This window comes from Sulfitobacter sp. SH22, assembly GCF_965641905.1.
GTDB lineage: Bacteria > Pseudomonadota > Alphaproteobacteria > Rhodobacterales > Rhodobacteraceae > Sulfitobacter.
In genome coordinates, this window is record NZ_OZ282573.1 from 286,453 (window position 1) to 343,558 (window position 57,106).

Below are 57,106 nucleotides of genomic sequence, written 5' to 3' on the forward strand. Positions count from 1 at the left end.
ATCACCTGCGCCATTCCCCACACTCCCCAAGCGTGCATCTGCTGCGCCGCTTTTGGGGTCAATACGCCACCAAGCCGCAACAGGTGTTGTATCCGTTGGGACACCAAAAATCAGATAGCCGGCGTCAAGGTCATCCTGCGCAGATTTTTCCGCCAGATTGATGACGTCTTCCGGCGTCAAACGTGAAAGTGCGCCGTTCAGAACAAGGCTTGTCGAGGCTACGGCTTGAACGGCATCAACTTCATTGCCGCGTGAGGCGATTTGAACCTCGGTTTCGATTGCTGACCGTACTGCCGCGTTCCAAAGTCGCAATGCCGCGATTTCCTTGGGATTTGGCGTCCGCGACGATGACGCAAGGTCGATGCCATCGATTGTCCAGTCGCTCCACGTGCTGAATGTTTCGGAACTTTTGGGAACGACGCCCCACGTCATGACGTTCGCATGCCCTGAAAACACACAGATGGAACCGTCGGCCGATTGCAGGTCACGGGTCGCCCGTTCCGCGCCGATTGCGATGCCCTGCGCACGCGTCCAGGCAAGCCAGGCCAATGTCTCGGCGCGGATTGTCCCGTCCTCGATGTTGCTGATGATTTGGGCCCGTGAAGCCATGGCGAACTCAAGCTGATCGGCAAATTCGGACGGGTCCAGTCCACCATGAGATACAGTGATATGGCGCACGCCTTCAAGTTCTTGTGCATAGCGCAGGCCTTTTTGCGGCAACCGAACTGCTTCTGCAGGTATAGACGCGGACCGCCTCGTTTGCGCGGAAAGCAGGTCAATCACGGCACGGCGCGCGGTCCGTGTTTCTCCCCCGGGGGCGGTTGACCGAATATCAATCCAAACAGCGGTAACGGGGCTTTCTTCATTGCCAACACTCAGTCCGCCCGAAGCGGAGGCGCCCGGTTGTGCAAAGTCCCGGCCGATTTCGGGTTGCCAATTCAAAATGAAAACTGGCTTGACCCGCTGTGCCAAATCGATTGCATCACCAAGCTTGTCGGCCAGCACACCTGCCAGACCCGCACCTGCCGGCATGAAACCAATCTGAATTGGCATCCCGACAGTATCTCGGACAACAAAGTCCTTTGTGAGAACTGATTGTTCCCGAAGATGTCCGTCCGTGAGGGTTTCAGTCACGACAGCAATCGTCACCATATGCGGATCGGCACCACCCTGTGACAGTGCGGCAGGCTGCGTGAACGCATCCCCCGCCACCATATCGGCAACTGACGGATCAAGGTCGCGCCAACCATCCGGGCCCCGGTATTGCACCCAGTAATGCTTGGTTCCGAAATTGTTGGAAAACGCGGCGGATGCATCGATGTCGCCCATTGCCGCGTCCAGCAAAGAACGATAATCGCGCTGCGCTCGCTTGATTGTCGGCTCGGTTGCTTCGGATGTAAGCCCCAGAAGCTGGGGAATATGAGGGTCTGACGTCAGTGATATCGCACAAACTCCGCTGCGCAAACGATCCGCGATTTCATCAGTCATCGGCGCTTCGGCGATCCGGGCATCAAGCCCCATTTTGCGCAGCAGCACCATTAACAATTCGGACTTGTCTTGCAGGCTCCCACCAGAGGCCGCGATGACCGAGGAGGGCGCGCGCAACGATCCTGCGTAGGGCTCCGTTCGAATTCTATCGCGCACATACATGAACGCAGCTTCGGGATCAGTTCCGAATTGCAGTGCCAGCTGATCGAGCGAAAGCAGCGTCAAGCCGTAACCGTCAATCATATTGATCAACGGATCGCGTTCATCGTCGCTTATCGCGGCATCTGAGGGCACTTCGGTGGGCAAAGGTGATGTGGCAACGCTGCTCGTCGGCGGTCGCAGCCACTCGGCCGGCCCCGTGCCCGCCGCTGCGACGCTTGGAAAGATCGCTTGATTAAAAACGATACCGACCGATACGGTGCAAGTGATTACTTTCGATAAGACCCCCCGTTTTGACGAGAACCACATTCTTATGAACCGTTTGGTCTGAGTACCACAAAAAAATTTAGGGGAGGCCATTGTGAAAATACCTTTTCTAAAATTCTTGTCGATAACAATTCTTTTCCAACTATCCTACGCTAAGCCTGCCGCATCCGATATCCAAGACAATTTGACGCTGGTTGGCATTCCGACAATTGCGCCCAATTTGGCCGAATTATCAGGCGACTTATCAGATGGGATGCAAGACCTGTGGCTTTTCACCGTCTCTCCGGATGATGCCTTGTCGCTTTTTTCGGCGCGCGTTGACGGGCTTGGGGATACGGGCGGTGCCATCGGTTTCATTGGCATCGAACGGAATGACGCAGACGAGGTGACGCGTCGCACGGACGTTTCACAGTCGGGCGCTGCGCCAAGCACGCGTGACGACGTATCGGCGCAGATCGGGCCGCTCATGTTGGAGGCAGGCGAATATATTCTGGGCGTCACGCCATTGATTGCGGGACAAGGGAACTATCGACTGCGGTTCGAAACCCAAAATGCGACCCAAACAACCACTGAGAACACGGGTTTGGCTGTCGGGCTTTGGCAGGGAGAGGTTTCTGATGACGCAGCCTGCTTCGCACTGCCCGACGGCGCTGCTGATTTGGCAGTCTGGGCACCCAAAGGCGCGGCCCTTACGGTCTGGATACAGGATATTGCGGGCGTCAAACATCTGCGCGCCAAAGCTGCACCTGTTTGGCAGGTCAGCGGGATCATTGTGGATAGCTATCAGCTTTGCTTCTCCGGGGCACCGGGCACGCCTTGGGTCGCACAATTGGCCCTGGCCGCCAAACCGGAGTCAGCAAGCGAACCTGATGATACGCCAGACATGCCACGGGCACTGCCCAACGGCGGCACAGTTTCTGGCCAAATTGATGCGCGCGGATCGCAGCGTGACACAGATACCTTTATGCTTCCTGCTGGTCCCGCCAGTTACCGGCTGCTGCTGACGGCACATGAGAGGCAGAAAATCGACTATGAGCTGCGCACCACTGCGGGCACATCTGTCAAGTCAGGGAGTGCCAGAAGCGCAGCGGACATCGCGCCAATCGTCGCAAAGGAGGACCTCGTTCTTTCGTTATCGGGAGACGCGGGCACGAAATACGAAATTTCATATTTTCCCTATCCAACTCCGCAGGACGGCGAGAAAATCGAACCAAATGACACGCTGGCAACGGCCACCATTTGGCCCCTGCAGACCCCCGCTACCGGAAACCTTATTAATGATGACAGTGATTTCTTTCAATTCCATCTGGATGACCCCGCCCAGTTATGGCGGCTGCAAGCGGACGGTGCGGGTGTCCGCCGCTTCACCGTCTATGATGTTTCCAATGAAGTGATCGCTGAGCGGCACGGCAACAACACCGATCTGCAAAGAATTTCCAACCTCTATATGATCCCCGGGCGCTACACCGTGAAAGTCGAAGGTGAGGGGCCGTATAGCTTGCGCATTCTTTCGCAAGGTCCGAGGCGCGACGATGTGGAAATCGAGCCGAACGATGATGCCCAGCGACTTGTCATCGGCCAAAGCCTGCGCGGACAACTTGACCCGGGTGATCGGGATGTTTTCAGATTTTCGGTGCGATCGACCGAGTGGTTGAACCTGCGCGTTTCACCGCCGCTTGGGGAAACCATTTCTGTCTATATGCGGGCCGAAGGCGGCGAAGTTTTTCGCAAGCTCTTGACGGGCGGCCAATCCACCATGGATTACACCCGTGCCTATCAGGCCGGTGACTACGAAATCGAGATCAAGACGGCCGGCGGCATTTCCGGACTTGATGACTACGTGATCGCGCTGCGTCCCTCTGACCAACCGTTCGGTCCGCTCAGGGATCGCGAGCCAAACGACTATGCCCATTCTGCGGAAAACTGGCCCGAAGATGGTCGGCTTGTCGGCAGCGTTGGCATCGTGCAGCAGGATCGGGATGCTTATCGGCTCCGCATTGTATCAAAAGGTGCAGACCTGCGATTTTGCGAGCTGCCCGCAGAGATTACAGTCTCTGTCCAGGGAGCAGACGGACGGGATGTCCGTCGAACGTCGCTGGAAAGGACGGACCAAGGGACTTGCCTGGTTTATGATGATTTGGCGAAGGGCGATCACATTGTCTTTCTAGAGCAAAATTCGAAAGGCTCCCGCACCGGAAACCCAACCGACTATGTTATTGCACCAACGGGGCAGGCGGCAGGCGAACAGGGTGCGCCCTTGCCACAAAGCCAGCTTGCGATCACCATTGATGCCGCGCCCCCGGTTCCCAAATCATTTGTCGAAGGGTTCGAACAGCATCTCCCCCTCGCATTTTCGATTGACGGCTATGATGCCTTGGCCTCTTTGTCGGCCACGCTTGCGGCGTCAGAACCCAATTGGGCAATCAGTGCGCTTGAAATTACCGATCAGGGGAATGGCCGTGCCTTGGTCAAAACCGAACTCATCGCGCCACCAGAACTTGGAGAAAGCGAAATAAGGGTTCATCTGGACCTGAAAAACGGGGGTGGTCGCGGCGTTATCTCTCAGGTTTTTGTGCCGACGCCACTTGTTCCCGTGCAATCTCCTAAACGGGCTTTCGCCGTGCCGGAGCCATTGCTTGGCGGTCTGAATATGGCATCTGCGCAACTTGGCGGACGGATTGTGGCACTCGATGGTGGCGACTTGGACGGGCGAGACCCTGACAAGGCGCGCGGCGCAAACGCGCTGATCGACGGGCTTGCAATTGCCAGCGAAGAATTCGGATTCCGGCATGTCGAAAACGGGCCCCTGTTCAACTTTGATCTTGGCGGTGACGATATCGTGCCTTTGGCAGGTCTGCTTTTGACCCCGCGCGGCGCACCGGGTGCCAGCCGGACGTTGAAGGACTTTTTTGTTGAAGCCAGCGCAGACGGTGTCACATTCGCCGAGGTCCTGCGCGCCACGCTGAAGGCTGATCAAGTCGAACAAGGATTTGTTTTTGATCAGACTGTTTCAGCGCGGGCGTTGCGGCTTGTTCCCTTGTCAAGTTGGACGAACGACAACAACAACCTCTCGCCAGTCCGGTTGGGCGAGTTCAAGGCAGTTGCCGTTCCGGGATGGAGCCCGGAGGGCGGGTCGCCCCTGAATATCGCAGATCCTGCTTTCGGTGGTCAGGTCGTTTGGGCCGACCCCGCAGGCCAGATTGGAACGGATTGGGACCGCGAACTGTTATTGGATGGAGATACACGGCCAAGTCTGGTGCGTGATGTTGACCGCATTTCAGCCGTGTTGGGGTTTCATCATTCGCGGGCCGCAAGTGTATTGGCAATCGACTGGACGCTGGACAGCGAAACGATGGCCGCCCCGAATGCCGGCACCACTGATGCGATCACGATCAGTGCAAGCGTTGAAGGTCCTTTGGGTCCCTGGGTGGAGGTCGCAAAATGGACGTCCGCCGGGCAGGGCGGCACCAGAATTGATTTTGCGCAGCCCATTTGGGCGCGGTATCTTCGATTTGACATGTCGACGAAAACCACGGCTGACTATCTCCGTATCCCCGAGCAGATCCGCGTCTGGGAAGCCGCGTCAACATCACGGCTGCCCTCAATTCTGGGCGAATGGGGCGAGTTTTCGCAAGCCTCTGCATATGAGCGCGACAATGCCGTTAGGCCAACTGTGCTTCCGGCCCCCGCAGGCGGTGCGACAGTTGCTTTGGCTGTGGCCCTGGAACAAGACGACAAGGTTGCGTCATCCGTACAGCGCGGGGTGAACGCCGATTGGTGGGGTATCACCCCGCCAGTTGGTGCAGGCGAATTGCGTGTGACGCTTGATACAAAGCAGCAGGGTGGCGCACATCCCAGCCTTTTTGACACCAATGGCAATGTCGTCGCACTCAGGCGCGCCACCGAGGTCGAGGCTGAAGCGCGCGGGTTGCCAATGCCGCTCTATCTTGCACCGATCGATGAAAATCTCCCCTATGATTTGCGGGTAGAAGAGCCGCTTCGCCCGATCGCCATTGTTTGGGACACCAGCGGATCGACGGTGCCTTACAAACCCGCGATGGACCGGGCGCTACGCGATATCGCCTTGTTGGCAAACCCTGATCGGGACCTGATTGGGTTCCTGCCTTTTGGCGGCTCTCTGCTGGGGGGCAGTTTGCTGGGCGACCCGGAGCTCCTTATTCGCAGGTTGGGAAATGAAACCGCCACTGGCGATTCCAGCAATGCAGAGGCTGCCTTGGTGCAGGCGGGTGGTGCACTGAAGGACCTCGATGGTGTGCGTGGCATTATCTTGATTACTGACGCGGCCACAAACAGGGATTTGCCCCTGTGGCAAACCCTAAGCGACGTGCGCCCACGCATTGGTGCGCTGGCCATTCCATCGACGGGCGCGTTTGGCCGCAACCCTGACCGCGAACGCGACCTGATGGAGAATTGGGCCCGCGCAAGCGGTGGCTTCTATCAATACATCTCGACGCAGGCTGATTTCAGCCAAGGGTTCGCGCGTGCCGTAGACAAGATGCGTGGCCCGAAGCCGTATCAAATCAGCATTTCGTTTGGCCCATTTGTGCCAGCGCCTGAAGGAAGCCTGCGTGCGTTTGAGATGCCCGCCGAAGAAAACAGCGACCAACGCACCACTTCCAGTGTTTTGATCTTGATGGATACGTCAGGTTCCATGCTGCAACGTATGGATGGCAAACGCCGCTACCAAATCGCGCAGACGGCACTTGCCCCTCTTGCGCAGCAAGCCAATGCGCGCGGCATTGCGATTGGGTTGCGGCGCTTTGGAATAGCACCCGATGCCTGCGACACAGAACTGCTGGCTCCCATATCACGCAGGTCGCCAAATGAATTCACCGACATGCTTGCTACGATCGTTCCGCAGAACAACGCGCGGACGCCGATCGCGGCCGCACTGGCGCAGGCTGGCGCGGATTTGGCAAATGCCGTAGGTGTCCCGCGTATCGTCATTCTGACAGATGGCGAAGAAACCTGTGAAGGGGACCCGGAACAAGTGATCAGCGACCTCGCTGCGCAAGGCATCGCTGTGCGGATCGACATTGTCGGCTTTGCGATCGACGATCAGGCCTTGTCCGCGACATTCACTGATTGGGCGCGTGTCGGGCGTGGGCAATATATCAACGTGTCAGACAGTGATGCCCTTGAGCGTGCGCTGCTCGACGTCAGTCAAAAACAGTTCCGTGTGCAGGCCGCAGACGGAACCGAGACGATAGGCACCGTTGGCGGCGATGCTCTGCCGTTGGCTGCTGGGCGCTATACAGTTGTTGTCGAGGGGCGCGACGCGCCACTTTCGGTCGATATATTGGCAGGAACAGAAAGTGTGATTGATCTGACCGAGTGACAGGTTTTCTCATGGGTGCGGTATCAAGAGCACCAATCACGTCGGCCGTCATTCACCAACGCGGATCAGATCCAGTGTCACTCCGAATCCCGCTTCGCGTCGATTTGAATCTCAAACCCGTCCGCATCATCGGCAACACGCGTCACAATCTGCGCGCTCTCCAGGCCATTGCCGCTAAACAGCAACCGCTGCTCGAACAACATGCTGGTATCGAGAGCATAGCCAGCATCCGCAAGAACAGTTTGCCATTCCGGGATCATGCCACTTGGGTCGTCAGAAACACTGACAATGAGCAGATTAGTCGACCCGATCGTCATAGTCTGGCTAATGTCATACGGGTCGGGCAGAACGATGCCAGCGGGTACCCAGTCAGGCAGAACTGCATCCTGCGCAGTCGCAAATGCGGGCAAGAGGCAAAGTGCGATGGAAAGTCGAGAGATCATTGTTAATTCCCTAAGTTACAAAGTCGATGTCGGTAGGGCTGATGTTTTCGCATCGATGCAGATGCATCACGCGCGAACCTATCAGCCAAGAAGTCGGTAGTGAGCGCGTCACCTTGCGGCCAGCAGATAAGCCGCGACCTGCGTCGCAACGGCCTTGGTGTCCTCCAATTCCGGGATCTCAACATTGACATGAATGACCATGTAATCGTCTGTGATCAGGGAAAGCTGGTCGCGGGCCTCGGACCAGACAGCTGCCACCCCCAGATACTCTAGGGGCACCGCATCTTTGTAGGTGGAAAGCACGCGGTCAAAATCCTGCGCGCTCTTCGCCTGTGCAAAGATCGTCATGAGCCTGTCGCCATCAGGTTTGCCGCCCATCTGCACGCGCAGGGCATCGGCACTGTCAGGTACACCCCAGATATAGGTGCAGGTCGGGTATGACTTTTTCTCGCACTCTGCGTATTTCAAGGACGCCTCTGCGCCAAAGGGGACCAAAGTCCGCAGGTCGGCTTCTGACATCGGCATCGGGATTTCGTCGGCCACCAACGGTGACCCGAGAAAGAGGAAGGTTGCAAAGCAGGTTTTCGCGCATAATTTCGGATTAAAGTTGATCACCATCTTATCTCCATGTTGCGGCCTGAATGCGTCATGGCCTTGTTCTTAAATAACGTTCAGCGGCTTCCGATATCGCCTTCCCAGACGGGTTTCAGCCGACGTGCGGGATCGGCGAAAACAGTGATGGATGATCCAACCGGCGGCAAATCGGCCAATGCCGCCGTCAGGCTGCGCCCCTCCAGCCCATCAGCGTCACGCCATTGAAAATGGCCGTTAATCTTCTTTTTCCCCTCGGCAACATGATCGGTTACCGTGGCGACCAAGGCGTCCCCAGTCTCGCGCAGCTTGATGCAGGCGCGCGCGCGGGTCACGCTGAAATTAAGGCCAATCATCCCTGCAAGGAACACACCCGCAGCAATCGCCAGCGTCAGCCAGAACCCGCTTGATAGCTTCTCCAGATCGACAGCGTTCGACGTCGGATCAGATGGCAGGTACCAAACGGTGATTGGCCCCCCGTCTTTCTGAGCCCCGTAAAACTCTTCGCTGACGTCTTGAATGCCATTGTTATAGGGGTCTGACGGTGTGGCGAATGTATATGACATACGAAATGTCTTGCTACCGCTCAGTGATTTGCCTCTGGTCGTGGCGTAGTCCGTCATATGCGTGACTTCACCGATGACTTGAACGCCGTCCGCGGCAAACTGCGACGCGGTTTGGTAGGCTGAAACCTTGAAGGCTCCAAGGCCAAGGCCCGCGATGACAAGTATCGCAAAAACCCAGCCTTGCCGGTGCCAGGCAAAGCTGGCCAAAGACCTCTTTTGATAGCTCATTGGTATTTCCTTGCTTACAAAATCAACGGGTCAACGTCACCGCACGCCAGCTTTTCACAGGTATCCCACCGGACACGGCAGAGGTGTGAAATATGCCGTACATCTGGTCAGGGCCAACAACCATCAGTCGCAATGTCATATCTATGTGGACGCCGTCGATGGTCGCCTGAGTATGGCCGATCAGACGCGCAAGTTTTTCGACACCGCACCCCATCAGCATCTCGACCTCTGATGACGACAAAAGCGGCGCGGGGGACCCATCTTTGCTGGCATCCGCCTCAAACTGCCAAGGTGGCTCATCCGCCCAGACGAATGGAATGGGTTGCTGTGCCTCAGGGTGGGTTCCGACCAGTTGGCCACTTGGCAGCATCTCGATGCCCATCGTATCAATATCACTGTCTGCCGGAAATGGCATTGTCATCGGTCCCGCCACGACGAATCCTGAATGGTGCGCAATGTTCCATGCGCCAACATACATAAGGCTGATCTGATCCCAGGCATCCGCTGTGCCATACCGACAGGCGATGTTCGGTTCGGCAGCCACCGGCGAAGCAGATAGGAAGCAAACCGCGAAAAATCCACGCAGCACCATATTCTTAAACATTTTTCAGGTCTTTCTAGGATGGGAAAACTTTGTGCGTTTCGCGTGTGCTTAGCACATTTTGCACAATTGTATGTTGTTTTGTTCCAACGATGTGGCAAGGTCAGGCAGCTGGGATACGCGGACGCGCAAGTTTACCAGACGAAACACGCTTACGATGCTTGCTGTGATTTTTCTTCCATTTCGGCAGAACCGCTATTCCAAGGAATATAAGAATGATGTTCCACATTCTTCGCGCAACCATTGCCACAATCGCGATCGTCATCGGGACTGCTGGCAGCGCGCAAACCGCGACTGACACCATGACGTTCACAATGGACGGATCAGAGGTCGAGTTGCTTGTATCGCCGAGCTTTGCACGTGCGCAGTCGCGTCGGGAAATTTCAAGTGCGGCAGATTACATCGACGAGATCGACGTCATTGGCTATCTTTTGGATGGAAACGCCATCGACAAGCAGGTGATGGTCAGATTTACGGTATGGAATTTACCCAATGAATTGCGCGTCGGAGGGGCCTACTTCCAAATAACAGAGCGTGGTAACGAAGGCGGCTGGACGACGCTTGATCTTGAAGAAAGGGCGGTCGTCATTTTGAACACCTATGAACGAACAGATGCCGGACTTTTGGTTGAAGCAACTTTTTCCGGTTACCCTGATTTTTGGCCAAACATTTACAAAAAGCCGCAAGAGCGTGGTCCGTTCAAAACTGCCAGCGGTCAATTCTCGATTTTCTTTCCTGCGGAATAAATTAATCACAGCCTTTTCCATAAGATGAGCAAAGCCATGACTGTAAAATACATGATCGCAGTACTGATCGCATTCGCCGGTGCGACAACAGCTTCTTCAGAAGGTGAAATAGGATCACCGATGGAAACCTGTGAAAAGGGCGCAATTGTCAAAGACACAATGGGTGCCACCGGCAGGATCATTTCAGAGATGGCGGGCATGTGCCTGGTGACGTTTCCCAACGGCACGGCAAACGTCAATCCAGGTGGCAGCAATATGCATCCGCCTGCGTCATTGATCAGGCGGGCGGCACTGAATGTGGTGGCGGAAAGCGGTGCGATTATCGGAGAATACCAATGCACAAACCCGTCTGACATGTTTCAATTCTATTTTGAACTTGCAGAAAACGGCACGTATACACTGCAAGAAAGTGCCGGAACCTACGAGAATTCGGATCGCAATTCGATCAATTTCATCGATGGCGAACTTGATGGCGCTTCTGGGTGGATGAACCAGGGGACCATGGGGTTAAGGGTCGCAAACAGTAACAACGAGTTGCGCTGCGTTCTCCAACAGTGATTGACTGTGCTGTAGGCTTGGTGCTGCCTATTGCACGACTGCATACACCAAAAAGCTTCGAACGCATTCTTCGCAAGAATGAGACGAAAACGGCTCCATGCGACGGGCTGTAAGTGCTGGTGCGCGGGACCCAAGTCGGCCAAGGCAACACGTTTTCTTGAATTGAACGGCAAGCAGACTTTCGAGGAATTGCAGAATAATTACGTTTTACGATAGTCTTTTGCGTCCTCCGTTGCGCCTAAAAAGGGCCGCTATCGGCAATTGGGTGTGGTGCAGCTGTCCTAAGACAAATGTTCCGGTTTAGCGATCCGCTGGAAGGGCTGAATTAAAGTGACACTATATCAACGGGTTAGGTGGCGTGGTAATGCGGGCGAGGTCAACCGGTTCCGAGGGGATATCGAGCCCGTGCACGGCTGCAGCGTGCGTGATGATCATCCTGATGACACCGATGTCGATGCCAAGCGTCACGGGACCGGCCCCTTTCTTGGCACGCTTGCGACCATATAGATCAGCATCGCGCGATCGATATGGCCGATCCGCTCGTTGCCAAGGCCGTTCTTCAAAGTAGCCAAGGTTGCAGCTTTACTTCTGCGGGGTGGTTTCCCAACCGTGCACATGTCGTCTATACGCAGGTCGACGAGACCGCCAAACGTCGCAAGGCGCGCGGCGGACGACTTGTTCGGTGACAGGCTCTGATCGACACGCGTTTGAGCCTGACGGGCCCATTTATAGGCGTCGCTTGAGCGGTGAAAGGTCTCGCTGGCGTGAGCAACCCTTGCGTCCGATCTGGACCCGGTATCCACCGGAGGGAAGCTTGCTTATAGTGGCCATATCGTGTGCGCTGAGTGTGCAATGAGTCGTCGAAAAGGGGCAAAGCGGGGGATATTGGGGCGTATTCCTGCGTAGCAACTTTGCCCCGCAACAGTTTGAATGTATAAAGAATGCAAATAAATCAACACGCTAGACTTTCTATTGCACCCATGATGGATTGGACCGATCGCCATTGCCGCTATTTGCACCGGCTGATGTCAAAGCAGACTTTGCTTTATACCGAAATGGTGACTTCGCCTGCTTTGGTGCGGGGCGGGGCTTTGCATTTGCTGGATCACAATGCGCAAGAACACCCTTTGGCGCTGCAATTGGGCGGATCGGACCCGGCCGAACTGGCCGAGGCCGCGCGGCTGGGGGCGCAGGCGGGCTATGACGAGATCAACCTCAATGTCGGATGCCCGTCGGACCGTGTGCAATCGGGCTGCTTTGGTGCTGTCTTGATGGAACAGCCCGCGCTGGTGGCCAAATGCGTGGCGGCGATGCGCAGGGCGGTGGATGTCGATGTCACGGTGAAATGCCGCATCGGTGTGGATGATCAGGACCCCGAAACCGTCTTGCCGGAATTTCTGGCGCATATTGTCGGCGCGGGCTGTGAACGGGTCACGATCCATGCGCGCAAAGCCTGGCTCAAGGGGCTAAGCCCCAAGGAAAACCGCGATATTCCGCCGCTTGATTATGACCTTGTCCACCGGATGAAGGGGCTTTTCTCGAACCTGCATATTTCGGTGAACGGCGGCATTACATCGCTGGATCAGGCCGAGACGTTTCTGGACGGAGGTCTGGACGGTGTGATGATCGGGCGCAGCGCCTATCACAGCCCCGCGGATATCCTGTGTCAGGCAGACCGGCGCATCTATGGTATGGGCGAAGACACCACCGCCGAGGCGGCTGTCGCACAGATGCTACCCTATATTGATGCCCATATCGACGGGGGCGGACGCCTGAACCAGATCACCCGCCATATGATGGGGCTTTTTGCGGGCTGGCCCGGCGCGCGGGTCTGGCGGCGCATGCTGTCTGAAAACGCATCAGGCCCAGATGCGGACCGTCAGGTTTTGATTGATGCGCTAGATGCAATGCAAACGCTGGCAGAGGCGCAAAAAGCGGTGTAGCACAAAGGCCAATCTTTTGAGGAGCCAGCGCCATGCCCGATACATCCCTTTTGATCCAAATGATCGTGCTGATCATGTTTATCGGGGCCTTTGCGGGGGTTCTGGCCGGGCTGTTGGGCGTGGGCGGTGGCATCGTTCTGGTGCCCGCATTCTTCTATGCGTTCCAAACTCTGGGCTATGACGGGCCGCAGTTGATGCAAATGTGTCTGGCAACGTCGCTGGCGACGATCATCGTCACCTCGCTTCGGTCGGTGCACAGCCACAACAAGAAAGGTGCCGTTGACTGGGACAACCTGAAGACATGGGCACCGGGCATTGTGATCGGGGCCGTGATCGGGATGCTGACCGTTGCCCAGTTGCGCACCTCGGTGTTGCAGGGGATTTTCGGCGGTCTGGCCCTGATTGTTGGGTTTTATATGGCGTTTGGCCGGTCTGAATGGCGCTTGGGGCAGGCGATGCCAAAGGGCATGGGCCGCGCGGCGCTGTCGCCCTCTGTCGGGTTTCTGTCGGTGCTGATGGGGATCGGCGGCGGAAGCTTTGGGGTGCCGCTGATGAGCCTGTTCAATGTCCCGATCCACCGCGCGGTCGCGACCGCAGCGGGATTCGGCGTTTTGATCGCTGTGCCGTCAGTGATCGGCTTTCTGATGGTTGCGTCACCTGAAAACAGCCCGCCCCTGACCATCGGCGCAGTCAACCTGCCGACCTTTGTCATCGTGATTGCAATGACCCTGATCACCACGCCCTTGGGGGTCAAACTGGCCCATGCGATGGACCCAAAGCCGCTCAAGCGGGTGTTTGCAGTGTTCTTGATTCTCGTGGCGCTGAACATGTTGCGCAAATCACTGGGTTTCTGATCTGCGGTCCTGCATCTGATGCCCTTCACAGCGCAGGGCTGCCCAAACTCCGGGCTGTTGTGCCAAATTTCGAAACAATGCCCGGCATTGGTTCACAATTACGCGTAAATTCCTCAGTTCTGCCCCAATCTCGCCTTAACTTGGGGGTTAGTTAAGAAAATCGGAAGCTAGAAATCCGACAGATGAGCCACGAGACAGAATCAGCGTGGCTCTTGATTGAGAGACAGAGCAATGACAGCGAAACTTGACACCAGAGGCGCAAATGTAATCGCCTTTACGCCAAAGGCCCCGGTATGCGGCGCTTGGACAGTGGCACAGCATTTTCAGGCGTCAGGCCATGTTGTTCCGGCAAATGACAACTATGGCCCCTACAAATGCGAAGGCGCACAAACCAGTGAACTGTTGCTGGAATTCCTGTACGGCGTCGCGCAGTAACCGACCTAATCTTGCTGTCTGGCCAGTTTAGCGGCCCGACCACCGCGCCGTTTTGAATGCGCGCCCGCCCGCGAGGGCAGTTCAGCCATCACCTGACGCCGTGCCTGCGGTGTCATCCGCGACCAGCCGCCAATTTCGTCGATGGACCGCAAACAGCCCGTGCACAGCCGCGTTTCGGGATGCACGACGCACAGCTTGATGCAGGGGCTCTCGATCTCGTCCCGTTTCCAGATATTATCCGTCACCGCATGTCTCCTTGGCTGCGCAAGACGCGCAAACGGTCCAGTACACCTTGCAGAATATACCCCGCCGCCACGTGATCGATCACCTCGGCGCGACGTTTGCGTGACGTATCCGCCTCCAGCAGCGCACGTTCTGCGGCAACAGTACTAAGCCGTTCATCCCAAAAGCCGATCGGGATATCGCCCAGCTTGTCGAAATTGCGCGCAAAGGCGCGGGTCGACTGGCAGCGTGGCCCCTCTGATCCGTCCATATTGCGCGGCAACCCAAGGATCAGCCCGCCAATGCGCCGGTCTGCGATGATCTCGGACAGGCGGGCGGCATCAAGGCCGAACTTCTTGCGTCTGACGGTTTCAAGCGGGGTCGCGACGGATAAAAAGCTGTCGGTCACCGCAACGCCGATGGTTTTCTCGCCCAGATCAAGCCCGATCAGGGCCTGCATGGGGGGCAGTGCTGCGGCGAACTCTGTGATGTCTTCGTAAATCATTGTGCAAGATTCGCCCGTTCGCCGGCGCGTTTGATCACGTCCGTTGCGGTTGGATCGTCGGCAAACACCTCGATCGCGTTGTCATAGATCGCCTGCGCGCGGTCGGTCTGACCCAAAACGCCAAGGCTGGAAATCAGCCGCGCCCAATCCTCGACGGGCCCACCTTGGGTGGCCAGCCGCTCTGACAGACCTTCGACCATAGACCCGATCATCTCCATCCGTTCGGCGGGGGTCATGTCTTGGGCTGCCTCAATATCGTCCTTGGACGGGCCGGGCAGGGCACTGCCGCCTATGTCGGGAATGGTGTAATCGACACCCGCCAGATCAGCGACGGGTTTGATTTGTCCCAAAATCGGTTCGATCCACGGCGCATCCGCAGGCCCGCGGCGCAACAACCCGTCCCAGATCCGGAACCCCTGATCCGGACGCCCGGTCTGGATCAACATCAACCCCCAATAATAGCTGGCAGTCCCGTTTTCCGCATCGCGGGTCAGCACGGCGCGCAAGACAGCTTCGGCTTCGGGCGACACATATCCCCCCGCAGCCATGATCAACAGCTCGCCATAATTCACGACCTCTTCGGTCGTCGCATCGGGGCCCTTCAAACGCACCACAGCAGATTGCGCATCAGCCGCAGCCGAGAAATTGCCCACCCGCGCTTCGTTTTGCGCCAGCAATGTCTGGCCTTGCACATCATTGGGCCGCTTTGCCACGGTTTCACGCAATTGCGTCAGCAAGGCTTGGTATTCCGGGCTCAGCTCCGGTGCTACCGTTACCTCGGGCATGCCCGCGATGGCATCGGCCTGACTGGGGCGGGTTTCGCGCAGGGTCTTCGCAAAGGCGATGCGGTCCTTGAGCGCCAGATCACCGTAGCCCGGTGCGCCCAGTCTGGAATACATAAACAAACTGCCCCCGACCAGCGCCAGCGCAATCACGGCCATCAGCGGTTTTGAGGGTGCCCCCCCGGCCTGCATCTGCGCCACGCGACTGGTATCTGCCGCCAGAATCCGCCGCGAGATTTCAGTCTTGGCGCGTGCCGCGTCTTCGGTTGAAAGAACACCGCGGGCCACTTCGCGTTCCACCTCGGCCAGCTGGTCGCGGTACACTTGCAGGTCGTGTTCACCCCGTGTCGGTCCCGGTACCGTCGCCCCCCGCCACAAGGCGCGGGTCAGCAAAACGGTTACAAGCACGGCACCAGCAGCGGCAATGATCCAAAAGTTCATGAGGGTAGGGTCCATTCATTCAGTCGGACGCACATCTAAACCGTGTTGGGCTGCGACAAAAGAGGCCATATTGCAGCACCCTGTTCAATGATTTGTCCGATTGCAGGGTATGTCGTAAAACTGATACATAATGCCGCGCAGGGTATCCTCTTTTTTGCCTGCTCACCCAGAAAGAACTCAACTGCGCGCAAGCGTGCGAATCCATGCCGGGGACCGTCTTTATGAAGAAGTATTCAGCCTTTGCCATCGCCCGCGAAGCGTTGCGCCACCATACAGGATGGACACGGGCATGGCGCGATGCGCAGCCCAAGAAACGCTATGACGTGATCATCATCGGGGCGGGCGGGCACGGGCTGGCCACGGCCTATTATCTGGGCAAGAACTTTGGCATCACCAATGTCGCGATCCTTGAAAAGGGCTGGCTGGGCGGCGGCAACACGGGGCGCAACACGACGATCATCCGCTCCAACTATCTGCAAGACCCCTCAGCGGCGATCTACGAAAAGGCCCGCAGTCTGTACGAAACCATGAGCCAGGATTTGAACTATAACGTCATGTTCTCGCCGCGTGGGGTGATCATGCTGGCACAAACCCATCACGAGGCACGCGGCTATCAACGCACCGCCCACGCCAATGCGCTGCAAGGCGTGAAGACAGAATTCATCGGCCCCGAAAAGGTCAAGGAACTGGTCCCGATCATCAATATCAACGGCCCGCGCTATCCCGTCTTGGGCGGGCTATGGCAGGCCCGCGGCGGCACGGCACGCCACGATGCGGTGGCCTGGGGCTATGCGCGGGCGTGTTCCGACATGGGCATGGACGTGATCCAGAAATGCGAAGTCACCGGCATCCGTTCCCAGGGCGGCAAGGTCGTGGGCGTTTCCACCAACCGCGGCGATATCGATTGCGATAAACTGGGCATGGTGGTCGCGGGCCATTCCGGCCATCTGGCGGATATGGCGGGCTTCCGGCTGCCGATCGAATCCGTTTCGCTTCAGGCGCTGGTGTCCGAGCCGATCAAACCTTGCATGGATGTGGTCGTGATGGCCAACACGGTGCATGGCTATATGTCGCAATCTGACAAAGGCGAGATGGTCATCGGCGGCGGCACCGACGGCTATAACAACTACACCCAACGCGGGTCTTTCCATCATATCGAGGAAACCGTGCGCGCGTTGATCGAAACCTTCCCGATGGTCTCGCGCCTCAAGATGTTGCGGCAATGGGGCGGCATCGTGGATGTGACGGGCGACCGCTCGCCGATCCTCAGCAAAACCCCGGTCGAGGGCGTGTTCATCAACTGCGGCTGGGGCACCGGCGGCTTCAAGGCGATCCCGGGCTCGGGCTGGGCGATGGCCGAACTGATGGCCAAAGGCCGCTCGCCGCTGACGGATGCTTTCGGATTGAACCGCTTTCAAGAAGGCCGGTTCATCGATGAATCCGTCGCAGCAGGGGTTGCGCACTGATGAAACGCGTACCCGTTGCTGACCTACTTGGCTGGACCGGAATATTGATGTGGTTTCTCACATCTATTTATCTAGCAAAAACGGGAAACGGCGACCTGTTTGCGCGGATGGGATCGGTCTCAGTTGCACTTGCGCTAATCTATTTCGGATTGCTTTCTCGTCCTATGGCGGCACCGTATGGGTATCACAAACAAAACGCTTTGAACGCTAAAATACAGGACAAAAATAGTAGAGGTGTTGGCTTAGCACTGGCAAGAACAACGCTCCTTGCACATTCTTTTAAAGTATTAGCTAAATCTAAGGATAAAGAACTTTCTCCAGAAATTGAAAGCATGCTTGGACCGCTTGACCATGCGAAAGCGGTTGTCGCACGAGACGAACTGGCTGAACATCTGTCTTTCGTTCAAAAGATCGATGCCGGTGAAAGTCAAGCGGAGTACCTCGACGCTTCCGCAAATTCGGTGAGTGTAAATCTCAGGCGAACAGAAGTATTCGTTGCATTTGTTGGTACCCTTCAATGGGGTTTTGGTGACTTATTCTTTATGTCGGAGCGTTTGCCATGATAACGTTGATCAACTGCAACTCTAAGGTTCCCGAAGAAAGACTTGACCTTTACGGACGCGAAGAAACGTATCTGATGCGGAATGGTCGATCGGTGTTCTCGCCTCTAATTGCAATTTGTCAGAAATTCCGGAACCATTCCGGCGCTCACGGTGTTGTGTCCTCATACAGATACAGAGTTTATGAAGGACGAGTAAAATGGCTAACCCTGACAACAATCAAGCACCCCACACCACTGTCAACAAAACCAGCGGAACCGGATCGGGCATCATCATCGGCATCCTTGCCGTGCTGGTTATCGGCTTTGGTTTCTTTTTCTTCTCGGGCGGCGATCCGTTGGATAACTCCAGCGATGTCAACGTCACGGTTGAAGGCGCAGGCGATGCTGTCCAAGGTGCTGCAGAAGCCGTCGAAGGCGCTGCAGAAACCGCGACAGGCAACTAAGCCCGCGACACCAAACATTTTTTTACCGACCAAAGTCGATCCCGTCACCGGGGTCGGCTTTTTTGCGTCCCGCGCAACCTTCCCAAGGAGCGTCCCATGCTGATCCTGACCTGTCCCAATTGCGGCATCACCGCCGAAGAAACCGAATTTCACGCAGGCGGCGAAGCACACCTGACCCGTTTTGGCCCCGGTGCCTCGGATGACGATTTTGAGCAATACCTGTTCATGCGCGACAACCCCAAGGGCGTGCATTTCGAACGCTGGCGCCACGTCTATGGCTGCGGCAAGTGGTTCCATGCGGCCCGCGATACCATGACGCTGGAAATCTTTGGTACCTACACGGCCCAGACCAGCACGGTGCCCCAGGATATCATCGACAAAATAACCGACCGCCGCCCCGACTGGCAGCCCCCCGAGACCGCGTAAATGCCGCTGTTTCATTTTGCCAAGAAAACTCCCGCCGGAGGCTCCGACGCCTGCCGCAAACACCAAGGTTTGAACTCATGAGCACCAGAATTGCCACAGGCGGCCGCCTGCTCAACAAATCCAACGCTGTCAATTTTTCGTTCAACGGCAAACAGTTGCGCGGATACGAAGGCGACACGCTGGCCTCGGCACTGCTGGCCAATGACCAGATGCTTGTCGGTCGGTCGTTCAAATATCACCGCCCCCGCGGCATTGTGGCGGCAGGCCCAGAAGAGCCCAACGCGCTGATGAACCTTGGCCGTGGTGGGCAGTTTGAACCCAACCAGCGCGCCACCACGACCGAATTGTTCGACGGTCTGGAGGCCGCGAGTCAGAACCATTGGCCCAGCCTTGAATTCGACGTGGGCGCGATCAACAAACATCTGTCGCGGTTCCTGCCTGCGGGATTTTACTACAAGATGTTCATCCATCCGCGCCCGTTCTGGAAGCACGTGTATGAACCGATCATCCGCCATTCCGCCGGTCTGGGCAAAGCGCCGAAAGAAAAAGACGCCGATAGCTACGAACATTTCCACGCCTTTTGCGATGTGCTGGTCATTGGCGGCGGTGTCGCGGGGCTAGAGGCCGCGCGCACCGCAGCGCTGGCCGGTGCCAAGGTGATCTTGCTGGAACAAACCGCCCATTGGGGCGGCCGTGCCCCCGTCGATGGTGGCACGGTCGAAGGCGCTTCGGTGGCGTCCCACATTGACGCGCTGGTCAGCGCCTTGTCGGGTATGGAAAACGTCCACATGCGCACCCGCGTGATGGGGGCAGGGGTCTATGATCACGGCTATGTGCTGGGCTATGAAAGCCTGAAAGACCACGCGCCTGCGGCCCAAGGGCCACGCCATCGTTTGTGGCGCATCCGTGCGGGGCATATCATCACGGCAACCGGCGCGATCGAGCGGCCTTTGTCCTTTGCGGGCAATGACATACCGGGCGTGATGCTGGCGGCTGCGGCACGTGATTATCTGGTCAATTTTGGTGTCTCTGTTGGCGATCGCACGGTTGTTGTCACCAATAACGACGATGCTTACCGAACGGCCATCGCCTTGGTCGAAGCAGGTCTGACAGTGCCCGCGATCCTTGACGCCCGTGTACTGCCCGAAGATTCCGCCCTGATGGCGCGGGCCAAAGCCTTGGGCATTCGCGTCATGATGGGCCACGCGGTGTCGTCGGTCAAAGGCGGCAAGCGTGTGACGGCTGTGACTGTGTGCAGCCAGGCGGGCGAAGGCGCGGTGTTGGAAACCATCGAATGTGATGCGGTTGCCATGTCCGGTGGCTGGTCGCCCGTGGTGCATCTGTGGTCCCATTGCGGCGGCAAGCTGGTGTGGGACACAAACCTTGCCACGTTCCGCCCCGATGTGAACCACCCGCCGATCGGTGTGGATGGTCTGGGGTTTGTGACAGCGGCGGGTGCTGCGGCGGGCTTCTTCGGGCTGGATGACATCCTGCACGATGCCCATGCCGCGGCAGATGGTGTTGTCACCACTTTGGGCTTCAAGCTGCCCGTTGATGCCGTGTCGCCAAATGCGGACCGCCAAGAGGAATCCCCCCTGGCCCCGGTCTGGATGATGCCCCACGGTGCCAACGTCAAACTGCGCGAAAAGACGTGGCTGGATTATCAGAACGACGTCAAGGTTTCCGATGTCCGTCTGGCCGCCCAGGAAGGGTTCGTCAGCGTCGAACATACCAAACGCTACACCACCCTTGGCATGGCCACGGATCAGGGAAAGCTCAGCAATATCAACGGTCTTGCGACCCTTGCGGGGGCCTTGGACGCCGATATTCCGACTGTGGGCACGACCACCTTCCGCCCACCGTATCACCCCATTTCCATGGGGGCGATCGGCGGCGAGGCGCGCGGTGATGTGTTCCAGCCGCTGCGCCGCACGCCCATGCACGCCTGGCACGAGGCCAACGGTGCCGAATGGGAACCTGTCGGCCATTGGCGCAGACCCTATTCCTATAGCCGCCCCGGCGAGACGACCCATGACGCCGTCATGCGCGAAGTCACCAACACCCGCACCAATATGGGCCTGCTTGATGCATCGACCCTCGGCAAGATCATCGTCAAAGGGCCGGATGCGGGCAAGTTCCTGGATATGCTCTACACCAATATGATGAGCACCCTGAAACCGGGCAAATGCCGCTATGGTCTGATGTGTTCGGAAAACGGGTTCCTGATTGATGACGGCGTGGTTGCGCGCATCGATGACGATACTTTCTTGTGCCATACCACGACGGGCGGTGCCGACCGTATCCACCAGCATATGGAGGAATGGCTGCAAACCGAATGGTGGGATTGGAACGTCTATGTCGCCAATGTCACCGAGCAATATGCGCAGATCGCCGTGGTCGGCCCCAATGCCCGCAAGTGCCTTGAAAAGCTGGGCGGGATGGATGTCAGCAAAGACGCGCTTGGCTTTATGGAGTGGGTCGATGGCGAGCTTGGCGGCTTCAAATGCCGGATCTACCGGATCTCGTTCTCGGGCGAGCTGAGCTATGAAATCGCCGTGGACGCGGGCGTAGGCCAGGCCTTCTGGGATGCGCTGATGGTGGCGGGCCATGATCTGGGCGTGATGCCTTATGGCACTGAATGTCTGCACATTCTGCGCGCCGAAAAAGGCTTTATCATGATCGGGGACGAAACCGACGGCACCGTGATCCCGCAGGATCTGGGGCTGAACTGGGCGATCTCGAAAAAGAAGGAAGACTACCTTGGCAAGCGCGCCCAAGAGCGCAGCCATATGGTTGATCCGACCCGCTGGAAACTGGTGGGGCTTGAGACGACCGATGGCAGCACCTTGCCCGATGGCGCTTATGCGGTGGGCGAGGGCGTGAACGAGAACAACCAGCGCAACATGATCGGGCGGGTCACATCGACCTATCATTCGCCAACGCTGGGCAAGGGCATCGCGATGGGTCTGGTCCTGAACGGCCCTGACCGCATGGGCGAGGTGCTGGAATTCCCCGGTACCGACGGCAAAACATACAACGCCAAAATCGTCGATCCGGTGTTTTACGATAAAGAAGGGGAGAAGCAGAATGTCTGAGCCCATTAGCGCGCTGAACGGTGCCACCTACACGCAAGGTATCGCAGAGATTTCCGCCCTTGATCCGATTGGCATGATCTCGATCCGGGGTGATCTGGCGGCGGGTTACCTGAAAAAACCGCTCAAGAAGATTGCCGGCGTCGATATCCCCGCCATGCGCAGCATCAATATGATCGGGGGCAAAGGTATTGCCTGGATGTCGCCCGACGAATTGCTGCTGATCTGCCCCTATGCGGATGTGGCGGCGAACCTTGAGGTCTTGCACAAATCCATCGGCAGCAATCACGCGCTGGCGGTGAATGTGTCCGACGCCCGCGCCGTGTTCCGCCTGAAAGGCGCACATATCCGCGAGGTTCTGGCAAAGCTGGCCCCTGTCGATACGTCGCCGGACGCCTTTGCCCCCGGCATGATCCGCCGCACCCGTCTGGCGCAGGTCCCTGCCGCGTTCTGGATGGTGGACGGTGACACAGCCGAACTGGTCTGTTTCCGCTCGGTCGCGCAATACGTGTTCGATCTGCTTAAAACCGCAGCGCAGCCCGGTTCCGAGGTAAAGTACCACAGCCACTAGGCTGTGGCCCGCCTGCCTGCCGGATCGCGCAGAAAAGCCCATGGATCAGGGAACATAAGGCCGGTTTGACATGTTGGGTTCCCAAGACGTTAGGTGAAACCCGCCTGAATGGTGTGTCTTGGGGGGACGATCTTTGTGTCCTGCCCCTTGACCTTAGGCCACGACGGGCTTCATGTGACCCAGATGAAATCAATCAACGGAGGCCCAAATCATGGCTTTTTCACTTCCCGATCTTCCCTATGCCCACGACGCCCTTGCATCCAAAGGCATGTCTGCTGAAACGCTGGAATATCACCACGACAAGCACCACAACGCCTATGTCGTGAACGGAAACAAGGCGATTGAAGGCACCGAATGGGCGGACAAGTCCCTCGAAGAGATCATCAAAGGCACCTATGATCCCAAAGCTGTCGCGCAAAGCGGCATCTTCAACAACATCAGCCAGCTTTGGAACCACAACCAGTTCTGGGAAATGATGGGTCCAAAAGGCAATGCAATGCCCGGCGATCTGGAAAAAGCGATCGTCGAAAGCTTTGGGTCCGTGGACAAGTTCAAGGATGATTTCAAAGCTGCAGGCGCGGGCCAGTTCGGTTCGGGCTGGGCGTGGCTGGTCAAGGATACAGACGGCGGCCTGAAAGTTACCAAAACCGAAAACGGCGTGAACCCCGTCTGCTTTGGTCAGACTGCATTGCTCGGCTGTGACGTGTGGGAACATTCCTACTACATCGACTTCCGCAACGCGCGTCCGGATTATCTGACAAACTTCCTCGACAACCTTGTCGATTGGGAAAACGTCGCCTCGCGCATGTAAGCGAGCGACCGTTTTAGAGTTCAAGCCCTGCAAACGCCGTTTGCGGGGCTTTTATTTGGCGCTGCCCGTGCCTTGTACCGCCACTGTCCGAGACAATTTTGCAACATCGGAAGTCGGCGGGTTTCTGACCATTAATGCCTGATCTTGGGGCATTGATGGCGCAAAGTCAGCCCATCGTCAGGGTCGCCTTTCTGGTGCCAGCGCTCCGCGTCCCCTAGGGTTTGCGCACTCGCACAGTTCCGTAAAACCGACACCGCACCAACAAGCAGATTGTGGATCGTTGGGTGAATTCCTTAGAAGACGGCCCACGACCCTGCCTTTGTTGCGTTAATCAAACGCAGTCTTCAACGCCGCCAGCGCGGATGGCGCATCGGGGACCGAGACGAAATAATCCAGCAGCGATTTATCCGCAAATCCATTGGCAACGACATGGTTCAGCAACTGCACCAAGGGGTCCCAGTAACCGTTTGTATTCACAAGGATAACAGGCTTTTCATGCAGCCCAAGCTGCCGCCATGTCAGCACCTCGAAGAGTTCGTCCAATGACCCCGCACCGCCCGGCAACACCACCACAGCATCACAGTTCATGAACATGACCTTTTTGCGCTCATGCATGGTTTCGGTGACGATATATTGGGTCAGATCGGTTTTCCCGACCTCCCATTTGACCAGATGTTCGGGGATCACGCCAAAGGTCACAGCACCCGCATCCTGGGCCGCGCGGGCGACCGCACCCATCAGGCCGACATCCCCGGCACCGTACACAAGCCGCCAGTTGTTATCGGCCAGCCCGCGGCCAACGGCCTGCGCATCCAGAATATATTCGGGGTCGGCACCGGGGCGCGATCCGCAATAAACGCAGACGGATTTTTCAAACATGGCAGGGTCCTTGTCAGCAAATGTGAAACTGCGATGCAGCTCTATTTTGACCCTTGTTACCCTGCTTGATACAAGGTCTCAATGCGGTGCGTTCAAAGGGAAAATGGTTATGTCGGTGTTCCAGTCACGTAATGCTCGGGTTTTGGGCGGGGTTGCTGCGGCAGCGATTGTGGTTGTGGCCGCGTATTTCTTTATCAACCGCGCCTATCCGGTCGTGGAAGTCGCGATGCCAGCGCCCGAGGTGACGCCCGAGGCTGCGCCGCAAACGGTGGCAACACCCCCCGCAGCCGCGCCAGAGCCGGCGGCCACCGCTGAAACGGCTGAAACTGCCGTGCCCCCCCAAACACCCAGCTTTGACGAAGTGCGCCGGGAGCCTGACGGCATGACGGTTATCGCGGGGCGGGCAGAACCGGGCAGTGCGGTCAAAGTCATCAGCAACGGGGCCGAGATCGCAACGACAACCGCCGACAGCGCAGGCAAATTCGCCACACTCGCGATCCTGCCGCCCGACGGCAAAGGGCAGGTGCTGAGCCTTGAGGCCGCAGTGCAGGAAACAACCGTCCAGTCGCTGGACGAGGTTATCCTTGCGCCACTATCACCGGCACCCTTGGCAGCGCCCGTTGTAGCCGAAACGGAGCAAGCGGACGAAGTAACCCCAGCAGCGCCCGTTGAACCCCAGCCCGATGCCGTCGCCGCCCAGCCTGCAACCGTTGAACCGACCCCCCTGACCCAGGCACCCGATGCACCCGCGCCGCAGATCGCGCTTTTGAAATCGACCGCAGACGGGGTTGAACTGTTGTCTGACGTGCCCCCCGAAGTCACGGGCAGCATTGCGCTGGACACGATCACATATTCCGAACAGGGCGAAGTGCGCCTTGCGGGCCGGGCCCAAACATCGGGCACCAATGTGCAGGTCTATCTGGACAACGCGGCAGTTGCGAAACTGGACGTTGACGAACAGGGCCGCTGGCGCGGTGACATCGAAGGGATCAATACCGGAATCTACACCTTGCGCGTGGATGAACTGGACCAGGGCGGTCAGGTCATCAGCCGTGTCGAAACCCCGTTCAAACGCGAAAGCGCCGAAACACTGGCGCGCGCCACCGCGAATTACGATGGCCCGATCAAGGAAGTAACCGTGCAGGAAGGGGCCACGCTTTGGGCGATTGCCCGTGAGCGCTATGGCGACCCGACCTTGTATCTGCGCGTGGTCGAGGCAAACCGAGACTCGATCCGTGACCCCGATCTGATCTATCCGGGGCAGGTTTTCGATCTGCCTGACTGATACAGGGCTGATGTCGCGCCGGCCCGCCGCAAGATCAATTTGACCATCGCACTGGCAACCGCCTGACTTGCGGCCTATGTTGTGATCCTAGCATTTCAGGATCATTCATGTCAGCCGATACCGCCCGCGCCCAGACCGGTGCCAATAAATCCCCCCATGCCCCGATGACCGAAGAAGAAATCGCCGACGCAGCCGAGCGTCAGTCGAACATGTTGGTTATCAAAAAGGTCGCACCTTACCTGTGGCCCGAGGATATGCCTTGGGTGAAAAGGCGCGTCGTTTGGGCGATGATCTTTCTTGTGGTGTCCAAGCTGATTTCGGTCCTCATCCCTGTTCTTTACAAAGGGGCCGTTGACGGTCTGGCAAACGAAGGCGTGCCGCTTTTGGCGCTTGGCGCGATTGGTCTGACCATCGCCTATGGTATCGCGCGGGCGATGAATGTGGGCTTTCAACAACTGCGCGATGCGGTGTTTACGCGGGTCAGCCAGCGGGCGTTACGGATGCTGGCGCTGGAAACCTTTCAACATATTCACAAACTTTCGATGCGCTATCACATCACCCGCAAAACGGGCGGTCTAAGCCGGATCATCGAACGCGGTGTCAAAGGCGTTGATTTCCTGCTGCGTTTCTTGTTGTTTTCCATCGGCCCGCTGATCCTTGAGCTGTTGATGATCGGCGTCATTCTGACAGTGCTGTTCGATTTCTGGTATCTGCTGGTCGTGGCCGTGACGATCGCGCTTTATGTCTGGTTTACCTTTGCGGTGACCGAATGGCGGGTCAGGCTGCGCCGCCAGATGAACGACCAAGACACCGACGCCAACCAAAAGGCGATCGACAGCTTGCTGAACTATGAAACGGTCAAATATTTCGGCGCGGAATCCCGCGAGGCGCAGCGCTATGACACCGCGATGGCAGGCTATGAAGAAGCCGCGATCAAGACAAACGTTTCACTGGCCTTTCTGAACTTTGGCCAATCCTTGCTGATCACGTGCGGCTTGGTCGGTGTGATGGTCATGGCGGCGATTGGTGTGCAGGACGGCACGCTGACGGTCGGTGATTTCGTCATGGTGAACGCCTATATGGTCCAGATCACCATCCCGCTCAACTTTCTTGGGACGGTTTACCGCGAAATCCGGCAGGCGTTGGTCGATATGGGGCAGATGTTCACCTTGCTGGATCAACCTGCTGAAATCACCGACAAACCAAATGCGCCCGACCTCAAGGTCGATGGCGGGCGGGTCACGTTGCGTGATGTGCGCTTTGGCTATGATCCGGACCGCGAGATCCTCAAGGGGGTGTCCATCGAGGCAGCACCGGGCGAGATGGTGGCAATTGTCGGGTCGACGGGGTCGGGTAAATCCACCATCGGGCGGCTGTTGTTCCGCTTTTATGATGTGCAAGGTGGCGCGTTGTTGATCGACGGGCAGGACGTGCGCGACGTGACCCAGACAAGCCTTCACAAGGCCATTGGCGTGGTGCCCCAAGACACGGTGCTGTTCAACGACTCCATCGGCTATAACATCGGATACGGGCGCGACAACGCCACCCAAGCCGAGATCGAAGCCGCTGCGAAATCCGCGCAAATCCATGATTTCATCCAAAGCCTGCCCAATGGCTATGACACGGCTGTGGGCGAAAGGGGCCTCAAGCTGTCGGGCGGTGAAAAGCAGCGCGTGGGGATTGCACGGACATTGCTGAAAAACCCGCCGATCCTGTTGCTGGACGAAGCCACCAGCGCGCTGGACAGCGAGACAGAACACGAGATTCAGGACGCCCTGCGTCAGGCGGGCAAGGGGCGCACGGTGCTGACCATCGCGCACCGCCTGTCCACCGTCGCCGAAGCCGACCGGATCGTGGTGCTGGAGCAGGGCGAGATCGTGGAGCAAGGCAGCCATGACGATCTGCTGGCCCGCAATGGCCGCTATGCGCAACTGTGGCAGCGCCAGCAATCCGAGGATGCTAAGTGATCTGACCGGTGTGATCGGGGCAGGGGGCACCGGCCTTTGTGGTCGGTGCCATTTCGCGATCAAATTTCAGGCAACGGCCTGCCAGCGTTAGGCTGTCGTCCCGCCACACACGGGCTTGTGCAATTGCGCACAGCTCTGTCCCTTGAAACTTATTGTTTGCGTGATAATTAAAATCAGACGTTGCTGCATTGCAGAAATTTGCAGCGGCGCAGGTCTATACCCAATCCAAAAAGGAACGCCCATGCAAACCGGAATGCTCCGTACTGCTCTCATTCTTGGTCTGATCTGTGTGACCGGTCCCTTTGCCATCGATATGTATCTGCCCGCCTTGCCCGCAATCGAAGCCGCACTTGGCACGTCGGTATCGGGCGCGCAGTTGACATTGGTTGCCTATTTTCTGGCCTACGGGGCGTCGCAGTTGGTCTATGGCCCGCTGTCAGACCAGATCGGGCGCAAGAAAACCTTGATAATCGGGATGAGCATTTTTGCCGTCGGGTCCGTTGTCTGCGCAGCCGCCCCGTCAATCGAAGTGCTTGTGCTGGGCCGATTGATCCAAGGCATGGGTGGCGCAACGGTGATGGTGATCCCGCGGGCGATCATCCGCGATATGTACACCGGCGCACAGGCGACGCGTTTGATGGCGACGATCATGCTGGTCATCTCGATTTCCCCGATGCTGGCCCCGTTGGCGGGCAGTGGCATTGTGGCGGTGGGCAGCTGGCGTGAAATCTTTCTTGTGATGGGGATATTCGCGGGGCTGAGCCTGACGCTGGCCCAAGTAACGCTGCCCGAGACATTGACGCCGGAACGCCGCCGCAAGGTGAACATCAAGGAATTGTCGCGCAGCTGTGGCATCTTGCTGCGTGATCCGGTTTTTGTCGGCCTGACCTTTATCGCGGGCTTTGGCATGGCCAGCTTTTTCCTTTTCGTATCAAGCGCATCCTTTGTTTATACCGGCCAATATGGCCTGACGCCGACGCAATTCTCACTGGCCTTTGCGTTTAATGCGGTCGGGTTTTTCATCGCCACCCAGTTGGCGGGGCGTCTGGCGGATAAATGGGGGCTGGCCACATTGATCGGGCGCGGGGTCATCGGCTTTGCGACCTGCGCGACCGTTCTTGCCATGCTCGAACTGGCGGGTTTCCAAGGCATGTGGCTGCTGCTGATCGGCCTGTTTCTGGCCTATGCCTTTTTGGGCGTGGTGATCCCTTCGGCCATGGTTGCGGCTCTTGATGCCCATGGCCGGCGCGCGGGTATGGCATCGTCGCTCAGCGGCAGCATGACCATGCTGACCAGCGCCATTTGCATCGGGCTTTCGACGCCGTTCTTTGACGGGACGGCCTTGCCGATGGTGGTCAGTATCGCGCTTTGCGGGTTGGCGGCGGTGGCCTTGGTGATCGTGACCATGCCGAAACTCAGGCAGCAGCAAACAGACCTTGCCGCTGCTGCCTAAGCTTTACTCAGCGGCGCGCAGTTCAGCCGACGCGCTGGTTGCCGCCGCCGGGGCAGGGTCTTCGCCCCAGATCAGAATATCCGTCTTGAGCCGCTGTGCGTCCTTCTCCAGCGCCCAGTCCTGCGCTGCCTTGCTGGCACGGCCCAGCGACATCTTGGCCAAAAGCTGCGCGATCCAGCGGGCATAGGTCGTCGCCCACACGCGCACCGCCAGCAGGGATGGCGTCACCATCAGCGTCAGAACCGTCGCCACGCCAAGGCCAAAGACAACGGCGGTGGCCAGCTGTTTCCACCACAGGGCGGTGGGGCTGTCGATGGTGTAGCCGCCATTGGCGAAATCAAGGCTCAGGCCGAACATCATCGGTGCAAGCCCCGCCATCGTCGTGATGGTGGTCAGCAGAACGGGCCGGATACGGGCCTGCGCGGTGCGAATAATCGCCTCGATCCGCGGCATGTACTGGCTGAATTCCTGATAGGTATCAATCAGGATGATGTTGTTGTTCACAACAATCCCCGCCAGCGCGACAATCCCCGTCCCCGTCATGATGATCGAGAACGTCTGATCCATAATTAGCATCCCGATCAGCACCCCGGTCGTGGACAGAACCACCGCGACCAACACCAGAACCGAGTTATAGATGCTGTTGAACTGCGCCAGCAGAATGATGAACATCAACCCCAAGGCCGCCGTAAAGGCAGAGCTCAGGAAGGCCTGACTTTCGGCTTGATCCTCTTGGTCGCCGGTCCATTCGGTGCTGACACCGGCAGGCAAGGGGTTGGTATCAAGCCATTTTGTGATCTCGGCAATGCGCTCATTGGCGTTGATCGGCACCATCCGCAGGCTTGCCTTGTTCAGCCCGTCTTGCAGATCAACACCTGCGGCCGCGACGGTGCGGTTGGTGATCTTGAACCCTGCGCCGTCGATGGCGGTGATGTCCGCATCCGCCGCAGCAGGGCGCATGGTGGCAAGGGTGGTATCCGTTTCCTCGCCATTGATCACATCGGTTTTCACCAGCTTCATCAGGCCTGGGAACACATCGGCCTTGATATCAAGGTGGCGCTTTTGGTCGACGCGGTTGATCTCGGCCAGTTTGGGGACCGGCTTGCGGGTGATAAAGTTCGACAGCGGGATCAACCCGTCAGCGGTGCGCACCTTGAGGGTATCAAGGGTGCTGAGCACGCGGTCGGCTTCGGGCAGGCGGACCCTGATCTCGATCTCTTCGTCCGAGGTATCGACCCGCATGGTATCCAGCAACAGCCCGCGTGTGACGAGTTGCACCATCGCCCCGACTGTCAGAACATCGGCCCCGTATTGACCGGCTTTGGCCACATCAACGTCGATCTGCCAGTCAATGCCGGGCAGGGGGCGTGTGTCTTCGATCAAGGTCAGACCGGGGGTTTTGTTGAACTCGTTGCGCGCCTGTTCGGTGGCGACGACCAGATCCTCGAAACTGTTGGATTTCAACCGCAGATGCACGGGCTTGCCCGATGCGGGGCCACGGGCCTGCGCCAGAATTTCGATCTTGATCCCCGGTATCTGGCTCAGCTGCTCGGTCAGTTCGGCAATCACGATGTCGCCGTCCAGTTCAGGCTGCAAGGCGCGGTCTTCCCAGGGGATCGTTTCCAGCTGGATCTGGCCAATGCTGTCCTTTGGGGTCTGCGCACCGCCGGTGTTGCTGTCCAGCCCGCCCTTGCCCGCAAAGGCAAACGCGGTCGACACACCGGGATGGGCCAGCACGATGTCTTCGGCCTGCTTCATCACGGCGTCTTTTTCGGTCAACGACAGGTTGCCGCGTGCCAGAACATAGACGATCGCCTGTTCAGGTTCGGATTCAACAAAGAATTCAACGCCCTTGTTGTTATTGCCAAAGAAAATCATCGTGGTGCCGACAAAAACGAACACCACACCGATCACGACCAAAGGCATGACCGGATTGCCTGCAATCACCTCGATCACGCGGCCAAAGCGGGACCGGCGATAGCCAGCGTGGATCACATCAGGGGTTTTGCGAAACAGCTTGGAGGTGACCCATTTGCCGCCGCGCCCCATGCGGGTGAACAGCGCGAAAAAGCTGATCAACCCCAGCATCGCCCCCGACAGGCCCAGGGCCACCAAAGCGGCAAGCGCTGCAATGCACAGGAACACCACCGCAAAGGCGGGGATGACAGACCCAAGGATATCCAGCCCGTCCATCGCGCCAAACTGCGCCGAGATCACGGCGAACAGTGGCTGCATCAGCGCCATAGGCAGCGCCACCATGACAAAGGCCACAGGGATCAGCAGCAGATGCAGGTACAGGCGCAGGTTCGCGATGGCGGTCATGTTATCGGCCATCCAGCGCTCAAGCCGCCCGGTGACACCGCCCAGAACCGGCAGATAGACCAAGGCAACCACCAGCGATGCCGACAGAACAAAGATCAGCGTGACCGGCAACATGCCCATGAATTCACCCGGCACACCGGGCCAGAACAGCATCGGCAGGAAGGCACATAGCGTCGTCGCCGTTGAGGAAATGATCGGCCAGAACATACGCTTGGCGGCCGTCACATAGGCCTGCATCGGGCCTTCGCCTTGTTGTTGGCGGGCATCGGCATATTCGACGACCACAATGGCCCCGTCGACCAGCATCCCCACGGCGAGGATCAACCCGAACATCACGATGTTCGAGATCGAAATGCCCATGAGTGCGAGGAACGCGAAACACAGCAGGAACGAGGTCGGGATCGCAAAACCGACCAGCAGCGCCGCACGGATACCAAGCGCGGCAAGCACCACGATCATCACCAGCGCCACAGCGGTAAAGACAGAGCCCAAAAGCTGCTGCACCATACTGTCCACAATACGGCTTTGATCATTGGAAGTGCCGATTTCCACAGCCGCCTTCAGCCCCTCAGGCCAGTTGGCGGATTGCTCGGCCACGACTTCTTTGACGCGGGCCGAGGTGTCGATCAGGTTGAAACCTTTGCGTTTGACCACCTGCAACGCCAATGTTTTTTCGCCATTAAAGCGGGCGGTGCCTTCACGGTCCTCGAAGGTCAGGTTGATCGTTGCCAGATCGCCCAAGGTCACCACACGGTCGCCATTGGTTTTCACCGGCAGGTCGTAAACATCGCGCGGGTCGTCAAAGGACGACGGAATCTTGACCGAGAACGTGCCTTGATCGGATTGCACTTCGCCCGCTGCAATCAGCTGGTTGTTGTTCTGAACGGTGTTGATCAATTCGCCCGCCGTGACGTCATAGGCCTCCAGCCGCAAAGGGTCGATCAAGACCTCGAGCATCTCGTCGCGGTCCCCGGCAAGCCCGGCTTCCAACACCGCATCCATGCCTTCCAATTCATCCTGAAGTTCCCGCGCGACACGGGCCATCGTGCGTTCCGGCACGGGGCCGGTCAGATTGACGATAATGATGGGGAATTCGGAAAAGTTGATCTCGCGGATCGAATATTTCTCATACCCTTCGGGGAATTTCCCTTCGGCCGTGCTCATCGCGTCGCGCACATCGGCCATAATACGGGTCTTGTCCCAGCCGAATTCAAACTCAAGCGCGACACCGGCGTAATTCTCGGCGGCGGTGCCGGACATGGTTTTCAGGCCATCCAGATCGGACAGTTCTGTTTCCATCGGTTTGACCAGCAGGGTTTCACTGTCGACAGCGGAAATGCCGGGGAACTGCACCGATACGAACAGGGCAGGGATTTCGATGTCCGGCTCGCCCTCTTTGGGCAGGGTCGAATAGGCATAGCCGCCCACCACAAGGCTGAGCAGGATAAATGCCATAACCATGCGGGCACGGCCGGCGGCCCAATCGACGATGCTGCTCATTGGGTGACCTCGCGGTAGGTCGGCGCAACGGTCACGCCTGCGGTCACATATTCCTGCCCCAACACGATCACGTTCGACACATGCGGCAGACCCATGACCCAGATGCCCTGCGGGGTGTCGCGGATCAATTCGATCGGGACAAAGCCCACCACATCCGCGTCGTCAATCACACGAACACCAAGCGTGCCGTCATCATTCAGCGTCAAAGCGGATTGCGGCAGCAAATGCGCATCCACACCCGCCGAAGAAATGGCGATTTCAGCCGTCTGACCGTCACGGATGCTCAGGTCGGCGTTTGGCACGTCGATCTCGATGCGGAAGGTGCGGGTCGATGGATCGGACGCGCGCGAGATAAAGCTGACCTGACCGATGATTTCACGGTTACCAGCGGCCAGCCGCGCTTGGGCAGGAGCCCCCAGCGTGACGCGGTCGACTTCGGTTTCGGGCACAAAGCCGACCAGTTTGATCGGATCGAGCTGGATCACACGGGCGCACAGGCTGCCCTTTTGCAGCAGGCTGCCCAGTTCGGCGGTGTCGCTTTCCAGCAGCCCGTCAAAAGGCGCGGTCAATGTCAGGCGGTTGATTTCGGCCTCGGCCCCGGCGACGGCGGCATCCGCGGCTTCGATGCCGGCCTTTGCGGCGTTCAAACCTGCCTCGGCCGAGCTAAGGCTGGCGCGTGCGCTGGCCACGGCCGCCTGCGCTGTTGCCAGCTGGGTTGTCGATGAAAACCCGCCCTGGCCCAGCTTTTCGGCCGCGTTCAGCTTGATCAATGTCTCGTCCAGCCGGGCTTGGGCCTCGGCCACGCGTGATTCCGCTTCTGGCACGCGGGATTTTGCCTCGGCAAGGCGGGCCTCGGCCTCGCTTTTGGCCGCACCGCGGGTGCCCAGATCAAGCGCGCACAGGGTTTCGCCCGCCACGACATTGGCCCCTTTGCGCAGCGGCGGGGATGTCACCACAGCCGAGGTTTCGGACGCCACATCGACGGTGCGTGCAGCAGCGGTTTGGCCCCGCACGATAACGGCTGAATCCAGCTGGCGGGCCGTGCTGCGCAGCACCACGACCTTGACCAGATCTTGTTGTGCGATCTGGGACGGGGCGGGGGTGCCGGTCAGCGCGGGGGCGTTATCGGTAACACCGTCTGTTGCTGTCGCCGTCGAAACCGCCACATCGCCGGTGCGGCCCAACAATTTGTCGCGTTCAAAAATCGCCATATACATCAGAACGGAAACGACAATCGCCGCAAGAATTGGAAAAATACGCATAATGTGCCTTTGGCCTGTCGGAATGGAGTGGTCGATAAATCAGTCAAAAAATTTGTTAGGACATATCATGTCAAGTGACCAGTTCACATTGCCGTTTTCAAGCCAACTGTGACGCTGTTACCGGTTTGATGCATAGATAGGGTGCAACGATGCCCTTGGCAGTATCGCTGCTGCAGGTTAAGAGGGGCATTAATTCACGGTGGGACAGGCAAAACATGAGCGATACAGACAGCTTCATTGACGAGGTGAACGACGAGGTTCGCCGCGACCGTTTCTATTTTATGCTTAAACGCTATGGCTGGATTGCGATTTTGGCGGTTGTTTTGCTGGTGGGCGGTGCTGCTTGGAACGAATACCAAAAAGCCCAGGCCCGCGCCAAAGCCGAGGCGCTTGGCGATGCGATGTTTGCCGCCTTGTCTATCGAGGATGCACAGGCACGGGCTGCAGCGCTTGCGGCGATTGAACCGAATTCGGCGCAATCTGGTGCCTTGATCGGGTTTCTGACCGCCGCCCAACAAGCCGATGCCGGTGACAAAGCCGCAGCCATCGACACGTTGAATGCGGTTGCGGTGAACAATGACGTGCCTGCGATCTACCGCGAAATCGCCCAGTTCAAAGCGGTCACCCTGCAAGGGACCGACACGCCCGCCAGCGAACGCCGTCTCGCGCTCGAAGCCCTTGCACAGCCCGGCAACAGCCTGCGGCTTTTGGCAAGTGAACAATTGGCGCTGATCGAGATCGAGGAAAACAAACCTCAGGCCGCGATTGACCGCTATCAGGACATCTTATTGGACGCCGAAGTCACCACAGACTTGCAACAACGTGCCCTTCAGGTGATTGTAGCCTTGGGAGGCGAACCCGACATGGGGTCTGCGGCCCCTATGGCACAGCCTGATGTTTCTGATACAGCAGGTACGAACAGCAATTAACGTCAGCAATGGCGCAAAAATGATATGAGTTAAGAGCAAAGCGAGCAGGGCCATGACCAATCTCCACCGCATCTGTACAAGATCACCGCAAACCTGGCGGGTCTCGTTGGGCATGGGGGCTGTGATGGCGTCATTGCTTTTGTCCGCATGTTCCGAGCCCGAGGTGATTCTCCCCGGTGTGCGTGAAAATGTCCGCTCTGTTATCGAAAACAGCGACGGGTTCGAGGCTCCGGCCGATCTGCCCGTCCCCGAAAACACAAGCCGCGCGATTTCACTGCCCGCGATGACCAATAACGCAAGTTGGACGCAGGCCGCCGGCACACCTAGCACCCGCATCAACCACGCGGCACTGTCCACAGCGCCGCAACTGGCGTGGTCTGCCAATATCGGCAAAGGGGACAGCCGCAAGCAACGCATCACGGCGGCACCCGTGGTTGCGGGCGGCAAGATCTACACCATCGATTCAAGCGCTTTGGTCACGGCAACCTCTGCATCCGGCACGCCGCTGTGGTCGCGCGATCTGACACCCCCAAGCGACGGGCAGGGCGACGCCACAGGCGGCGGATTGGCCGTTGACGGTGATACGCTCTATGTCTCGCTCGGGTTCGGCACGGTAACCGCGCTGGATGCCGCAACAGGTGCCACACGCTGGGAACAAGATATCGAAGCCACAGGATCGGGCGCGCCGACTGTCTATGGTGATATGGTCTATTTCACCTCTGGCGATGACATGGGCTGGGCGTTGAACAAGAACAACGGCCGCGTGCAATGGCAAACCGGGTCCAGCACCGTGGTTGGCAACATCCTGACGACGCCAGCGCCTGCGATCAGCCCCGAAATTGCCGTCATGGCATTTGGCTCCGGCGAAGTCCAAGGCCTGTTTCGCAGCGGTGGTTTGAACCGCTGGAACGTATCGGTATTGGGCAAGCGCCCCGGCCGCGCCTTGTCGAATGTCTCTGATATCTCCAGCGGACCGGTCATTTCGGGCAATACCGTTTATGTGGGCAACATGTCTGGCCGTCTGGCTGCGGTCACGCTGTCGGGTGGTGAACGCCAATGGACCGCAAACGAAGGTGTGGTCGGGGCCGTCTGGCCCGCGGGTGACAGCGTGTTCGGCGTCACCGACCTGAACGAGCTTGTGCGCTTTGATGCCAGCACCGGCCAGCGCGTCTGGGGTGTGAAATTGCCGAATTTCGTCAAGGAAAAGCCGAAACGCCAATCCGAGATCGTCACCCACCACGGGCCGATCCTTGCGGGCGGGCGGATCATTCTTGCCTCCAATGACGGGGTGCTGCGCAGCTTTGATCCAACCAACGGGGCCTTGATCGGCACCGCTGAAATCCCCGGTGGTGCGACAACTGCACCGGTTGTTGCGGGGGGCACGCTTTATGTCGTGTCGTCAAAAGGGCAATTGCACGCTTTCCGTTGACCTTGAAATAGTCTAGAGGGCAGGCTTGACCTGACCTTCGGAGCCTATCAATGTCTTTCACCCTCGCCATCGTGGGCCGCCCCAATGTGGGAAAATCCACGCTGTTCAACCGTCTTGTCGGTAAAAAACTGGCGTTGGTCGATGACCAACCCGGTGTGACGCGCGACCTGCGCGAAGGTGCCGCACGTCTGGCGGATCTGCGATTCACCGTGATCGACACCGCCGGACTTGAAGAAGTTACCGATGACAGCCTTCAGGGCCGGATGCGCCGCCTGACGGAACGCGCGGTCGATATGGCGGATGTCTGCCTGTTCATGATCGACGCCCGCGTCGGCGTCACCCCGTCCGATCTGGTCTTTGCCGATATCCTGCGCAAGAAATCTGCCCATGTGATTCTGGCCGCCAACAAGGGCGAAGGCAAAGCCGCCGACGCCGGTGTGATCGAAGCCTACAGCCTTGGGCTGGGCGAACCGATCCGCATGTCGGCCGAACACGGCGAAGGGTTGAACGATCTTTATACCCATCTGATGCCAATCGCCGACAGCTTTGCCGAACGCGTTGACACCGACACCCCCGATACCGACGTCGACCTGACCGAGGAAGAGGCCGAACTGGGCGATGAAGATGCGCCCATGCCCGTGCCCACCAACACCAAGCCCTTGCAGGTTGCCGTGGTTGGCCGCCCGAATGCGGGCAAATCCACGCTGATCAACCAGATCATGGGCGAAGACCGCCTGCTGACCGGACCAGAGGCGGGGATCACCCGCGATGCGATCTCCCTTCGGACGGTCTGGGACGATGTACCAATGCGTATCTTTGATACGGCGGGCATGCGCAAAAAGGCCAAGATTCAGGAAAAGCTGGAAAAGCTGAGCGTCAGCGACGGCCTGCGCGCGGTGAAATTCGCCGAAGTCGTGGTTGTTCTGCTGGACGCCGAAATCCCTTTTGAACAGCAGGATTTGCGCATCGCCGATCTGGCCGAGCGTGAAGGCCGTGCTGTGGTTGTCGCCGTCAACAAATGGGACCTTGAGACCGACAAACAGGGCAAGTTAAAAGACCTGCGTGAAAGCTTTGAACGGCTGCTGCCGCAGCTTAAGGGCGCGCCTTTGGTGACGGTCTCGGCCAAAACCGGCCGTGGCCTTGACCGCCTGCACCAAGCGATCATGCGTGCCTATGACGTCTGGAACCGCCGGGTCACGACCGCGCAACTGAACCGCTGGCTTGCGGGCATGATGGAGGCGCATCCGCCCCCCGCGCCCCAAGGCAAACGCATTAAGCTGCGCTATATGACCCAAGCGAAAACCCGGCCACCGGGCTTTGTGGTGATGTGTAGCCACCCTGACAAGGTGCCCGAAAGCTATAGCCGTTATCTGGTCAATGGCTTGCGGGTCGATTTTGACATGCCCGGTACGCCGATCCGTATCTGGATGCGCGGCCAGTCTGACGCGAACCCCTATAAGGGGCGCAAAAAGGCCAAGCCGTCAAAACTGCGCAAACATACCGAAGGTCACCGCAAGGACCGCTAGGCGCGTCAGATTTTTTCAAAAAATCTGGGCCGGAATTTTTCTAAAATTCCGCGCGCCTCTCAGGCCGCACGCCATGATTTGAAGGTTGGCAGCAGCAGTGCGATAGAACCGCCTGCTGCCAGCGCTGCAACGCTGGGTGTCGTGGCATAGTTATGTAACACGATCGCAATCAGCGCCCAGATCACTGCAATCCCGTAGCTCGGCGCGCGCATCAGCGTCGATTGCACAGCGGCGGCAATCACGATGGCAAGGGTGACAAAGATCAGCCCTGCCGTTTCTGCACTGACCCAGCCATATCCCGCAGCCAACAGCCCCAATGACACGCAGGACGCCGCACTCAGCCAGCCTGCATAAAGCCCGACGGGCAGGGCGGCAAACCAGGGGTCATTCCGAGGTGCCTCGAACAGCGCCATCAACGCGCCAATCAGCATGGCCCAGATCAGGACCGATGCCCAGACCGGGCTGGCATTGGCGACAGCCAGCCAAAAGCACCCGATGAACAGCGAGACGGCAAGCGGCACGCGCATGTCATGCCAGACGAAATCCTCGCGTGCTTTCCACAGGCCCCAGCCCATGCCGATGATCAGCCACAGATAAATGACCCCCCAGATCGAAAACGCATAGCCCGCCGGCTGCACAGGTGGCGACACCTGCGGCACCGGGAACTGGTCGGGGTCAAAACCGGCAAAGCTGGTCACGAAAAATGGCGATGCGGCAAAGCCTATGGCCAGCAGAAAGGTAACAAGTGCAGTCAACGGGCGGGCCATCATGCGTCCTTTTTCGAAATGTCATTCAAGAAAGAACATAGCACAGCGCCCGTTGGTTCCCAGTGCTTATGACAAAGCGCCATCAACGCCCAAAACCGTCTTGCCGCCCAGATAGGGGGCCAGCACCTGCGGCAGTTTCACCGAACCGTCAGCTTGCTGCCCGTTTTCAAGCACCGCGATCAGGCAGCGCCCCACGGCCAGACCGGACCCGTTCAGCGTGTGCACGAACTGTGGCTTGCCGCCATCGGCGGGTTTGAAGCGGGCGTTCATGCGTCGCGCCTGAAACGCGCCTGTGGTCGATACCGAACTGATCTCGCGATAGGTGTTTTGCCCGGGCAACCACGCCTCGATGTCATAAGTGCGTTTCGCGCCAAAGCCCATGTCGCCGGTGCACAGCAGCACGGTGCGGTAAGGGACGTGCAAACGTTCCAGCAAATCCTCGGCACAGCGCAACATGCGTTTTTGTTCGTCGTCCGAGGTGTCGGGATGGGTGATCGACACCATCTCGACCTTTTCGAACTGGTGCTGGCGCAGCATACCGGATGTGTCGCGGCCCGCCGATCCTGCCTCGGAGCGGAAGCACAGGGTGTGGGCGGTCATGCGGCGGGGCAGGGCGGATTCTTCCAGCACATCGCCGGACACCGAATAGGTCAGCGTCACTTCGGAGGTCGGGATCAACCACCAGCCATTCGTGGTCTGATAGCTGTCATCGCCGAATTTCGGCAGCTTGTCGGTGCCATACATCGCCTCGTCGCGCACCAGAACGGGGGTCACATATTCGGTCAGCCCGTTGTCATCCACATGGGTGTCGACCATGAACTGCGCCAGCGCGCGGTGAATACGTGCCACAGCCCCCTTGAGCATCACAAACCGTGCGCCCGACGTCTTGGACGCCGTCTCAAAGTCCATCGAGGCGGCAACGCTGGCGATCTCGAAATGCTCTTTCGCGGTGAAATCAAGCGTGGGCACGTCGCCCCAGCGGTTCACCTCGACGTTGTCATTTTCGTCGGCCCCTTGGGGCACATCATCGGCGGGCAGGTTGGGGATGCGCGCCAGCTTGTCGGTCAGTTGCGCGTCCAGCTCCTTGGCCTTGGCCTGCATCTGCGCGACTTCGGCTTTCTTTTCGCTGACCAAGGCGCGGAGGCGTTCGAATTCGGCCTCGTCGCCCGATGCCTTGGCCGCACCCACCAGCTTGGAGGCCTTGTTCTGTTCAGCCTGCGCCGTTTCGGCCGCATTGATCATCCCGCGCCGCGCTTCGTCCAGCTCAAGGATTTCGCCCGTGACCGGCGCATCCCCGCGCCGCGCAAGGGCCGCGTCAAACGCTTCAGGATTTTCGCGGATGGCTTTGATGTCATGCATGGGTCTGTCCTTTGATCTTGAATCGCTTTCGGCGCTTTGAATGCGTTATGCCCGATTGTGGATCGCGGGGCCAGATGTGGTGTGGCGGGTTATGTGGGGTTGTCGGGGTCTTGTCCGATAGAGCGCTGGAAGGCGCGGTGTTGTTTGTTGAAGTCGGGATCACTCAGTTTCTCTTTGCTCCAGTCGACCGGCCAGCTTTCGTGATCGGGACCATGGCCGCCGGGAAGGATGACTGTGCCATCGCCAAACATGTTCAAAAGTTGATCAGGGTTTATCAAAGTGACCGAAAAATCTATTTCTCGTACCACTGCGCCTCTGAAAAAAGCATGAAATAGAATAGCTGATTCATCGAATTGCGCATATGCGAGAATGGCTCCTTGCAATCTGGCCGCCGTGAGATCCGCCCCCTGCAACTGCGTACCTATCAAGCGTGCCCCTAGCAGAGTTGTCCCTATCAGTTCCGCCCCCTGCAACTTTGCCTCATGCAGACGAGACCTCTGCAACTCAGCGCTACTAAGAATGGCTCCTTGCAACTTTGCCTCTATTAGATGGGCTCGCTGCAAATATGCCGCGCCTAACACTGCTCCCTGTAGCTTTGCACCATTGAGGATTACGTCGTCAAAGTGCGCGAACGACAGGTTTGCCCCCTGTAACTGGGCTTTGCTAAATAATCCGTCTGCGAAGTTTAATTCGTTAAGGTCAGCACCTTGTAAGCAAGTCGATCGCAGATCTAGCCGATATCCAATTTCGCTTTCCCCAATTCTTGCTGAACGTTCAATTTTGATCTGCCGGGGTTTGCGTCGACCAATGACTTCAAGGGCGACCTGAATATCGGTGCGGGGTTTTTGAAGAGACCTTGCCCAATCCCGCATTTCGGCCCCTTTTGGCATTTCTGCCTTTTCGGTTCCCTCGTAGTCCTCCACCTCCCAAACCTCGAACGGGTTTTTTGGCGTTTCGCGCAAAGGCGCATTTTCTCGTATATAGGCGCACAGAATTTCCATGATCTGGATATGATCGCGCAGGCTGTCTTGGGCGATGCGTTCCAGCGCATATATCGCGCCGATGCGCACTTCGAGATTTGGTTCGGTCGTTTCTTCACCCGCATCCTTTACCGTCTTTTCAGCGCCGAGCCCTTCGACAGCTTTCGAGATGCGGTCGGTGATCTGCCCCTGCTCTGCAACATCAACTTGCTTTTGCGCAACCACTGCCCGCCAAACCACAAATGGCGCACCAATCATGGCGACGATAATGCCTGTCAGGCCAAAGCTCGAACCTGCTCCCTGAGGGAGGCCACCAAACACAGCCGCCCCAAGCAGTTTGAACGCCGCAGCGATGGCGAGGGAAAATAGTCCGCAGACGATCAGCACGCCGATCCCAAACAGGAACGGTCCCAAGTAGCTGCGCTTGCGCCAGTCGAAGGGCTCGGCAAGGCCGAACCACGCTCTTATCGTTTGCTTTTCGTCGTCCAACGGCACACCCCCATATTCCCCACCACCATGCCGTGCAAAACCATCTGTCACAACCGCTCAAAACGTGTGCCGCCCTGCAAACCCTGCACAGAAGCCCGCCCTTGGCCCGTGGCGGTCTGAAATACACGTGAAGCCACCTTGCAAAGCCCCGCATCTGGACCTAGGTTCCGCCAAACTTCGACGGCAGGCCGGAACGGGCGTGCTCCCTCAATAAAAGGACCATCCCCATGCAAGGCATTCAGCAATTCGTGCCCCTCATTCTGATCTTCGCGATCATGTATTTCCTGCTTATCCGCCCTCAGCAGAAGAAGGTGAAAGAACATCAGGCGATGGTTGCGGGTCTGCGCCGTGGCGATCAGGTGGTCACCCAGGGCGGGTTGATCGGCAAGGTTGTCAAGGTCAAGGACGATGGCGAGCTTGAGGTCGAACTGGCCGAAAACGTCAAAGTACGCGTTGTGCAGTCGACCATCGCGACGGTTGTGTCCAAGACCGAACCTGCCAAATAAACTGCCCAACCGGCAGCGTTAAGAAGGGCTTAAGCCATGCTTCAGATTGATCTGTGGAAACGGGTGTTGATCATCCTCACCTGTGTGACAGGCCTGTATCTGGCGCTGCCGAACGCGTTCTACGGCCCCGTAGAACAGCATAATGACGCGCTCAAGGCGATGGATGTGGCCGGGTCCACCCCCGAGCTTGAGGCGCAGGCGGCCCTTTGGCCGGAATTCCTGCCCGAGCGGTTGGTGAACCTTGGTCTGGATCTGCGCGGCGGCGCGCATCTGCTGGCCGAGGTCAACGTGGCCGAGGTTTACGCCAACCGGATGGAAGCGGCATGGCCCGAGGTGCGCGATGTCTTGCGGTCGATCACGCCGGTCCGCCGCGTCGATGCGCCCGAAGGTGAATTGCGGGTCCGGATCAATGATCCCGAACTGCTGGCCCAAGCGCTGGAGGCGACACGCACGCTGGCGCGGCCTGTGCAATCCATCACAGGGGCCGGCCAGAATGATATCGTGGTTAACGGTGCCGATAACATCATCACCGTGACCCTGTCGGAGGCCGAAAAGCAGGCCACAGACGAACGGACCATGCAGCAATCGCTGGAAATCATCCGCCGCCGTATCGACGAGGTTGGCACGCGCGAACCCACGATCCAGCGTCAGGGGTCTGATCGCATCCTTATTCAGGTGCCGGGCATCGGGTCTGCTGCTGAATTGAAAGCGATCATCGGGACAACCGCGCAGCTGACCTTTAACCCTGTTGTGAACCGTGGCGCGGATGAAAATGCCAATCCCGGTCTGGGCAATTCGCTGCTGCCTGACGCCGAAGCCCCCGGTGTGTACTATATTCTTGAAACTGCCCCCGTTGTGACCGGCGAAGAACTGGTCGACGCGCAGCCCAGCTTTGACCAGAACGGCCGGCCCGCTGTCAGCTTCCGCTTTGACACCACCGGTGCGCGCAAGTTCGGGACCTATACAGCCGAAAACATCGGCGCGCCTTTTGCGATTGTTCTGGATAACGAGGTCATCAGCGCCCCCACCATTCAAAGCGCCATTCCCGGTGGCTCCGGCATCATCACCGGTAATTTCTCGGTCGAGGAATCAACCAATCTGGCCGTGCTGCTGCGGGCAGGGGCCTTGCCTGCGGGTCTGACCTTTGTCGAGGAACGCACAATCGGGCCGGAACTGGGACAAGACAGCATTGACGCGGGCAAGATCGCAACAAGCGTCGCGTTCATCGCGGTGCTGTTCTTTATGTGGGCGACCTATGGCCTGTTCGGGTTCTTTGCCAATATCGCCTTGTTGGTGAACGTCGCGATGATCTTTGGTCTGCTCAGCCTGATCGGGGCGACGCTGACCCTGCCGGGGATCGCGGGCATCGTGCTGACTGTCGGTATGGCGGTGGATGCGAACGTGCTGATCTTTGAACGTATCCGCGAGGAACTGAAAACCGCCAAGGGCCCCGCGCGTGCCATCAGTCTGGGATATGAGCGCGCGCTCAGCGCCATTCTGGATGCCAACATCACCACCTTTATCATCGCTGTGATCCTGTTCGTTCTGGGGTCGGGGCCGGTACGCGGCTTTGCCGTGACGCTGGGGATCGGCATTGTTACCTCGGTTTTCACCGCATATTTCGTCACCCGTCTGATGGTTGTGTTCTGGTTTGAACGCGCCCGTCCCAAGACGATCACGGTCTAGGAGACTGAAATGAAACGCATGCGTTTAATCCCCGACGAAACCAATATCGACTTTTTCAAACACGCCAAGCTGACCTTTGGGGCGTCTTGCGTGGCGGTGGTTCTGGCCCTTGCCGTGTGGTTCACGATGGGTCTGAACTATGGCATCGACTTCCGCGGTGGCACGACATTGCGCACCCAAAGCGAGACGGCTGTTGACGTGGCCGCCTACCGCGCCGCGATGGAGCCGTTGGGTCTGGGCGATGTGTCGATCTCAGAGGTGTTCGACCCGACAAGCGACAGCAGCAAACATGTGGCGATGGTCCGCATTCAGGCGCAAGACGGCGAAGAGGCCGCGACCCCTGAAATGATCGAAGCCGTTGAAGCCGCCCTGAAAACCGTTGCGCCAAAGATCGTTTTCACCTCGGTGGAATCGGTCGGGCCGAAAGTGTCGGGCGAACTTATCCAGACTGCCCTGCTTGCGGTTGGCGCATCGCTGGGGGCAATCCTGATCTACATCTGGTTGCGGTTCGAATGGCAGTTTTCCGTCGGCGCGGTTGCGGCCCTGTTTCACGATGTGATCCTGACCGTCGGCATTTTTTCGGCCCTGCAAATCCGGTTCGATTTGCCTGTGATCGCAGCAATCCTGACGATCATCGGCTATTCGATCAACGATACGGTGGTCATCTTTGACCGCCTGCGGGAAAACCTGCGCAAATACAAAAAACGCCCCCTGCGCGATGTGATGAACATCAGCGTCAACGAAACCCTAAGCCGGACCTTGATGACATCGGGCACCACCCTGCTGGCGCTGATTGCGTTGCTGGTTCTGGGTGGCGATGTGATCCGCGGTTTCGTCTTTGCGATCACATGGGGTGTCGTCGTGGGTACCTATTCGTCGGTTTATGTGGCGAAAAACGTGGTGCTGTTCCTGGGCGTGAAACGTGACTGGACCAAGAAAGACACCGGTTCGGGTCAATACGCCAACATAGATGCATGACGTCTTAGCGGCGGCCGGATCAACCTCGGGTCTGATCTGGCTGCTTTTGAGCGTTATCGCATCGGGGTTGGTACGCGGTTTTTCCGGCTTTGGCAGCGCCATGATTATCATGCCCGTCGCCGCATCGGTGCTAAGCCCCGTTCAGGCCATCATCTTCCTGTCCACAACCGAATTGCTTGGCCCGCTGCCAAATCTGCCGTCGGCCCTGCGCCAAGGGTCCAAACGCGATATCTGGCTCTTGCTGTCAGGTGTCTTGCTGGCCATGCCCGTGGGCTTGGTCGTTTTGTCCGCCATGTCACCCGATGTCTTTGGCTGGATCGTGTCGGGCGTCGTCATTGCACTGTTGATGCTGTTGATCACCGGCTGGCGCTATTCCGGCACGTTGGGTAAACCGCTGATTGTCGGGACCGGCGCTTTGGGTGGTTTCATGACAGGGTTTGCAGGTGTCGCGGGCCCGCCCGTGATCATGCTTTATATGGCCAGCAAATTGCCAATCGCAGCGATCCGAGCGAATTTCCTGCTGTATCTTGTCGGCGTTGATTGCCTGCTGTTCATCATGCTTTTGCTCAGCGGGCAGTTGGTGTGGCCCGTTGTTGTGCTGGGCCTTTTGATGGGCATCCCCAACGTTTTGGCCAATATGATCGGGGCGCGACTATTTAACCCGCAATCCGAGACGCTTTTCCGCGTGGTGGCCTATATTGTCATCGGGCTTTCCGCTATTATCGGATTGCCGTTGTGGAAAGGATAAGGTCATGCGCCTGAACGAGGTTGTGTTTAACGATGCCAAACCTGTCGAAGGGTATGGCCCCGGATTTTTCCGCATTGGCGGCACCGTGATCCACGGGCCGGTGATTACCGGCGCGTCGGGCACCCGGACATGGGGCGGGTTTGACGACGCCGACGCGCTGCTGGCACTGGCAGGCACGGTTGATATCTTGTTTCTGGGCATGGGGGCCGAGATCGCCCATATCCCCGCTGACCTGCGCCGCCAGATGGATGACGCGGGTCTGGGCCTTGAAGTGATGTCATCGCCCGCCGCATCGCGCACCTATAACGTCTTGCTGAGCGAAGGCCGGCGCGTGGCGTTGGCGATGATCCCGATCTGATATGACATTATGCATCCACGATCTGGCCGTCGCCCGTGGCGGCGTCCCTGTGCTGAGCGGGGTCAGCTTTGAGATTGCTCCCGGTGCGGCGCTGATCTTGCGCGGCCCGAATGGCGCGGGCAAGACCACGCTGCTGCGCACCATCGCGGGGCTGCAACCGGCGCTGTCGGGGCAGATCGACGGGGCGGATGAAACCATCGCCTATGCGGGCCATGCGGATGGCCTCAAGGCGATGCTCAGCGTGACCGAAAACCTGACCTTCTGGGCGCAGGTCTTTGGCAACAGCGATATCGAACCGGCGCTGGCTGCCTATCAGCTGGACCCGTTGCGCGACCGGCTGGCGGGCACCCTGTCGGCGGGGCAAAAACGGCGGCTGGGGTTGGCGCGGTTGATGGTCACGGGGCGGCCCGTGTGGGTGCTGGACGAACCCACCGTGTCGCTGGACGCGGACGCAGTTGCGATGTTCGCCTCCGCCGTCACGGCGCATCTGCGGGCAGGGGGCATGGCGCTGATCGCCACCCATATCGACCTTGGCCTGAATGCCGCCACCTATGATGTGGCCCCGTACCGCGCCAAAGCGGACCAGCGCAGCGGTGCCAGCGACGAGGCGTTTTTATGATTGCGCTGCTGCACCGCGACCTGATGCTGGCATTTCGCGCCGGCGGCGGCTTTGGCCTCGGGCTCGCGTTCTTTTTGATTGTCACAGTGCTGGTGCCGTTCAGCGTCGGCCCGCAATCCGAACTGCTGTCCACCATCGCGCCGGGGGTGTTGTGGCTGGGGGCGCTGCTGGCCTGCCTGCTGTCGCTTGACCGGCTGCTGGCCCTTGATTTCGAGGACGGTACATTGGATCTGCTGGCCACCGCGCCCCTGCCGCTGGAGGCCGCGCTGAGCATCAAGGCGCTGTCGCACTGGTTGACCACCGGGCTGCCATTGGTGCTGGCCGCGCCGGTGCTGGGGCTGATGCTGAACCTTGCCCCTGACGGGTATCTTTGGTTGATCGCGTCGCTCGCACTTGGCACGCCGGCACTGTCGGTGATCGGTGCCTTCGGGGCGGCCCTGACGGTGGGGATCAAACGCGGCGGGCTGTTGATGTCGCTGCTGGTGCTGCCGCTTTATGTGCCGACGTTGATCTTTGGGGCCGAAGCCGCACGTCGCGGGGCGATGGGGCTGGATGGCACCACGCCGCTGATCCTGCTGGCGGGCATCACGCTGGGCACGATTGCGCTGATGCCTTTCGCCTCGGCTGCGGTGTTGCGGATGACGTTGCGATGAGCGGGCCAACGCCTGAGGCGTTTTGCCCATTGAGTGCATCCTAGGGGAAGGGTAAATACCGAACATGTCATTGTGGGAATATGCCAATCCGGTAAAGTTTTTGGGCCTGTCAGCCCGTGTGCAACCCTATCTCTGGGCGGCAGCCGCGATCTGTGTGGTTGTGGGGCTGGTGTGGGGGTTCTTTGCCACGCCGGATGATTTCCGCCAGGGATCAACGGTCAAGATTATCTACCTGCACGTCCCTGCTGCGCTGATGGCAATCAATGCGTGGTTCATGATGCTGGTTGCCTCGCTGATCTGGCTGATCCGCCGCCACCACGTCAGCGCCCTGGCCGCCAAAGCGGCGGCACCGGTCGGTATTACCATGACGGTTATTGCGCTGGTGACCGGTGCGATCTGGGGCCAGCCGATGTGGGGCACATGGTGGGCATGGGACCCGCGCCTGACGTCATTCCTGATCCTGTTCCTGTTCTACCTTGGCTATATCGCCCTGTGGGAAGCCGTCGATGACCCGGACACTGCCGCCGATCTGACCTCTGTGCTGTGTCTTGTGGGGTCGGTGTTTGCGGTACTGTCACGCTATGCGGTCAAGTTCTGGAACCAGGGGCTGCATCAGGGCACATCCGTGCCCGTGGCAACGGGGGGACGAACGGTGTCTGACGTGTTCTTTTATCCGCTGGTGATCAGCATGGTAGGCTTTGGCCTGCTGTTTCTGGCGTTGGTTTTGTACCGCACCGGCACAGAAATCCGCCTGCGCCGCGCCCGCGCATTGCTCGCCCGCAGCAAGAAAGAAGCATGATGCCTGATCTTGGAAAATACGCCGCCGAGGTGCTTGCCGCTTACGGTCTGTCCCTGGTGCTGATGGCGGGGCTGATCCTGTTGTCCTTGCGCAAAGGCCGCCGCGCAAGGGCGGAACTGGCCCGGATCGAGGCGCAAAAAGATGCCTAAGATATCACCATTGATGCTTGCCCCGCCGCTGATCTTTGCCGCATTCGTGGCCCTCGCGGCCTTTGGCATGTTCAGACCCGACCCCGAAGGGTTGCCGTCAACTCTGGTCGGCCAAACGGCCCCGGCGCTGCCTGAACAGGAACTCAGCGGTTTTGCGCCCCCCGCAGCCGACGCCCTTGCAAGCGGCAAGGTGACGCTGGTGAACTTCTGGGCCAGCTGGTGCCCGCCCTGCCGCGCAGAGCATCCGACCCTGTTGAAAATGCAGGCCGACGGGATCGCGATCATCGGGGTGAATTTCAAGGACACAGCTGGGGCGGCAACCAGCTATCTGACTGATGACGGTAACCCGTTTCAAGGCGTAGCCTTTGACCCGCAAGGGCGCACGGCCATTGACTGGGGTGTAACCGCGCCGCCGGAAACCTTTATCATCGACGGGGATGGCACCGTATTGTTCCGCTTTGCCGGCCCCTTGGTCGGAAGCGACTATGAACAGCGTTTCCTGCCCGCGTTACGGGATGCTTTGGCAGAGTAGTCTGTTATTCCAAATGGACTTAAATCCTCGCCGAAGGCATTTCTTCCTTTGCGCGCCGGCCAAAAGAATTTCGCCTTTGGCGAGGATATTTAAGAGCCAGAGAAGCCCGGGGCGGGGCGGAGTGTGGCGAATTTTCTAGGTTACTTGGTAGGGGTGTTGACCCGTGAGACAGATTTTACAAAAGCGTTTGCCGAATGAGCAGGGCGGCGATGTGCGCTTGCCGGGGGTTGGACCTTGTGCGGCGAATGACTGGCTGCGGGCGGATGATGCTTACGCTGCGCAGATGCAGTACCGCGCCGAGCTGATTGCCCAGAGGCCCCAGGATGTATTGTATGAACCTGACACTGCGCGCGAGGCCAGTCTCGAGGTGTTGCGCGAGGCTTTGGGGATTTTGCCACAGCTTGGCTTTGCCGTTGAGGGGAGCCGGGTCATCTGCCCTGACGGGCGCGCGGTCGATCTGGACTGGGACGCGCCCCTGCGCAGTTTGGGGCATTTGGTGCAGGAAGACATTTGCATTTTGCAAAAGCGGGGGGATGAGCACGTTCTGGCCGCCGCTGTGCTGTGCTTTCCTGCGAATTGGCGTTTGGCCGAGAAAATCGAGCGCCCGTTGACGGCAATCCATGTGCCGGTCGAAGAATATGACGATAACATTGCCCGCCGGGTGCAGCGTCTGTTTGACGGGGTTCGGGTGGGCCAGCCGTTGTGGCGGTTCAACAGGTTGACCTATGCCGATGCCGATCTGCACCAGCCGCGCCGGCGCGAAGTGGGGGATGAAATGCCGTTTCTGAGGTCGGAGCGGCAATGTATCTTGCGCTTGCCCGAAACGGACGCGGTTGTGTTCACCATTCATACCGTCGTGGTGCGCGGCGATGTTACGCCTGTTGGACGCTGATCCAACAGGCGTGTGAGCTTAGCGCGGGTCAAGCACCAGATGTGGCTGCCCGTCCGAGGTCTTGCGCGGGGAAATCCCGTTTGCGCCCACCACGGCGTTCACCTGCCGTCGCAGGTTGCTGAACAGGGGCGAGGTCACCACGTCAACGGCTTGGTCAAAGCGAAGCGTCAGGGACCACATGCCGGAGCCGGAGAGTTTCGCCGCTTTCACCACGCCTTTGAACGGTTGGCCAAGATAGCGGCCCGAGGCGCGGTCGCCGGGTTTCCAGCCGATGGTCGGGGTGCTGGCTTGGGCGCTCAGGGTGTTCCAGTCGCGCGCGCCCCATTGATGGGCAACTATTTCCAGGGTCGCGGCGTGGGAAACGGTGTTTCCTTGCGCTGCCAGATCTGCACGCAGGCGTTTTGCCTGAGATTTCAGGACATCGGTCGGGGGGATCGGGGTTGTCATTTTAACACTCCTGCTCTCGCAAAAGTCGAAGGGGGTCCGCGTTACCCGTCAATCGGCGAGATTGAAGGTGTCGTGTTTCAAAGGGCTTCACCGGAATGCGGACGGCAGGGGCCTTTCCCTGACCCCCATATGGCGCGTTGGCGCGAAAGTTGCAAGGGACGCGGTTCGGGGCCCGGTTCGGATACCTTCGGCGAGGATTTTTGGCCATTTGGAAGGCAGGGGATGCGCACCTGTCCGGGTGCGCATTCTGGTGCCAGGTTAGGTTAGCCGTCGATGCGGGTACCCATGATGGCGATGGCTTTTTGATACACGCCGGCGGCGTTCCATTGCTTGATCACGGCGAAGTTTCCCTGACCTTCCTGATAGCCGACGCCGGGTTGCCAGCCCTTCTGGCGCAGGAAATTGGCGGTCGAGGCGAGGGCATCGGTCTGGTTATAGAAATCAATGCGCCCGTCGCCATTGCCGTCAACGCCGTAGCGCAGGGCATTGCCCGGCAGGAACTGCGTATGGCCCAGTTCGCCGTGTTTCGCGCCTTTGGTCGATCCGGTGATTGCGCCCATATCGACCAGCTTCAACGCGCCGATTGCGTGGGGTTCAAAGAAGGCGGAGCGGCGGCAGTCATAGGTCAATGTGGTGATGGCCGAGACAACAGCGCTGTCACCCATGAAGCCGCCGAATGCGGTTTCCATCCCGTGGATCGCGATGATGACCCCTGCCGGCACGCCAAAGCGGGCTTCCAAGGACTGGTAGAACGCGGCATCGCGGGCTTTGCGTTTGCGGCCTTGGGCGACGATGGTATCGGCCCCGCGCACCTGCATGAATTTCGACAAGGAGTATTTGAACGACTTTTGGTTGCGGTCTGCGGCGATGGTGCGCGAGGCGTATTGGGCATCGGCCAGGGCTGCCAGACCGCGTTTGCCAACCCCTGCGGCTGCTGCTTCTTTTGCGAAGGAGGATTTCCAGGCGTTAAAGCCGCCGCCGCTGTTTCCGCATTCTGCGGCAACCACGGGTGCGCAGAGGCCGGCTGTCAAAAGGCAGGCGGCGGTAATCGTTTTAAAGAAATACATAAAAAACCCCAAAGTGACTGAATTAAAGCGACATTAACCAACGGGGCCTGATCTGCAAAGTGAAACTGCCGTGATCAATGCACAAAGGGCGCCCCGCTTGGGACGCCCTTTGGATTTTCTTAACTTCTGTTGATTAGCAGCTGTAGTACATGCCGAATTCAACAGGGTGGGGTGTGTGCTCGTATTTGTGCACTTCTTCCATCTTGAGTTCGATGTAACCTTCGATCTGGTCCTTGGTGAACACGTCACCGGCCAGCAGGTAATCCATGTCGCTTTGCAGCTCGTCCAGCGCTTCGCGCAGGGACCCGCAAACGGTTGGGATACCGGCCAGTTCCTCGGCAGGCAGATCATACAGGTTCTTATCCATGGCTTCGCCCGGATCGATCTTGTTCTTGATGCCGTCAAGGCCAGCCATCAGCAGTGCTGCAAAGCACAGGTAGGGGTTGGCTGCGGGATCGGGGAAACGTGCCTCGACGCGCTTGGCTTTGGGGCTTTCTGTCCATGGGATCCGAACGCAGCCAGAGCGGTTGCGGGCGGAATAGGCGCGCAGAACGGGGGCTTCGAAGCCCGGGATCAGGCGCTTGTAGCTGTTGGTCGCCGGGTTGGTGAAGGCGTTCAACGATTTGGCGTGGGACAGGATGCCGCCGATGAAATACAGCGCTTCCTGGGACAGGTCGGCGTATTTGTCGCCTGCAAACAGCGGCTTGCCGTCTTTCCAGATCGACATGTTCACGTGCATACCTGAGCCGTTATCGCCATAGATCGGCTTGGGCATAAAGGTTGCCGATTTGCCGTAAGCATGTGCCACGTTGTGGATCACATATTTGTACTTTTGCAGCTCGTCCGCCTGATGCGTCAGGGTGCCGAAGATCAGACCAAGTTCGTGCTGGCAGGACGCCACCTCGTGGTGGTGCTTGTCGACCTTCATCCCGAGGCGCTTCATCGTGGACAGCATCTCGGCGCGCAGGTCTTGTGCTTCGTCGACAGGGTTGACCGGGAAGTAGCCGCCCTTGAGGCCGGGGCGGTGGCCCGTGTTGCCCATCTCGTAATCGGTGTCGGTGTTCCAGGACGCGTCGGACGCATCAACTTCGTAGGATACCTTGTTGATCGTGTTCGAGAATTTGACGTTGTCGAACAGGAAGAATTCGGCTTCGGGGCCCATATAGGCCGTGTCACCAATACCCGAGGATTTCAGATATGCTTCGGCTTTCTGGGCCGTGCCGCGTGGGTCGCGGTCATAGGCTTCGCCTGTGTCCGGCTCGACGATCGAGCAGTGCACGCAAAGTGTTTTTTCAGCATAGAACGGGTCAACGTAAGCTGTGTCGGTGTCGAGCATCAGTTTCATGTCGGATGCTTCGATGCTTTTCCAGCCCGCGATCGAGGAGCCGTCAAACATGAAGCCCTCTTCGATGAAGTCTTCATCGACCAGATCAGAAACGATTGTGACGTGCTGCAGCTTGCCGCGCGTGTCCGTAAAGCGAACATCTACGTATTCGATGTCCTCGTCCTTGATCTTTTTCAAGAAGTCCTTGGTGCTCATTGGATGATATCCTCTTTCTTGGAACCTTTGGTGGATTACAGCGCGTCTGAACCGGTCTCGCCGGTGCGGATGCGAATTGTTTGTTCGATGGTGCTGACAAAGATTTTGCCATCCCCGATCTTTTCGGTCTTCGCGGCGTTCACGATGGCCTCGATGGCGGCGTCTACCTGATCGTCATCCAGAACAATCTCGATTTTGACCTTGGGAAGGAAATCAACGACGTATTCGGCACCACGGTACAGTTCGGTATGGCCCTTCTGACGGCCGAAACCTTTGACTTCAATCACGCTAAGCCCCTGAACGCCGACGTCCTGAAGCGCCTCTTTGACTTCATCAAGCTTGAACGGTTTGATCACAGCTTCGATCTTTTTCATCTGAGGCCTCCCTGCCGATATGCGGTATTCAATGTTTGCATGAGCGTCATTTCACTATGCAAGGCGACGGTCTACCAAGCGTCAGGCGGAGTCCACATCGGGCGATGAAATTTCGAGCGGGTAGCATGAAAAATGTGCTGTGAGATTAAAAATTAGGCAGTTGTGAAATTGAAAAGGCCGGGGCAGGGGCAATTCGGTCGCGCGGCAGGCGTCAAGATGCGGGGCCTGATGCGTTTTCGGTGGAATTTACCGATGGCTGATTCCGCGGTTGGCGGATGTTCGGCGCAGTGCGGGGCATACCTGTGGGGCACACGAACGGGGCGCGAGGGTCGCGCGCGGCAGTTTGCGGGGGATGAGATCAACGGCTGCCCAATCCCTTGGGCAGCGGTCGTGTTATGCGGCGTCCAGGACTGCGCCACGTGCGCGGCAGGCATCTGCGGTTCCCAGCTCCAACCCGCCGGCATACAGAATATGCGGACCGTCGCAGAAGATCTGGATCAGGACCTGTTTTTGTTCGCCTTGGTCGATGATGAATTCACCATCCACAAGGGCGCGTGCCGCAACCAGGGCGCGTTCGGAATTGAACATCGCCTGCGCACGCCAGTCGCGAACCAGAACCATCTGGTCAGCCGCCAGCAGGGTGTCGGATTCAGGACGCGTATGCCCCAGCGATCCGGCTGCAAAAGCGATGGTATGAACTTTACGAGTGGTTCGTTGGATATGGGTGACAGTGGAAATCCCACAATCACGCGTAATAAGTTTGTCACCGATGCTCAGAACTTCCACCGGAATCTCCCCATCAAGGGTGAGCAAACGTGTGCCAGATATCAGGCCGCTATCGACGCTGACATAGGGCATATAATGGCCCGCTAGCGAATCCTGTTCGCTGACGCGCCCGACCGTATTCGGTTTCATGGGCGTCTCTTTCTTGCTTTACCTACCTCAGGTAATGAAGTGGATAAGGTAAAAAAGTGTTGATGTCTTGTGTTTTTTACACTCGCCTATCCCAAACTTGTTTGATAGAGACCGCGCAATGCGGGTGTGGCGGAATTGGTAGACGCACCAGATTTAGGTTCTGGCGCCTATGGCGTGGGGGTTCGAGTCCCTTCACCCGCACCAATTTATTTTTGGCCTATCGGCATTGGCTACTTGAGGCCGTTTGTGAACTGCCGCCTTTGGGTTTGGTTCCGAACTTTCCTCTTCATTCATATCATCACCATCCAACGTGACTGAATGCTGCCTGAAGCACGCACGCCGAACGCTTTTCCATGCGCTCGGTCTTTCGGATTTCTGCCGCTATTTGGGGGTGGGCCGCACTACCAGCGCCGTGAAATCCAGCGGCGGCAGTGCGGTATTCACTCAGTCTTGTGGGGGGCGCAGGGCGATGATGCGGATGTCGGGCGCGCCTTTGAACTCTTCGTTTTTGCGGATGAACCGGATCGCTCCGTTGGGCGCAATCCGCGCCAGCAGTTTTGCATCAGGGCTTTCTGCGCGCCAGTCCTCCAAGGAAAACTCTTCCGTCAGTCTGGTGGTCCGGAAGCGCCAGCCATCGGCCATCATCGCCTCAAGCTCGGCATGGGTGGCCTCGAGCGCCAAGGGCCGGCCGCCCAAGGTGCGCGGCAGCTGGTGGCGGGTGCTTTCAGACCGTTCACGCATCACCTGAAACACATTTTCGCGCCCAAATTCAGGGGCAAGGTCGGTGGTTACCAAGGTGTTATAGGCGTCATTATCCGTGGCTGCGATCAGCGTCGCATAGCTGACCAGTTCGACCCGCTGTTCCGCCGCTTCGGACAGAATATCGCCCGAAAACGTGTCGATGCCCGCTGCACGGGCCTTGCGCAGCCGGATGAAATTGGGGTCGGTCATCAGCACCGGCACTTCAGCCTTTCTGAGGGTTTCGGCCAGCGCGGTTGTCCAGTTGGCCCCGCCGATGATCACCACGCCCGGCACATCCGCACCGGCCAGGCCCAGCACCCGCGCAAAGGGCGCAAGGCTAAAGCCGTTAACCACAACCGTCACCGCGACCAAGGCAAAGGCCAAGGGCGCGATCAGTGCCGCGTCTTCAAAGCCGAGGTTGAGCAGACGGTCGCCAAACAATCCCGCAACGGCAACCAGCACAACACCGCGCGGACCGGTCAGCGCGACCAGCAGTTTTTCGCGAAACGGGATGCCCGAACCAAAGAGCGAGATAAAAACCGTCACGGGCCGCGCGATCAGAACGACCACCGCGACAAAGGCCGCAGCGCGCCAGTCAAGATTGCCGAGCGCGTCAACGTCCAGCCCCGCAGCAAGCAGAATGAACACACCCGATACCAGCAACACGGTCGCGTGTTCCTTGAAGCGGCGCAGTTCCTCATAGCTGGGCAGTTTGGAGTTCGCGATCACAATGCCCATGATCGTCACGGCCAGGAGCCCGCTTTCATGCAGCACCGCGTCGGATGCTGCAAAGACACCCAGCAACAGGGCAAACAGCACCGGCACTTTCATGTACTCCGGCACCCAGCCGCGCTTGAAACTACGCGACAGGCCAACGCCCGCGGCGACCCCTGCGGCAGTTGCCACAACGGCACCCAGCAGCAGATCGACCATTGCCTCTGACGCGGTGGTTGCGGTGTTCAGGGCCAGCACGACTTCGAACGCCAAAACGGCAGCCAGCGCGCCGATGGGGTCGTTAATGATCGCTTCCCATTGCAACAAGGTGGCAGGGCGGCGCGACAGGCGGGCGGTGCGCAACAGCGGCGCGATGACGGTGGGGCCTGTGACGATCATGATCCCGCCAAAAACCGCAGAGCTGGACCAGCCCAAACCTGCCACATAATGCAGCGACAGGGCCGACAAAAGCCAGCCCAAGGGCGCACCGATATAAACCAGTCGCCTGACCCCGCCCACCGCGTCTTGCAGCGTGTGAAAGTTCAGCGAAAGCCCGCCCTCGAACAGGATAATGGCCACTGCGATGGATATCATCGGGGCCATCAGCGGCCCGATATCGCGGGTCGGGTCAAAGATACCCAGAACCGGCCCGATCACAATACCGGCGACCAGCATAAGCACGATGGCAGGCATGCGCAGCCGCCACGCGATCCATTGTGATCCGACGCCGATTGCGCCGACCAATGCGATTGCCGTTACGGGGGTAAGCGCGCCAAGTGCTTCTGTTGCCACAATGGTATCCTTTTTTAATCGTTCATCAAATTAACATGAGAAGGAGAGAAAATAACAATAAAACTGGAGGGGCGTTCCGTTACGTCGGCACGACATAAGCTGCGGGACGCGGCACCGTCACAGCGCCTGTTGGTCTAATAGAGTGGTTTTGATGTCACCTTTGGCGGCGGGGGAATTGTGGGGTTTTCGGGCATGCTTGCTCTTTTCGACTTCGCAAGGGCAACGCATGTATCGCGCAATGGTTCCGGCCCGCAGACCTGTGCGGGCAGCGTTGCAAGGCGCGCTGTCTGTGGGACGCCTTTATAAGGCGTTGATTTCATGTAGCTAAAGGGTGGCTAGCCCCCCGCAGTCGCTACCACCGTTTTCCGCGGGTTTGTGTTGACGCGGCAGTGTTATCGCGGTTTTCATCACCCAGCTTGCGCCATCTTTCAAGCCGCGCAGGGTCGAGCGTACCCGCCCTGACCGCCGCTTGCACGGCGCATCCGGGTTCATGCGAATGGGTGCAATCGCGGAACTTGCAGTTTGGGCCCAGTTCGGTGATCTCGGCGAACAACATGTCCAACCCGTCCGATACATCGCTGACGTGCAGGGTGCGCATGCCCGGCGTGTCGATCAGCCATCCACCGCCCTTGATCGCATGCAAGGACCGCGAGGTCGTCGTATGGCGGCCCTTTGCGTCATCGTCGCGAATGCCGCCTGTCTGCTGGGCATCTTCACCGGTTTTGCCGGAAAGGGTATTCAGCAAGGTCGATTTCCCCACACCTGAAGACCCGACAAGGGCAACGGTCTGACCATTGCTGCACCACGGGGCCAGCACGGCGGCCGCGTCGGGCGTTTTGCCATTGACCGTGACCACATCAAGGCCGCGTTGCAGCGCCTTGGCCTGATCC

The 57,106-nt window shown here is 58.5% G+C and carries 51 protein-coding genes and 1 tRNA gene (2 of these 52 running past the window's edge); 31 read left to right on the top strand and 21 right to left on the bottom strand.

Annotated features, from left to right (window positions below; translation table 11 throughout):
• On the bottom strand, window positions 1–1,794 hold the 5' portion of the coding sequence (locus tag ACSQ13_RS03485) for a hypothetical protein (RefSeq protein WP_295512523.1). The gene continues 312 nt to the left of window position 1, outside the view; 1,794 of the gene's 2,106 nt are visible here — the first part of the coding sequence; the start codon lies at window positions 1,792–1,794; the stop codon falls past the left edge of the window.
• A gap of 340 nt (window positions 1,795–2,134) precedes the next feature.
• Between ACSQ13_RS03485 and ACSQ13_RS03490 the strand changes: the two genes are divergently transcribed.
• Window positions 2,135–7,273: a VWA domain-containing protein gene (locus ACSQ13_RS03490; protein ID WP_295512525.1), complete on the top strand. Its 5,139-nt coding sequence runs from the start codon at window positions 2,135–2,137 to the stop codon at window positions 7,271–7,273.
• 77 nt (window positions 7,274–7,350) lie between these two features.
• Here the strand turns inward: ACSQ13_RS03490 and ACSQ13_RS03495 are convergent, their stop codons facing one another.
• The 4 genes from ACSQ13_RS03495 to ACSQ13_RS03510 form a co-directional block, all read right to left on the bottom strand.
• Window positions 7,351–7,716: a hypothetical protein gene (locus ACSQ13_RS03495; RefSeq protein ID WP_176248409.1), complete on the bottom strand. Its 366-nt coding sequence runs from the start codon at window positions 7,714–7,716 to the stop codon at window positions 7,351–7,353.
• A 108-nt stretch (window positions 7,717–7,824) separates the two neighbouring features.
• Window positions 7,825–8,259, bottom strand: coding sequence for a hypothetical protein (locus ACSQ13_RS03500; protein ID WP_435988149.1), 435 nt, complete (start codon window positions 8,257–8,259; stop codon window positions 7,825–7,827).
• Between the two features lie 128 nt (window positions 8,260–8,387).
• Window positions 8,388–9,101, bottom strand: a complete 714-nt coding sequence (locus ACSQ13_RS03505) for a DUF3592 domain-containing protein (RefSeq protein ID WP_176248407.1) — start codon at window positions 9,099–9,101, stop codon at window positions 8,388–8,390.
• A gap of 22 nt (window positions 9,102–9,123) precedes the next feature.
• Complete coding sequence (locus ACSQ13_RS03510; protein WP_295512529.1) at window positions 9,124–9,705, bottom strand: hypothetical protein; 582 nt, start codon at window positions 9,703–9,705, stop codon at window positions 9,124–9,126.
• Window positions 9,706–9,917: 212 nt separating this feature from the next.
• On the opposite strand from ACSQ13_RS03510, the gene ACSQ13_RS03515 reads away from it, so the two are divergent.
• The 5 genes from ACSQ13_RS03515 to ACSQ13_RS03535 all read left to right on the top strand — a co-directional run bounded on the left by ACSQ13_RS03515 (window position 9,918) and on the right by ACSQ13_RS03535 (window position 14,238).
• Window positions 9,918–10,448 (top strand): hypothetical protein, encoded by a 531-nt coding sequence (locus ACSQ13_RS03515; protein WP_295512531.1) that lies wholly within the window; start codon window positions 9,918–9,920, stop codon window positions 10,446–10,448.
• Window positions 10,449–10,484: 36 nt separating this feature from the next.
• Complete coding sequence (locus ACSQ13_RS03520) at window positions 10,485–11,006, top strand: hypothetical protein (protein ID WP_176248404.1); 522 nt, start codon at window positions 10,485–10,487, stop codon at window positions 11,004–11,006.
• A gap of 941 nt (window positions 11,007–11,947) precedes the next feature.
• Window positions 11,948–12,949 (top strand): tRNA dihydrouridine(20/20a) synthase DusA, encoded by a 1,002-nt coding sequence (gene dusA / locus ACSQ13_RS03525; RefSeq protein WP_295512532.1) that lies wholly within the window; start codon window positions 11,948–11,950, stop codon window positions 12,947–12,949.
• Window positions 12,950–12,981: 32 nt separating this feature from the next.
• Window positions 12,982–13,803, top strand: a complete 822-nt coding sequence (locus ACSQ13_RS03530; RefSeq protein ID WP_295512533.1) for a sulfite exporter TauE/SafE family protein — start codon at window positions 12,982–12,984, stop codon at window positions 13,801–13,803.
• 231 nt (window positions 13,804–14,034) lie between these two features.
• Entirely contained in the window at window positions 14,035–14,238 is a 204-nt protein-coding gene (locus ACSQ13_RS03535) for a hypothetical protein (RefSeq protein ID WP_176248401.1), read from the top strand.
• A gap of 5 nt (window positions 14,239–14,243) precedes the next feature.
• On the opposite strand, the gene ACSQ13_RS03540 is transcribed toward ACSQ13_RS03535, so the two are convergent.
• The 3 genes from ACSQ13_RS03540 to ccmI are packed head-to-tail and all read right to left on the bottom strand — an operon-like array spanning window position 14,244 to window position 16,188.
• Window positions 14,244–14,483, bottom strand: coding sequence for a DUF1289 domain-containing protein (locus ACSQ13_RS03540; protein ID WP_176248400.1), 240 nt, complete (start codon window positions 14,481–14,483; stop codon window positions 14,244–14,246).
• On the bottom strand, window positions 14,480–14,965 hold the full coding sequence (gene ruvX / locus ACSQ13_RS03545) for a Holliday junction resolvase RuvX (protein ID WP_295512536.1): 486 nt from the start codon (window positions 14,963–14,965) through the stop codon (window positions 14,480–14,482). The genes ACSQ13_RS03540 and ruvX overlap by 4 nt, the downstream gene beginning before the upstream one ends.
• Window positions 14,962–16,188, bottom strand: a complete 1,227-nt coding sequence (gene ccmI / locus ACSQ13_RS03550; protein ID WP_176248398.1) for a c-type cytochrome biogenesis protein CcmI — start codon at window positions 16,186–16,188, stop codon at window positions 14,962–14,964. Before ccmI ends, ruvX begins: the two co-directional genes overlap by 4 nt.
• 221 nt (window positions 16,189–16,409) lie before the next feature.
• On the opposite strand from ccmI, the gene ACSQ13_RS03555 reads away from it, so the two are divergent.
• The 7 genes from ACSQ13_RS03555 to ACSQ13_RS03585 all read left to right on the top strand — a co-directional run bounded on the left by ACSQ13_RS03555 (window position 16,410) and on the right by ACSQ13_RS03585 (window position 23,559).
• Window positions 16,410–17,654, top strand: a complete 1,245-nt coding sequence (locus ACSQ13_RS03555; RefSeq protein WP_176248397.1) for a sarcosine oxidase subunit beta family protein — start codon at window positions 16,410–16,412, stop codon at window positions 17,652–17,654.
• The gene (locus ACSQ13_RS03560) at window positions 17,654–18,217 is read left to right on the top strand and encodes a hypothetical protein (RefSeq protein WP_295512537.1); all 564 of its coding nucleotides are present in this window, start codon (window positions 17,654–17,656) and stop codon (window positions 18,215–18,217) included. Before ACSQ13_RS03555 ends, ACSQ13_RS03560 begins: the two co-directional genes overlap by 1 nt.
• Before the next feature lie 196 nt (window positions 18,218–18,413).
• On the top strand, window positions 18,414–18,659 hold the full coding sequence (locus ACSQ13_RS03565; RefSeq protein WP_176248396.1) for a hypothetical protein: 246 nt from the start codon (window positions 18,414–18,416) through the stop codon (window positions 18,657–18,659).
• A 96-nt stretch (window positions 18,660–18,755) separates the two neighbouring features.
• Window positions 18,756–19,085 (top strand): sarcosine oxidase subunit delta, encoded by a 330-nt coding sequence (locus ACSQ13_RS03570; RefSeq protein WP_295512538.1) that lies wholly within the window; start codon window positions 18,756–18,758, stop codon window positions 19,083–19,085.
• 77 nt (window positions 19,086–19,162) lie between these two features.
• Complete coding sequence (locus ACSQ13_RS03575) at window positions 19,163–22,180, top strand: sarcosine oxidase subunit alpha family protein (RefSeq protein ID WP_295512540.1); 3,018 nt, start codon at window positions 19,163–19,165, stop codon at window positions 22,178–22,180.
• Entirely contained in the window at window positions 22,173–22,748 is a 576-nt protein-coding gene (locus ACSQ13_RS03580; RefSeq protein WP_295512542.1) for a sarcosine oxidase subunit gamma, read from the top strand. The genes ACSQ13_RS03575 and ACSQ13_RS03580 overlap by 8 nt, the downstream gene beginning before the upstream one ends.
• A gap of 211 nt (window positions 22,749–22,959) precedes the next feature.
• The gene (locus ACSQ13_RS03585) at window positions 22,960–23,559 is read left to right on the top strand and encodes a superoxide dismutase (protein ID WP_295512544.1); all 600 of its coding nucleotides are present in this window, start codon (window positions 22,960–22,962) and stop codon (window positions 23,557–23,559) included.
• Between the two features lie 327 nt (window positions 23,560–23,886).
• Here ACSQ13_RS03585 and ACSQ13_RS03590 read toward each other — a convergent pair whose 3' ends face one another.
• Window positions 23,887–24,438, bottom strand: coding sequence for a TIGR00730 family Rossman fold protein (locus ACSQ13_RS03590; RefSeq protein WP_176248391.1), 552 nt, complete (start codon window positions 24,436–24,438; stop codon window positions 23,887–23,889).
• 109 nt (window positions 24,439–24,547) lie between these two features.
• Here ACSQ13_RS03590 and ACSQ13_RS03595 point away from each other — a divergent pair, with 109 nt between their 5' ends.
• The 3 genes from ACSQ13_RS03595 to ACSQ13_RS03605 all read left to right on the top strand — a co-directional run bounded on the left by ACSQ13_RS03595 (window position 24,548) and on the right by ACSQ13_RS03605 (window position 29,143).
• On the top strand, window positions 24,548–25,723 hold the full coding sequence (locus ACSQ13_RS03595) for an Ig-like domain-containing protein (RefSeq protein WP_255200071.1): 1,176 nt from the start codon (window positions 24,548–24,550) through the stop codon (window positions 25,721–25,723).
• 164 nt (window positions 25,724–25,887) lie between these two features.
• Window positions 25,888–27,690 (top strand): ABCB family ABC transporter ATP-binding protein/permease, encoded by a 1,803-nt coding sequence (locus ACSQ13_RS03600; protein WP_176248627.1) that lies wholly within the window; start codon window positions 25,888–25,890, stop codon window positions 27,688–27,690.
• Window positions 27,691–27,943: 253 nt separating this feature from the next.
• Entirely contained in the window at window positions 27,944–29,143 is a 1,200-nt protein-coding gene (locus ACSQ13_RS03605; protein ID WP_255200070.1) for a multidrug effflux MFS transporter, read from the top strand.
• Between the two features lie 3 nt (window positions 29,144–29,146).
• Here the strand turns inward: ACSQ13_RS03605 and ACSQ13_RS03610 are convergent, their stop codons facing one another.
• Both ACSQ13_RS03610 and ACSQ13_RS03615 read right to left on the bottom strand, forming a co-directional pair.
• The gene (locus ACSQ13_RS03610) at window positions 29,147–32,965 is read right to left on the bottom strand and encodes an efflux RND transporter permease subunit (protein WP_176248389.1); all 3,819 of its coding nucleotides are present in this window, start codon (window positions 32,963–32,965) and stop codon (window positions 29,147–29,149) included.
• A complete protein-coding gene (locus tag ACSQ13_RS03615) occupies window positions 32,962–34,227 on the bottom strand; it encodes an efflux RND transporter periplasmic adaptor subunit (RefSeq protein WP_295512545.1) in 1,266 nt (421 codons plus the stop codon). Before ACSQ13_RS03615 ends, ACSQ13_RS03610 begins: the two co-directional genes overlap by 4 nt.
• Window positions 34,228–34,442: 215 nt before the next feature.
• Here ACSQ13_RS03615 and ACSQ13_RS03620 point away from each other — a divergent pair, with 215 nt between their 5' ends.
• From ACSQ13_RS03620 to der, 3 genes are read left to right on the top strand one after another with little or no spacing between them, the layout of a single operon-like run.
• The gene (locus tag ACSQ13_RS03620; protein ID WP_176248387.1) at window positions 34,443–35,156 is read left to right on the top strand and encodes a hypothetical protein; all 714 of its coding nucleotides are present in this window, start codon (window positions 34,443–34,445) and stop codon (window positions 35,154–35,156) included.
• A 52-nt stretch (window positions 35,157–35,208) separates the two neighbouring features.
• Window positions 35,209–36,585 carry a PQQ-like beta-propeller repeat protein gene (locus tag ACSQ13_RS03625; protein WP_255200069.1) on the top strand — a complete coding sequence of 459 codons (1,377 nt, stop codon included), beginning with the start codon at window positions 35,209–35,211 and terminating at the stop codon, window positions 36,583–36,585.
• 50 nt (window positions 36,586–36,635) lie between these two features.
• Window positions 36,636–38,111, top strand: a complete 1,476-nt coding sequence (gene der / locus ACSQ13_RS03630; protein WP_176248386.1) for a ribosome biogenesis GTPase Der — start codon at window positions 36,636–36,638, stop codon at window positions 38,109–38,111.
• Between the two features lie 59 nt (window positions 38,112–38,170).
• On the opposite strand, the gene ACSQ13_RS03635 is transcribed toward der, so the two are convergent.
• The 3 genes from ACSQ13_RS03635 to ACSQ13_RS03645 all read right to left on the bottom strand — a co-directional run bounded on the left by ACSQ13_RS03635 (window position 38,171) and on the right by ACSQ13_RS03645 (window position 41,706).
• Window positions 38,171–38,878: a tryptophan-rich sensory protein gene (locus ACSQ13_RS03635; RefSeq protein ID WP_176248385.1), complete on the bottom strand. Its 708-nt coding sequence runs from the start codon at window positions 38,876–38,878 to the stop codon at window positions 38,171–38,173.
• Between the two features lie 66 nt (window positions 38,879–38,944).
• Complete coding sequence (gene serS, locus ACSQ13_RS03640) at window positions 38,945–40,237, bottom strand: serine--tRNA ligase (protein ID WP_295512546.1); 1,293 nt, start codon at window positions 40,235–40,237, stop codon at window positions 38,945–38,947.
• Between the two features lie 89 nt (window positions 40,238–40,326).
• A complete protein-coding gene (locus ACSQ13_RS03645; protein ID WP_295512547.1) occupies window positions 40,327–41,706 on the bottom strand; it encodes a pentapeptide repeat-containing protein in 1,380 nt (459 codons plus the stop codon).
• A gap of 227 nt (window positions 41,707–41,933) precedes the next feature.
• On the opposite strand from ACSQ13_RS03645, the gene yajC reads away from it, so the two are divergent.
• The 11 genes from yajC to ACSQ13_RS03700 all read left to right on the top strand — a co-directional run bounded on the left by yajC (window position 41,934) and on the right by ACSQ13_RS03700 (window position 49,626).
• Window positions 41,934–42,212 carry a preprotein translocase subunit YajC gene (gene yajC / locus ACSQ13_RS03650; protein ID WP_176248383.1) on the top strand — a complete coding sequence of 93 codons (279 nt, stop codon included), beginning with the start codon at window positions 41,934–41,936 and terminating at the stop codon, window positions 42,210–42,212.
• Window positions 42,213–42,248: 36 nt separating this feature from the next.
• Window positions 42,249–43,898, top strand: a complete 1,650-nt coding sequence (secD, locus tag ACSQ13_RS03655) for a protein translocase subunit SecD (protein WP_176248382.1) — start codon at window positions 42,249–42,251, stop codon at window positions 43,896–43,898.
• Between the two features lie 9 nt (window positions 43,899–43,907).
• Window positions 43,908–44,876: a protein translocase subunit SecF gene (gene secF, locus ACSQ13_RS03660; RefSeq protein WP_176248381.1), complete on the top strand. Its 969-nt coding sequence runs from the start codon at window positions 43,908–43,910 to the stop codon at window positions 44,874–44,876.
• Window positions 44,869–45,624 carry a sulfite exporter TauE/SafE family protein gene (locus ACSQ13_RS03665; RefSeq protein WP_176248380.1) on the top strand — a complete coding sequence of 252 codons (756 nt, stop codon included), beginning with the start codon at window positions 44,869–44,871 and terminating at the stop codon, window positions 45,622–45,624. Before secF ends, ACSQ13_RS03665 begins: the two co-directional genes overlap by 8 nt.
• Before the next feature lie 4 nt (window positions 45,625–45,628).
• Window positions 45,629–45,982: an Mth938-like domain-containing protein gene (locus tag ACSQ13_RS03670; RefSeq protein WP_176248379.1), complete on the top strand. Its 354-nt coding sequence runs from the start codon at window positions 45,629–45,631 to the stop codon at window positions 45,980–45,982.
• A 1-nt stretch (window position 45,983) separates the two neighbouring features.
• Window positions 45,984–46,601 carry a heme ABC exporter ATP-binding protein CcmA gene (gene ccmA / locus ACSQ13_RS03675; RefSeq protein ID WP_295512548.1) on the top strand — a complete coding sequence of 206 codons (618 nt, stop codon included), beginning with the start codon at window positions 45,984–45,986 and terminating at the stop codon, window positions 46,599–46,601.
• Entirely contained in the window at window positions 46,598–47,254 is a 657-nt protein-coding gene (gene ccmB, locus ACSQ13_RS03680) for a heme exporter protein CcmB (RefSeq protein ID WP_176248377.1), read from the top strand. Before ccmA ends, ccmB begins: the two co-directional genes overlap by 4 nt.
• Before the next feature lie 64 nt (window positions 47,255–47,318).
• Window positions 47,319–48,053 (top strand): heme ABC transporter permease, encoded by a 735-nt coding sequence (locus tag ACSQ13_RS03685; protein ID WP_176248376.1) that lies wholly within the window; start codon window positions 47,319–47,321, stop codon window positions 48,051–48,053.
• Entirely contained in the window at window positions 48,050–48,202 is a 153-nt protein-coding gene (gene ccmD, locus ACSQ13_RS03690; RefSeq protein WP_176248375.1) for a heme exporter protein CcmD, read from the top strand. The genes ACSQ13_RS03685 and ccmD overlap by 4 nt, the downstream gene beginning before the upstream one ends.
• The gene (locus ACSQ13_RS03695; protein ID WP_176248374.1) at window positions 48,195–48,734 is read left to right on the top strand and encodes a DsbE family thiol:disulfide interchange protein; all 540 of its coding nucleotides are present in this window, start codon (window positions 48,195–48,197) and stop codon (window positions 48,732–48,734) included. Before ccmD ends, ACSQ13_RS03695 begins: the two co-directional genes overlap by 8 nt.
• A gap of 163 nt (window positions 48,735–48,897) precedes the next feature.
• Window positions 48,898–49,626: a heme-dependent oxidative N-demethylase family protein gene (locus ACSQ13_RS03700; protein ID WP_295512549.1), complete on the top strand. Its 729-nt coding sequence runs from the start codon at window positions 48,898–48,900 to the stop codon at window positions 49,624–49,626.
• Between the two features lie 18 nt (window positions 49,627–49,644).
• Here ACSQ13_RS03700 and ACSQ13_RS03705 read toward each other — a convergent pair whose 3' ends face one another.
• The 5 genes from ACSQ13_RS03705 to ACSQ13_RS03725 all read right to left on the bottom strand — a co-directional run bounded on the left by ACSQ13_RS03705 (window position 49,645) and on the right by ACSQ13_RS03725 (window position 53,969).
• Window positions 49,645–50,073, bottom strand: a complete 429-nt coding sequence (locus ACSQ13_RS03705) for a glyoxalase superfamily protein (RefSeq protein WP_295512550.1) — start codon at window positions 50,071–50,073, stop codon at window positions 49,645–49,647.
• A gap of 263 nt (window positions 50,074–50,336) precedes the next feature.
• Complete coding sequence (locus tag ACSQ13_RS03710; protein WP_295512551.1) at window positions 50,337–51,140, bottom strand: lytic murein transglycosylase; 804 nt, start codon at window positions 51,138–51,140, stop codon at window positions 50,337–50,339.
• A 133-nt stretch (window positions 51,141–51,273) separates the two neighbouring features.
• Window positions 51,274–52,680 carry a type I glutamate--ammonia ligase gene (glnA, locus tag ACSQ13_RS03715; RefSeq protein ID WP_435988150.1) on the bottom strand — a complete coding sequence of 469 codons (1,407 nt, stop codon included), beginning with the start codon at window positions 52,678–52,680 and terminating at the stop codon, window positions 51,274–51,276.
• Between the two features lie 35 nt (window positions 52,681–52,715).
• Complete coding sequence (locus ACSQ13_RS03720) at window positions 52,716–53,054, bottom strand: P-II family nitrogen regulator (protein WP_176248369.1); 339 nt, start codon at window positions 53,052–53,054, stop codon at window positions 52,716–52,718.
• 393 nt (window positions 53,055–53,447) lie between these two features.
• Window positions 53,448–53,969, bottom strand: coding sequence for a Hint domain-containing protein (locus tag ACSQ13_RS03725; protein WP_176248368.1), 522 nt, complete (start codon window positions 53,967–53,969; stop codon window positions 53,448–53,450).
• A gap of 120 nt (window positions 53,970–54,089) precedes the next feature.
• Here ACSQ13_RS03725 and ACSQ13_RS03730 point away from each other — a divergent pair.
• Window positions 54,090–54,173 (top strand) — tRNA-Leu (locus tag ACSQ13_RS03730).
• Window positions 54,174–54,413: 240 nt separating this feature from the next.
• Here the strand turns inward: ACSQ13_RS03730 and ACSQ13_RS03735 are convergent.
• Window positions 54,414–56,216 (bottom strand): cation:proton antiporter, encoded by a 1,803-nt coding sequence (locus ACSQ13_RS03735; protein WP_255200068.1) that lies wholly within the window; start codon window positions 56,214–56,216, stop codon window positions 54,414–54,416.
• 352 nt (window positions 56,217–56,568) lie between these two features.
• Window positions 56,569–57,106 carry the 3' portion of a ribosome small subunit-dependent GTPase A gene (gene rsgA, locus ACSQ13_RS03740; protein ID WP_435988151.1) on the bottom strand. 476 nt of this gene lie beyond the right edge of the window, so only the last 538 of its 1,014 coding nucleotides appear in the window; the start codon falls outside the window, past its right edge — the gene reads right to left on this strand; the stop codon is at window positions 56,569–56,571.

What these genes read in the sequence shown, in the direction of transcription:
- ccmB (WP_176248377.1), top strand. Translation starts at nt 46,598, where the DNA reads ATGATTGCGCTGCTGCACCGCGACCTGATGCTGGCATTTCGCGCCGGC.
- ACSQ13_RS03635 (WP_176248385.1), bottom strand. Translation starts at nt 38,878, where the DNA reads ATGGCCCGCCCGTTGACTGCACTTGTTACCTTTCTGCTGGCCATAGGC.
- ACSQ13_RS03555 (WP_176248397.1), top strand. Translation starts at nt 16,410, where the DNA reads ATGAAGAAGTATTCAGCCTTTGCCATCGCCCGCGAAGCGTTGCGCCAC.
- ACSQ13_RS03670 (WP_176248379.1), top strand. Translation starts at nt 45,629, where the DNA reads ATGCGCCTGAACGAGGTTGTGTTTAACGATGCCAAACCTGTCGAAGGG.
- ACSQ13_RS03580 (WP_295512542.1), top strand. Translation starts at nt 22,173, where the DNA reads ATGTCTGAGCCCATTAGCGCGCTGAACGGTGCCACCTACACGCAAGGT.
- ACSQ13_RS03505 (WP_176248407.1), bottom strand. Translation starts at nt 9,101, where the DNA reads ATGAGCTATCAAAAGAGGTCTTTGGCCAGCTTTGCCTGGCACCGGCAA.
- der (WP_176248386.1), top strand. Translation starts at nt 36,636, where the DNA reads ATGTCTTTCACCCTCGCCATCGTGGGCCGCCCCAATGTGGGAAAATCC.
- serS (WP_295512546.1), bottom strand. Translation starts at nt 40,237, where the DNA reads ATGCATGACATCAAAGCCATCCGCGAAAATCCTGAAGCGTTTGACGCG.
- ACSQ13_RS03510 (WP_295512529.1), bottom strand. Translation starts at nt 9,705, where the DNA reads ATGTTTAAGAATATGGTGCTGCGTGGATTTTTCGCGGTTTGCTTCCTA.
- ACSQ13_RS03565 (WP_176248396.1), top strand. Translation starts at nt 18,414, where the DNA reads ATGGCTAACCCTGACAACAATCAAGCACCCCACACCACTGTCAACAAA.
- ACSQ13_RS03625 (WP_255200069.1), top strand. Translation starts at nt 35,209, where the DNA reads ATGACCAATCTCCACCGCATCTGTACAAGATCACCGCAAACCTGGCGG.
- ACSQ13_RS03560 (WP_295512537.1), top strand. Translation starts at nt 17,654, where the DNA reads ATGAAACGCGTACCCGTTGCTGACCTACTTGGCTGGACCGGAATATTG.
- ACSQ13_RS03520 (WP_176248404.1), top strand. Translation starts at nt 10,485, where the DNA reads ATGACTGTAAAATACATGATCGCAGTACTGATCGCATTCGCCGGTGCG.
- ACSQ13_RS03585 (WP_295512544.1), top strand. Translation starts at nt 22,960, where the DNA reads ATGGCTTTTTCACTTCCCGATCTTCCCTATGCCCACGACGCCCTTGCA.
- yajC (WP_176248383.1), top strand. Translation starts at nt 41,934, where the DNA reads ATGCAAGGCATTCAGCAATTCGTGCCCCTCATTCTGATCTTCGCGATC.
- ACSQ13_RS03495 (WP_176248409.1), bottom strand. Translation starts at nt 7,716, where the DNA reads ATGATCTCTCGACTTTCCATCGCACTTTGCCTCTTGCCCGCATTTGCG.
- ACSQ13_RS03535 (WP_176248401.1), top strand. Translation starts at nt 14,035, where the DNA reads ATGACAGCGAAACTTGACACCAGAGGCGCAAATGTAATCGCCTTTACG.
- ACSQ13_RS03575 (WP_295512540.1), top strand. Translation starts at nt 19,163, where the DNA reads ATGAGCACCAGAATTGCCACAGGCGGCCGCCTGCTCAACAAATCCAAC.
- ACSQ13_RS03705 (WP_295512550.1), bottom strand. Translation starts at nt 50,073, where the DNA reads ATGACAACCCCGATCCCCCCGACCGATGTCCTGAAATCTCAGGCAAAA.
- ACSQ13_RS03725 (WP_176248368.1), bottom strand. Translation starts at nt 53,969, where the DNA reads ATGAAACCGAATACGGTCGGGCGCGTCAGCGAACAGGATTCGCTAGCG.
- ACSQ13_RS03695 (WP_176248374.1), top strand. Translation starts at nt 48,195, where the DNA reads ATGCCTAAGATATCACCATTGATGCTTGCCCCGCCGCTGATCTTTGCC.
- ACSQ13_RS03710 (WP_295512551.1), bottom strand. Translation starts at nt 51,140, where the DNA reads ATGTATTTCTTTAAAACGATTACCGCCGCCTGCCTTTTGACAGCCGGC.
- ACSQ13_RS03515 (WP_295512531.1), top strand. Translation starts at nt 9,918, where the DNA reads ATGATGTTCCACATTCTTCGCGCAACCATTGCCACAATCGCGATCGTC.
- ACSQ13_RS03665 (WP_176248380.1), top strand. Translation starts at nt 44,869, where the DNA reads ATGCATGACGTCTTAGCGGCGGCCGGATCAACCTCGGGTCTGATCTGG.
- ccmD (WP_176248375.1), top strand. Translation starts at nt 48,050, where the DNA reads ATGATGCCTGATCTTGGAAAATACGCCGCCGAGGTGCTTGCCGCTTAC.
- ruvX (WP_295512536.1), bottom strand. Translation starts at nt 14,965, where the DNA reads ATGATTTACGAAGACATCACAGAGTTCGCCGCAGCACTGCCCCCCATG.
- glnA (WP_435988150.1), bottom strand. Translation starts at nt 52,680, where the DNA reads ATGAGCACCAAGGACTTCTTGAAAAAGATCAAGGACGAGGACATCGAA.
- ACSQ13_RS03530 (WP_295512533.1), top strand. Translation starts at nt 12,982, where the DNA reads ATGCCCGATACATCCCTTTTGATCCAAATGATCGTGCTGATCATGTTT.
- ACSQ13_RS03720 (WP_176248369.1), bottom strand. Translation starts at nt 53,054, where the DNA reads ATGAAAAAGATCGAAGCTGTGATCAAACCGTTCAAGCTTGATGAAGTC.
- ACSQ13_RS03610 (WP_176248389.1), bottom strand. Translation starts at nt 32,965, where the DNA reads ATGAGCAGCATCGTCGATTGGGCCGCCGGCCGTGCCCGCATGGTTATG.
- ACSQ13_RS03590 (WP_176248391.1), bottom strand. Translation starts at nt 24,438, where the DNA reads ATGTTTGAAAAATCCGTCTGCGTTTATTGCGGATCGCGCCCCGGTGCC.
- secD (WP_176248382.1), top strand. Translation starts at nt 42,249, where the DNA reads ATGCTTCAGATTGATCTGTGGAAACGGGTGTTGATCATCCTCACCTGT.
- secF (WP_176248381.1), top strand. Translation starts at nt 43,908, where the DNA reads ATGAAACGCATGCGTTTAATCCCCGACGAAACCAATATCGACTTTTTC.
- ACSQ13_RS03685 (WP_176248376.1), top strand. Translation starts at nt 47,319, where the DNA reads ATGTCATTGTGGGAATATGCCAATCCGGTAAAGTTTTTGGGCCTGTCA.
- ACSQ13_RS03620 (WP_176248387.1), top strand. Translation starts at nt 34,443, where the DNA reads ATGAGCGATACAGACAGCTTCATTGACGAGGTGAACGACGAGGTTCGC.
- ACSQ13_RS03570 (WP_295512538.1), top strand. Translation starts at nt 18,756, where the DNA reads ATGCTGATCCTGACCTGTCCCAATTGCGGCATCACCGCCGAAGAAACC.
- ACSQ13_RS03600 (WP_176248627.1), top strand. Translation starts at nt 25,888, where the DNA reads ATGACCGAAGAAGAAATCGCCGACGCAGCCGAGCGTCAGTCGAACATG.
- ccmI (WP_176248398.1), bottom strand. Translation starts at nt 16,188, where the DNA reads ATGAACTTTTGGATCATTGCCGCTGCTGGTGCCGTGCTTGTAACCGTT.
- ccmA (WP_295512548.1), top strand. Translation starts at nt 45,984, where the DNA reads ATGACATTATGCATCCACGATCTGGCCGTCGCCCGTGGCGGCGTCCCT.
- ACSQ13_RS03595 (WP_255200071.1), top strand. Translation starts at nt 24,548, where the DNA reads ATGTCGGTGTTCCAGTCACGTAATGCTCGGGTTTTGGGCGGGGTTGCT.
- ACSQ13_RS03615 (WP_295512545.1), bottom strand. Translation starts at nt 34,227, where the DNA reads ATGCGTATTTTTCCAATTCTTGCGGCGATTGTCGTTTCCGTTCTGATG.
- dusA (WP_295512532.1), top strand. Translation starts at nt 11,948, where the DNA reads ATGCAAATAAATCAACACGCTAGACTTTCTATTGCACCCATGATGGAT.
- ACSQ13_RS03605 (WP_255200070.1), top strand. Translation starts at nt 27,944, where the DNA reads ATGCTCCGTACTGCTCTCATTCTTGGTCTGATCTGTGTGACCGGTCCC.